The 54,971-nt window shown below is 67.6% G+C and carries 55 protein-coding genes and 1 riboswitch; of the genes, 28 read left to right on the top strand and 27 right to left on the bottom strand.

What is annotated here, in order from left to right; genetic code table 11:
- Window positions 1-258: 258 nt before the first annotated feature.
- From RLN94_RS12825 to RLN94_RS12860, 8 genes are all read right to left on the bottom strand, one after another.
- Window positions 259-948 (bottom strand): DUF1989 domain-containing protein, encoded by a 690-nt coding sequence (locus RLN94_RS12825; protein ID WP_350131221.1) that lies wholly within the window; start codon window positions 946-948, stop codon window positions 259-261.
- Complete coding sequence (locus RLN94_RS12830) at window positions 941-2,041, bottom strand: ABC transporter ATP-binding protein (protein WP_350131219.1); 1,101 nt, start codon at window positions 2,039-2,041, stop codon at window positions 941-943. Before RLN94_RS12830 ends, RLN94_RS12825 begins: the two co-directional genes overlap by 8 nt.
- A gap of 12 nt (window positions 2,042-2,053) precedes the next feature.
- A complete protein-coding gene (locus tag RLN94_RS12835; RefSeq protein WP_350131217.1) occupies window positions 2,054-2,869 on the bottom strand; it encodes an ABC transporter permease in 816 nt (271 codons plus the stop codon).
- Complete coding sequence (locus RLN94_RS12840; protein ID WP_350131215.1) at window positions 2,866-3,795, bottom strand: ABC transporter permease; 930 nt, start codon at window positions 3,793-3,795, stop codon at window positions 2,866-2,868. The genes RLN94_RS12835 and RLN94_RS12840 overlap by 4 nt, the downstream gene beginning before the upstream one ends.
- Before the next feature lie 76 nt (window positions 3,796-3,871).
- Window positions 3,872-4,942, bottom strand: a complete 1,071-nt coding sequence (locus tag RLN94_RS12845; protein WP_350158920.1) for a polyamine ABC transporter substrate-binding protein — start codon at window positions 4,940-4,942, stop codon at window positions 3,872-3,874.
- A gap of 78 nt (window positions 4,943-5,020) precedes the next feature.
- A complete protein-coding gene (locus RLN94_RS12850) occupies window positions 5,021-6,187 on the bottom strand; it encodes an ABC transporter substrate-binding protein (protein WP_350131211.1) in 1,167 nt (388 codons plus the stop codon).
- Window positions 6,188-6,252: 65 nt separating this feature from the next.
- Window positions 6,253-7,167 carry a polysaccharide deacetylase family protein gene (locus tag RLN94_RS12855; RefSeq protein ID WP_350131209.1) on the bottom strand — a complete coding sequence of 305 codons (915 nt, stop codon included), beginning with the start codon at window positions 7,165-7,167 and terminating at the stop codon, window positions 6,253-6,255.
- Window positions 7,164-8,507, bottom strand: coding sequence for an amidase family protein (locus RLN94_RS12860; protein WP_350158921.1), 1,344 nt, complete (start codon window positions 8,505-8,507; stop codon window positions 7,164-7,166). The genes RLN94_RS12855 and RLN94_RS12860 overlap by 4 nt, the downstream gene beginning before the upstream one ends.
- Before the next feature lie 147 nt (window positions 8,508-8,654).
- On the opposite strand from RLN94_RS12860, the gene RLN94_RS12865 reads away from it, so the two are divergent.
- The 14 genes from RLN94_RS12865 to RLN94_RS12930 all read left to right on the top strand — a co-directional run bounded on the left by RLN94_RS12865 (window position 8,655) and on the right by RLN94_RS12930 (window position 21,937).
- Window positions 8,655-9,683, top strand: coding sequence for a GntR family transcriptional regulator (locus RLN94_RS12865; protein WP_350131205.1), 1,029 nt, complete (start codon window positions 8,655-8,657; stop codon window positions 9,681-9,683).
- Between the two features lie 391 nt (window positions 9,684-10,074).
- Window positions 10,075-11,205 (top strand): ABC transporter substrate-binding protein, encoded by a 1,131-nt coding sequence (locus tag RLN94_RS12870; protein WP_350131201.1) that lies wholly within the window; start codon window positions 10,075-10,077, stop codon window positions 11,203-11,205.
- 69 nt (window positions 11,206-11,274) lie between these two features.
- A complete protein-coding gene (locus RLN94_RS12875) occupies window positions 11,275-12,150 on the top strand; it encodes a branched-chain amino acid ABC transporter permease (RefSeq protein WP_350131199.1) in 876 nt (291 codons plus the stop codon).
- Window positions 12,147-13,151 (top strand): branched-chain amino acid ABC transporter permease, encoded by a 1,005-nt coding sequence (locus RLN94_RS12880; RefSeq protein ID WP_350131197.1) that lies wholly within the window; start codon window positions 12,147-12,149, stop codon window positions 13,149-13,151. The genes RLN94_RS12875 and RLN94_RS12880 overlap by 4 nt, the downstream gene beginning before the upstream one ends.
- Window positions 13,148-13,960 carry an ABC transporter ATP-binding protein gene (locus tag RLN94_RS12885; RefSeq protein ID WP_350131195.1) on the top strand — a complete coding sequence of 271 codons (813 nt, stop codon included), beginning with the start codon at window positions 13,148-13,150 and terminating at the stop codon, window positions 13,958-13,960. Before RLN94_RS12880 ends, RLN94_RS12885 begins: the two co-directional genes overlap by 4 nt.
- Entirely contained in the window at window positions 13,953-14,714 is a 762-nt protein-coding gene (locus RLN94_RS12890; protein WP_350131193.1) for a branched-chain amino acid ABC transporter ATP-binding protein, read from the top strand. The genes RLN94_RS12885 and RLN94_RS12890 overlap by 8 nt, the downstream gene beginning before the upstream one ends.
- A complete protein-coding gene (locus RLN94_RS12895; protein WP_350131191.1) occupies window positions 14,714-15,757 on the top strand; it encodes a M14 family metallopeptidase in 1,044 nt (347 codons plus the stop codon). The genes RLN94_RS12890 and RLN94_RS12895 overlap by 1 nt, the downstream gene beginning before the upstream one ends.
- On the top strand, window positions 15,747-16,592 hold the full coding sequence (locus RLN94_RS12900) for a nitrilase-related carbon-nitrogen hydrolase (RefSeq protein ID WP_350131189.1): 846 nt from the start codon (window positions 15,747-15,749) through the stop codon (window positions 16,590-16,592). Before RLN94_RS12895 ends, RLN94_RS12900 begins: the two co-directional genes overlap by 11 nt.
- Window positions 16,589-17,380 carry an IclR family transcriptional regulator gene (locus RLN94_RS12905; protein ID WP_350131187.1) on the top strand — a complete coding sequence of 264 codons (792 nt, stop codon included), beginning with the start codon at window positions 16,589-16,591 and terminating at the stop codon, window positions 17,378-17,380. Before RLN94_RS12900 ends, RLN94_RS12905 begins: the two co-directional genes overlap by 4 nt.
- 34 nt (window positions 17,381-17,414) lie before the next feature.
- A complete protein-coding gene (locus tag RLN94_RS12910; protein WP_350131185.1) occupies window positions 17,415-18,014 on the top strand; it encodes a DUF1989 domain-containing protein in 600 nt (199 codons plus the stop codon).
- 37 nt (window positions 18,015-18,051) lie between these two features.
- Window positions 18,052-18,651 (top strand): cysteine dioxygenase family protein, encoded by a 600-nt coding sequence (locus RLN94_RS12915; RefSeq protein WP_350131183.1) that lies wholly within the window; start codon window positions 18,052-18,054, stop codon window positions 18,649-18,651.
- A complete protein-coding gene (locus tag RLN94_RS12920; protein ID WP_350131181.1) occupies window positions 18,603-20,219 on the top strand; it encodes a rhodanese-like domain-containing protein in 1,617 nt (538 codons plus the stop codon). The genes RLN94_RS12915 and RLN94_RS12920 overlap by 49 nt, the downstream gene beginning before the upstream one ends.
- Complete coding sequence (metC, locus tag RLN94_RS12925) at window positions 20,212-21,387, top strand: cystathionine beta-lyase (protein ID WP_350131179.1); 1,176 nt, start codon at window positions 20,212-20,214, stop codon at window positions 21,385-21,387. The genes RLN94_RS12920 and metC overlap by 8 nt, the downstream gene beginning before the upstream one ends.
- Before the next feature lie 142 nt (window positions 21,388-21,529).
- The gene (locus RLN94_RS12930) at window positions 21,530-21,937 is read left to right on the top strand and encodes a CBS domain-containing protein (protein WP_350131177.1); all 408 of its coding nucleotides are present in this window, start codon (window positions 21,530-21,532) and stop codon (window positions 21,935-21,937) included.
- Between the two features lie 86 nt (window positions 21,938-22,023).
- Here RLN94_RS12930 and RLN94_RS12935 read toward each other — a convergent pair whose 3' ends face one another.
- The 4 genes from RLN94_RS12935 to RLN94_RS12950 all read right to left on the bottom strand — a co-directional run bounded on the left by RLN94_RS12935 (window position 22,024) and on the right by RLN94_RS12950 (window position 27,199).
- Window positions 22,024-24,204, bottom strand: a complete 2,181-nt coding sequence (locus RLN94_RS12935) for a xanthine dehydrogenase family protein molybdopterin-binding subunit (RefSeq protein ID WP_350131175.1) — start codon at window positions 24,202-24,204, stop codon at window positions 22,024-22,026.
- Window positions 24,201-25,175 (bottom strand): FAD binding domain-containing protein, encoded by a 975-nt coding sequence (locus RLN94_RS12940; protein ID WP_350131173.1) that lies wholly within the window; start codon window positions 25,173-25,175, stop codon window positions 24,201-24,203. The genes RLN94_RS12935 and RLN94_RS12940 overlap by 4 nt, the downstream gene beginning before the upstream one ends.
- Window positions 25,172-25,675, bottom strand: a complete 504-nt coding sequence (locus tag RLN94_RS12945; protein ID WP_350131171.1) for a 2Fe-2S iron-sulfur cluster-binding protein — start codon at window positions 25,673-25,675, stop codon at window positions 25,172-25,174. Before RLN94_RS12945 ends, RLN94_RS12940 begins: the two co-directional genes overlap by 4 nt.
- Before the next feature lie 99 nt (window positions 25,676-25,774).
- Window positions 25,775-27,199, bottom strand: a complete 1,425-nt coding sequence (locus RLN94_RS12950; RefSeq protein ID WP_350131169.1) for a dihydrolipoyl dehydrogenase — start codon at window positions 27,197-27,199, stop codon at window positions 25,775-25,777.
- A gap of 208 nt (window positions 27,200-27,407) precedes the next feature.
- Here RLN94_RS12950 and speB point away from each other — a divergent pair, with 208 nt between their 5' ends.
- The 3 genes from speB (at window position 27,408) to RLN94_RS12965 (ending at window position 29,936) form a co-directional block, all read left to right on the top strand.
- On the top strand, window positions 27,408-28,460 hold the full coding sequence (gene speB / locus RLN94_RS12955; protein WP_350131167.1) for an agmatinase: 1,053 nt from the start codon (window positions 27,408-27,410) through the stop codon (window positions 28,458-28,460).
- A 275-nt stretch (window positions 28,461-28,735) separates the two neighbouring features.
- Complete coding sequence (locus tag RLN94_RS12960; protein ID WP_350131165.1) at window positions 28,736-28,921, top strand: DUF3008 family protein; 186 nt, start codon at window positions 28,736-28,738, stop codon at window positions 28,919-28,921.
- 10 nt (window positions 28,922-28,931) lie between these two features.
- On the top strand, window positions 28,932-29,936 hold the full coding sequence (locus RLN94_RS12965) for a DNA topoisomerase IB (RefSeq protein ID WP_350131163.1): 1,005 nt from the start codon (window positions 28,932-28,934) through the stop codon (window positions 29,934-29,936).
- Between the two features lie 4 nt (window positions 29,937-29,940).
- Here RLN94_RS12965 and RLN94_RS12970 read toward each other — a convergent pair whose 3' ends face one another.
- Together RLN94_RS12970 and RLN94_RS12975 are read right to left on the bottom strand one after the other, a co-directional pair.
- Window positions 29,941-31,140 (bottom strand): MFS transporter, encoded by a 1,200-nt coding sequence (locus RLN94_RS12970; RefSeq protein ID WP_350131161.1) that lies wholly within the window; start codon window positions 31,138-31,140, stop codon window positions 29,941-29,943.
- Window positions 31,137-33,206: a TonB-dependent siderophore receptor gene (locus RLN94_RS12975; protein ID WP_350131159.1), complete on the bottom strand. Its 2,070-nt coding sequence runs from the start codon at window positions 33,204-33,206 to the stop codon at window positions 31,137-31,139. The genes RLN94_RS12970 and RLN94_RS12975 overlap by 4 nt, the downstream gene beginning before the upstream one ends.
- A 228-nt stretch (window positions 33,207-33,434) precedes the next feature.
- A riboswitch (TPP riboswitch) is annotated at window positions 33,435-33,539 on the top strand.
- A 53-nt stretch (window positions 33,540-33,592) separates the two neighbouring features.
- Between RLN94_RS12975 and thiD the strand changes: the two genes are divergently transcribed.
- From thiD to RLN94_RS13025, 10 genes are read left to right on the top strand one after another with little or no spacing between them, the layout of a single operon-like run.
- A complete protein-coding gene (thiD, locus tag RLN94_RS12980; protein WP_350131157.1) occupies window positions 33,593-34,393 on the top strand; it encodes a bifunctional hydroxymethylpyrimidine kinase/phosphomethylpyrimidine kinase in 801 nt (266 codons plus the stop codon).
- Entirely contained in the window at window positions 34,393-35,361 is a 969-nt protein-coding gene (locus RLN94_RS12985) for an FAD-dependent oxidoreductase (RefSeq protein ID WP_350131155.1), read from the top strand. Before thiD ends, RLN94_RS12985 begins: the two co-directional genes overlap by 1 nt.
- Window positions 35,358-35,555, top strand: coding sequence for a sulfur carrier protein ThiS (thiS, locus tag RLN94_RS12990; protein ID WP_350131153.1), 198 nt, complete (start codon window positions 35,358-35,360; stop codon window positions 35,553-35,555). The genes RLN94_RS12985 and thiS overlap by 4 nt, the downstream gene beginning before the upstream one ends.
- 1 nt (window position 35,556) lies before the next feature.
- The gene (locus tag RLN94_RS12995; protein ID WP_350131151.1) at window positions 35,557-36,327 is read left to right on the top strand and encodes a thiazole synthase; all 771 of its coding nucleotides are present in this window, start codon (window positions 35,557-35,559) and stop codon (window positions 36,325-36,327) included.
- Entirely contained in the window at window positions 36,324-36,920 is a 597-nt protein-coding gene (locus RLN94_RS13000; protein ID WP_350131149.1) for a thiamine phosphate synthase, read from the top strand. The genes RLN94_RS12995 and RLN94_RS13000 overlap by 4 nt, the downstream gene beginning before the upstream one ends.
- Complete coding sequence (locus RLN94_RS13005; protein ID WP_350131147.1) at window positions 36,899-37,900, top strand: HesA/MoeB/ThiF family protein; 1,002 nt, start codon at window positions 36,899-36,901, stop codon at window positions 37,898-37,900. The genes RLN94_RS13000 and RLN94_RS13005 overlap by 22 nt, the downstream gene beginning before the upstream one ends.
- Window positions 37,897-38,832: an ABC transporter substrate-binding protein gene (locus RLN94_RS13010; protein WP_350131145.1), complete on the top strand. Its 936-nt coding sequence runs from the start codon at window positions 37,897-37,899 to the stop codon at window positions 38,830-38,832. Before RLN94_RS13005 ends, RLN94_RS13010 begins: the two co-directional genes overlap by 4 nt.
- A complete protein-coding gene (locus RLN94_RS13015; RefSeq protein ID WP_350131143.1) occupies window positions 38,829-39,500 on the top strand; it encodes a TenA family protein in 672 nt (223 codons plus the stop codon). The genes RLN94_RS13010 and RLN94_RS13015 overlap by 4 nt, the downstream gene beginning before the upstream one ends.
- Entirely contained in the window at window positions 39,497-40,225 is a 729-nt protein-coding gene (locus RLN94_RS13020) for an ABC transporter ATP-binding protein (protein ID WP_502949425.1), read from the top strand. The genes RLN94_RS13015 and RLN94_RS13020 overlap by 4 nt, the downstream gene beginning before the upstream one ends.
- On the top strand, window positions 40,222-40,959 hold the full coding sequence (locus tag RLN94_RS13025; RefSeq protein WP_350131141.1) for an ABC transporter permease: 738 nt from the start codon (window positions 40,222-40,224) through the stop codon (window positions 40,957-40,959). Before RLN94_RS13020 ends, RLN94_RS13025 begins: the two co-directional genes overlap by 4 nt.
- Here the strand turns inward: RLN94_RS13025 and RLN94_RS13030 are convergent, their stop codons facing one another.
- The 5 genes from RLN94_RS13030 to RLN94_RS13050 all read right to left on the bottom strand — a co-directional run bounded on the left by RLN94_RS13030 (window position 40,960) and on the right by RLN94_RS13050 (window position 45,418).
- Window positions 40,960-41,568 (bottom strand): ferric reductase-like transmembrane domain-containing protein, encoded by a 609-nt coding sequence (locus RLN94_RS13030; protein WP_350131139.1) that lies wholly within the window; start codon window positions 41,566-41,568, stop codon window positions 40,960-40,962.
- A gap of 23 nt (window positions 41,569-41,591) precedes the next feature.
- Window positions 41,592-42,080: a peptidase associated/transthyretin-like domain-containing protein gene (locus RLN94_RS13035; RefSeq protein ID WP_350131137.1), complete on the bottom strand. Its 489-nt coding sequence runs from the start codon at window positions 42,078-42,080 to the stop codon at window positions 41,592-41,594.
- Window positions 42,081-42,253: 173 nt separating this feature from the next.
- Window positions 42,254-43,048 carry an enoyl-CoA hydratase-related protein gene (locus RLN94_RS13040; protein WP_350158922.1) on the bottom strand — a complete coding sequence of 265 codons (795 nt, stop codon included), beginning with the start codon at window positions 43,046-43,048 and terminating at the stop codon, window positions 42,254-42,256.
- Between the two features lie 37 nt (window positions 43,049-43,085).
- Complete coding sequence (locus tag RLN94_RS13045) at window positions 43,086-43,895, bottom strand: enoyl-CoA hydratase/isomerase family protein (protein ID WP_350158923.1); 810 nt, start codon at window positions 43,893-43,895, stop codon at window positions 43,086-43,088.
- Window positions 43,892-45,418: a long-chain-fatty-acid--CoA ligase gene (locus RLN94_RS13050; protein ID WP_350129681.1), complete on the bottom strand. Its 1,527-nt coding sequence runs from the start codon at window positions 45,416-45,418 to the stop codon at window positions 43,892-43,894. Before RLN94_RS13050 ends, RLN94_RS13045 begins: the two co-directional genes overlap by 4 nt.
- Before the next feature lie 125 nt (window positions 45,419-45,543).
- On the opposite strand from RLN94_RS13050, the gene RLN94_RS13055 reads away from it, so the two are divergent.
- Window positions 45,544-46,284 (top strand): IclR family transcriptional regulator, encoded by a 741-nt coding sequence (locus RLN94_RS13055; RefSeq protein WP_350129684.1) that lies wholly within the window; start codon window positions 45,544-45,546, stop codon window positions 46,282-46,284.
- Between the two features lie 26 nt (window positions 46,285-46,310).
- Here the strand turns inward: RLN94_RS13055 and RLN94_RS13060 are convergent, their stop codons facing one another.
- The 8 genes from RLN94_RS13060 to RLN94_RS13095 form a co-directional block, all read right to left on the bottom strand.
- Window positions 46,311-47,090 carry an SDR family oxidoreductase gene (locus tag RLN94_RS13060; RefSeq protein WP_350129687.1) on the bottom strand — a complete coding sequence of 260 codons (780 nt, stop codon included), beginning with the start codon at window positions 47,088-47,090 and terminating at the stop codon, window positions 46,311-46,313.
- 25 nt (window positions 47,091-47,115) lie between these two features.
- On the bottom strand, window positions 47,116-48,420 hold the full coding sequence (locus RLN94_RS13065) for a TRAP transporter large permease subunit (protein WP_350129690.1): 1,305 nt from the start codon (window positions 48,418-48,420) through the stop codon (window positions 47,116-47,118).
- Complete coding sequence (locus tag RLN94_RS13070) at window positions 48,405-48,926, bottom strand: TRAP transporter small permease (RefSeq protein ID WP_350129693.1); 522 nt, start codon at window positions 48,924-48,926, stop codon at window positions 48,405-48,407. Before RLN94_RS13070 ends, RLN94_RS13065 begins: the two co-directional genes overlap by 16 nt.
- 31 nt (window positions 48,927-48,957) lie before the next feature.
- A complete protein-coding gene (gene dctP / locus RLN94_RS13075; RefSeq protein WP_350129696.1) occupies window positions 48,958-49,938 on the bottom strand; it encodes a TRAP transporter substrate-binding protein DctP in 981 nt (326 codons plus the stop codon).
- Between the two features lie 294 nt (window positions 49,939-50,232).
- Window positions 50,233-51,165, bottom strand: a complete 933-nt coding sequence (locus tag RLN94_RS13080) for a Csu type fimbrial protein (protein ID WP_350129699.1) — start codon at window positions 51,163-51,165, stop codon at window positions 50,233-50,235.
- Window positions 51,165-53,477, bottom strand: a complete 2,313-nt coding sequence (locus RLN94_RS13085) for a fimbria/pilus outer membrane usher protein (protein WP_350129703.1) — start codon at window positions 53,475-53,477, stop codon at window positions 51,165-51,167. Before RLN94_RS13085 ends, RLN94_RS13080 begins: the two co-directional genes overlap by 1 nt.
- A 132-nt stretch (window positions 53,478-53,609) precedes the next feature.
- On the bottom strand, window positions 53,610-54,053 hold the full coding sequence (locus RLN94_RS13090) for a fimbrial biogenesis chaperone (RefSeq protein WP_350129706.1): 444 nt from the start codon (window positions 54,051-54,053) through the stop codon (window positions 53,610-53,612).
- Window positions 54,054-54,091: 38 nt separating this feature from the next.
- A complete protein-coding gene (locus tag RLN94_RS13095) occupies window positions 54,092-54,586 on the bottom strand; it encodes a Csu type fimbrial protein (protein ID WP_350129709.1) in 495 nt (164 codons plus the stop codon).
- Window positions 54,587-54,971: the final 385 nt, after the last annotated feature.

Here is a 54,971-nt window from a genome sequence, read left to right on the forward strand (position 1 = left end):
CCGGTACCGCATTGAGCTGCTCATCCGGTTCCGCGCCGGTCACTATGCGGCGGCTCTCCGCTCCCGCCCCCCGTTGCGCCCAACCCCACATCTTGCGTGTTGCGCCCGGCCCGCCGCATTCACCCTCGGCAAAACCGCCCCCGAAACCGACGCGATACCGACGAAATACCGACGTGATACCGACGTGATACCGACGTCCCGACCCCTTTATATTCTGGCCGTTAACCAACGAATCACTTCACCTGTCGACCACGAGTGTCACGCGGTGACGGAAAACCCCAGCGGCCCCGGCGGTGCCGCCCCGTTGACCGCCGTCATGTCCTGCGGGCAGGCTGACATGACGGCGACACAGCTCGTCAGCGCCCGCAATGCGATGACATCCCCCGGCTGACTGACCGGCGCCCGCCATGCAAAGCTGCCATCCCCCGAAACGGGCACGTTCATCCAGATATTGAAGGGCGACGGGATTTCCGGCGCCTCCCGCCCGATCGCCAGCAACGCCATCCGCAGGTTGTCGGTGCAGTTGTCGTGATACCCCTCCGCGCCAAGCTGCCGATACCGCGCGGCATCGCAGGCCGCGATGATCGTGTCATGCACGCCCGGCGAACTGTCGGCCTCCACCCGCATCAGCGGCACACGCCGGTTGCTGACAAGCTCGTCGCCCGGCCTTGGAATCGTCCGCCCCAGGGCCGTGCGCAGATGCTCCATCGACAGGAATTCCCGCATGTCATCCGCCCGGAAAGCCCAGAAATCACAGACCTGCGACCCGCTTGGATTGACGATCGACAGGACCTCCCCCGCCTCCAGCAGCACTGCGCGCCCGCAGCGCGCGGGGATCTCGTAGACCTCCCCGATCCCGGGGCGCCCATCGGCCGAGATCGCAAGGGTCAGCGTGGCATTCTGACCGTCCGGACGGGCCGGATCAAACTTTGACGCCGCTTCATGCATGGCCTGCTTCCCCCTTGAAAATAAGGTGCCCGTCCTCAACCGGCCAGCCCACGGTCAGGTCATCGCCGGGCGAGATCGTCACCCGGTCCATCTCTTTCTGCGGCACCTGGACGATGATTTCGTTTCCGGCCTTCGTTTCGAGGAATAGGTTGATGCCGGACCCCACGAACTCCTCCCCCACGACCCGGCCGGTCAGCCGGTTGCCGAGCGCTGCGTCCGCGCCGATTACCATCCTGTCGGACGATACGACGAGATCGGCCAGCCCCCCGCTCCCCTCTCCCGCACCTCCGCCGGCCCAGGAAATGCGGATCGGCCCATCGCCCGTGTTCAGCACGCGTCGGCCGGTCGCATCCTGCGCAAGCGTGCCCGAGAAGACGTTGTTCGAGCCCAGAAACTCGGCCACAAACCGCGAGGAAGGGCGCAGGTAAAGCTCCTTCGGGGCGCCGACCTGCTCGATCCGGCCGTCCCGCATGATCACCACCCGGTCGGCCATGGCGAAGGCCTCGGAATGGTTGTGAGTAACGTAGATGAAGGTGATCCCCAGCTCCCGCTGCAGCCCGGTCAGCACCGATTGCATCCGCACGGTCAGATGCGCGTCCAGAGCGCTCAGCGGTTCGTCGAGCAACAGGACCGGCGGTTCGGTCACCAGCGCCCGGGCCAGCGCGACACGCTGCCGCTGGCCTCCGGACAATGCGTCGATACTGCGATGCGCCAAGTGGGCGATCTCCATCCGGTCAAGCCACGTCATCGCCCGCGCCCGCCGCTCGGCCTTGCCCAACCCCTGCATGCGCAGGCCGAATTCGACATTCTCGACTGCGGTCAGGAAAGGGAAAAGCGCAAGGCTCTGCCAGACCATCGGCGTCACCCGTTCATGCACGGCAAGGTTCTCGGTCGGCCGGCCATCGAGCAGGATCCGCCCCTCGCTTGGTCGCTCCAACCCCGCGATCAGGCGCAGCAGGGTCGATTTCCCCGATCCGCTGGAACCCATGATGGCAAGGAACTCGCCCGGCTCGATATCGAGCGAGACGTCGGAGACGGCGGTGAAATGGCCGAAGGTCTTGGTGACGTTTTCGATTTGAAGGACGGGGGTCATTGTCGCTTCCTCTCAGTTGGTTTCTTTGGCCTTCGCCGGCGCGGCCCGCAGGTAGATCACCTGCGCCAGCACGACGAGACAGATGGACGTGGTGAAGACGATGCTGCCGATGGCGTTGATCTCGGGGCTGACACTGCCTTGCAGGATCGACAGGATCCGCACCGGCACAGTCTCGTTGAGGCCCGAGACGAACCACGCGATGGCATATTCGTCGAACGAGACCGCCATCGTCAGGAACAGCGCCGAGACCAGCGCGGGCCAGACGAAGGGCAGCACCACGTACCGCAGCGATTGCCAGGGCGACGCGCCCAGGTTCCACGCCGCGGCCTCGAGCGCGGTATCCATCTGCGACAGCCGCAGCCGGATCACGGCCATGGCAAAGGGCGTGGCCAGAACCACATGCGCGATGATCACCGAGATCACCTGCCCCGACAGGGCGATGCGCGACAGGAAGCTCAGCATCGCCAGCCCCAGGATGATCACCGGCACGGTCGGCGGAAGCAGCGCGATCGCGAGATAGGCGGACTTGCCGAAGAAGTTGTAGCGATAGTCGGTATAGGCGGCGCCAAACCCGAAGACGGTCGCCAGCAGCCCGGTGACCACGGCGATCCTCGCGGAATTGCCAAAGGCCTGCCAGACCGCCGTATCCGCCCACAGGGCCGCGTACCACTCGGTCGAGAACCCGCTCAGCGGCAGGGTGGGAAACCGGGCCGAGTTGAGCGAGAACACGAAGCTCGCGAGGATCGGCGCGAAAAGGAAGGCATAGGCAAGCGCGGTATAAAGCCCGAGCGCCCGGCCGCCGATACTCACTGCGGATGCGGTCTTCATCCCCGTTCTCCCTTCGTCTTGTAGGCAAAGCGGACTGCAAGGAACGCAACGGTCAGAAGGGTTGCGATCATCGTGATCGCCACCACCGCCGCGCGCGGCCACTGGTTGCCGGCCTTTGTGAAGTCTGTGATCAGAATGCCCAATGTCGGCGCATTGCCGCCGCCAAGGTAGGTCGGGCTGACGAAATCGCCGAAGACCAGGATGAAGCAGAAGGTCGCCCCGAGCGTGAGGCCGACGCGACTTGCCGGAATGATCACCCGGAACACCGTGCGCATCGGCGAACAGCGCAGGTTCTGCGCCGCCTCGATCAAGGTGCGATCGACGCTCGCCACGCTCATCAGCTGCAGCAGGATGACCAGCGGCAGGCACAGGGTCACGTAGCCCACGAAGGTGCCGAAGACCGTGTTCAGCATCGTCAGGTCCGGCAGGCCGATCGCGGTCAGCGCGGCGTTGACGATCCCGTCATCGGCCAGGAATACCTGCCACGTATAGGCCCGCACCAGGTAGCTGGTGAAGAACGGCACCACCAGCATCAGCATCGCGAGCCGCCGCACCGCCGGCGAGAGGCGGAAAGCCAGCACGTAGGTGACCGGGAAGGCCAGCACGCTGATCAGCACCGCCGCACCGGCGGCCATGGCGAAGGTCCGCGCATAGGCGTCCCAGAACACGGACATGCCATAGACCTTCGCCCAGCTCCCGGCGTCGAAACCCGGGACGAGCCGATAGGATTGCACCACCCAGAAGCTCATCGCCACCAGAAAGCACAGCGGGGCGACGAAGAAGACCAGTTGCCAGATCAGAACGGGCAGCGCGAGGCTGCCGGCATAAAGCCGGGCGGAGCGGAACAGCCGGGCGACAGGGGCGCCCGCCGCGTCGGCCGGGCCGGTCCGCTCCTCCGGCGGCAGGGTAGCGTTGGTTGCGTGCATGATGCCCTCCTCGACAGATGCAGGTATTTGCGGATCGCGGGGCCCCGGCACCGAAACGGCCGGGGCCGCACAGACGTCACAGGTTCTTGTAGGTCGACCAGGCCTCGTTCCAGTCATCGAGCGACTGCTGCGCCGGCAGGGCGCGCAGGCTGATCCGGCCGTCGCGCAGCACGTCCAGCGCATTCGAGCCGTTCAGAACCATGCCCTGCCGTTCGGCCTCCTCCGGGTTCTGCTCGGCCAGCGCCTTCCACCCCGACTTCGTGGGCAGCAGCGCCGGATAGGCCTCGAGCGTGGCGGTCTTGACCTGCCCTTCGGGGGACAGCACGTAACGGATGAACTCCCGCGCCAGCTCGGGGTGGCGTGATCCGCGCCCGATCGACAGGGACTCGGCCCACAAAAGCCCGCCCTCGTCCGGGATCGCGGTGTTGACCGGCGCCCCGTCACGTCGCAGCACCCCAGTGATCCAGTCGCCAATCCCCGGCACCGCCAGCACCTGGCCCGAGCGCAGCGACGACAGGACGCCGCCATAGTCGAAGAAGCCCGCCGCCTGCGGCTTCAGGGCGCTCGTCCTGTCCTGTACCGCCTGCCATTGCGCGTCGCTCAGATCGAACGGCGTGTCGTGGCCGAGGGACTTGCTGACCGTGCCGTAATTCGGCAGGTGCCAGTCGAAATGGCCGACCTTTCCTGCCAGCCGCTCGTTCCAGAGGATCTCGTAGCTGCGCACATCCTCGGGGCTGAGCGCCTCCTCGTTGTAGGACAGCCCGAGATAGCCAAAGCGGATCATCACCGAAAGCAGCGTATCGCCCTGCCAGTGGCCGGGCATCTTCTGGAACTCGGGGAAGAAATCGTCGAACGGGTAATCAGCCGGATCGAGCGGTTCGATCATCTCGGCCGCCGCAAGCTGTTCGATATATTCCCGGTCGCTCAGCACGATATCGTAGGTGCCCGGCGGGGATTGCGCCAGAAGGGCCAGCATCTGGTCGCCTCCGACATAGTATTTCTTGTTGATCCGGACATTGTGCTGTTCCTCGAAGGCGGCGATCATCTCGGGCTCCGCGTGGCCGTACCAGGACAGCATGTTGAGCTCGGTCGTGCCGGCATGCGCCCGTCCCGGCGCAAGCCCGGACAGCCCGGTCGTGGCAAGCATGGCTGCTGCCGCGCCTTTCATGACACCGCGACGGGTCAAGTTCGTCTTTCTGTTCATTTTCGGGTCCTCCCTTTTTGTTCACTTTTTCGGATTGAGAAGTGCGTTCCAGCGCCGGACGAGGTAGTTGTGCTCGTCCATGACCACGTTCCACATCGCGATCCGGCGCATCCGCTCGGTGTAGCTGCCGCCCGGATAGCTTTCGCCACGGCGCACGATCACGCGGCCCTGGGCACAGCGCAGGTCTTCCCGGGCGGGCAGCCCGGCATACCAGTAATCCCACTCGGCGCTTCTGAGATGGGCGCGGGCACGGTCGGGGCTCGAGATATGCGCATTGTTGCGGGTCATCATCGCGCCGGCGTAGCCATCCAGCCACCAGTTGAGATAAGCGTAGGCCACGTCGCGCTGTCGGCCGTCGAGCGCCCTCGACAGGGCCAGCCCGCCGTACCAGCCGCGATACCCCTCGGCCGGGTCTGCCATGCGCACGGCGATGCCACGCCGGCGCAGCGCGATGGCGCCCTGCCACCACATGCTCGACACGCTGACGCGGCGCGCCCCCAGCAGGGCGCTCGCCTCGGCCTCCGTCGTCCAGAATTCGGCAAAATGCCCGCGGCGGCGCAGGTGCACAAGCCGGCCAAGCAGATAGTCGATCTCTTCCAGGGGCAGGTTACCGGGATCGGCGAAATCGGACCATCCGGCCGCGCGGGCGGCAAGGATCAGGTCCACCAGCCCGATCGCGGCATCGCTCTGGACCGAGACGCGCCCCTCGAACCGTGACGCAAGCAGCGACGCCCAGGAACGGGCCGCATCGGGATTTTCGGTCTGTGGATCGTCGGCGGCTACGGCGAAGCTGTCGGCATTGTGGACGGTGGGCAGCATGCTGATCTCGTCAGTGGGTGTGCTGGCCAGATCGCCGCTCGACTGGACGTACAGCCGCTGGGCCGGATTCCCCCCCGGCGCGGCCGTGGCACCGGCATCGATCCGGCCCAGCTTGGGCAGGTCGTTCACATCGTCCCAGCGATCGATCCGGTCCAGTCGCACCGGCTGCATCGACCGGGCCGGCCAGACGAGGTCGATATTGTGGAACCACTGGTCGTAGACGTCGAATGTCTCGGGATGCAGCGCCGCGATCCGCTGGGCGCTCTTGCCGTCTTCGATTATGAATTCCACGTCGATGCCGAGATCCTCCTCGCACCGGCGCCGGATCGGCTCGATCAGGCTGACGGAGGTGCCCAGCACACGCAGCATCGCACGCCCGCGATGGACCGCCGGGCCGGCCGTTCCGGCCGGTGTCATATCGCGTTGCAATGCCATCAGGTGCCGGCCCCGATGCTGACGGGCCGACCGCCCTGCCCCGCCTGTTCGTGCCGGGCAAAATTGTCGGCGATCTCGCCAAGGGTGACGAAACGAACGCCCGGATGGCTGCGGAAATAGGCGATCAGGCGTTCATGCATCAGCAAGGTCTGCGGGCGGCCCGAGACGTCGGGATGAATCGTCATTGGGAATGTGGCCTGATCGTACTCCCGATAGACCCAGTCGAACTGTTCCCGCCAAAGCTCTTCGACCTGCCGCGGGGTGACGTAGCCGTGGCTGTTGGGGTAGCTCTTGATGAACATCTGCGGTGGCATGTCGTCGAGCAGCCAGTTGGCCGGTATCTCGATCAGTCTCGAGGGATGGCCGGGCGTATACGGCTTCATCCACTGCTCGGCCGGCTGGCTGAAGTCGATCTTCGTCCAGTCCTCGCCCACCGGCAGCCAGTAGGGCTCGAAATCCCGGTGCATCATGCTGTGGTCATACTCGACGCCATGCGCCAGCAGCAGCTCGGCGGTGCGCGGGCTGAACTCCCACCAGGGGGCCACATAGCCGCGCGGGCGTGTCCCGGTCAGCCCGACAAGGATGTCAAGCGCGCGCGCCATCACCGCCTCTTCCTGCTCGCGGCTCATGTCGAGCGGGTTCTCGTGGCTGTAGCCATGCAGCCCGATCTCGTGGCCCTCCGCGATGATCTCTTCGGTCTGGCGCGGGAAGCTTTCGGCGGAGTGCCCGGGCACGAACCACGTGGTGCGAATGCCCTCGCGGCGGAACAGCTCCAACAGCCGCGGCACGCCCCTTTCGGCGGCGAAGACGCCCCGGGAAATGTCGCAGGGCGAATTCTCGCCGCCGTAGGACCCGAGCCACCCGGCCACCGCGTCGAAATCCACTCCGTACGATACGAGAATATCCTTGGTCATCCTGCTTGCCTCATGTTCTGAAAATGACGTTCGATTGCCCGCGCCAAGGCCAGCAATGGCCTGTCCCTGCCTTGCCGCATGGACAGTTGCACCCCGATCGGGTGGCGGCCGTGGCTCATGAACGGCAGCGAGATCGCGGGCGTATCGAGCAGGCTGCCCAGCATGGTGTTGCGCAGAACCAGCGCATTGCAGCGCGCGAAGGCCGCGTCGTCGGCTTCGAGATCGGCGATGCGGGGCGGCTGGATGGGCACGGTCGGAAACACCATGCAGGCGTTGCCCAGTTCCTCGGCAAGTGCCATCTGGGCCGCTTGCCTGGCTGTATCCAGCACGGCGCGTGCATCGGGCCCCTGCGCCAGGCCCTGTTGCAGCCGGTGGCGCACGCGGCGATCGATGCGCGGGTTATCCGCGTATGCGCGCAGCGTCTCCGCCGCCTCCGCCGTCACAGGGGTTCCGTGCCGCGCCATGGCTTCGGAAAGCCACTCGAAGCTGGTCAGCCCTCTGCGCCTGATGGCAAACCCGGCGTTGGCGAGACAAGCGAGCGCGTCATCGAATTGCCGCGAGACGGCGGGGTCAAGCCCGTCCAGTACCACGGTCTCCGGCACGACCAACTCGGCACGCGGTTCGACCGGAAGCGCCTTCTCTCCGCTCAGCAGTTCATCGAGCGTGACGCAATCGGCCACCGCCCGGCCTAGCACCGCAGGGGTGTCGAGACCGGGTGCCAGCGGGAAGACCCCCTTCTCCGGATACCTCCCCCGGCTGGGGCGGTAGCCGACGATACCATTGAAGGCCGCCGGAACCCGACCGGAGCCGGATGTATCCGTGCCCAGCGCCAGGGGGACGAGCCCCAGCGCCACGGCCACCGCACAGCCGGAAGACGACCCTCCCGGGACAAGATTGGCTTCGGGATCGACGGCGTTGCACGGGGTGCCGAAATGCGGGTTCAATCCGAGCCCGCTGAACGCGACTTCACTGAGATTGGCGCGTCCGAACGGCACAGCCCCCAACCGTTTCAGCCGAGCAACGATCGCGGCGTCGGCGACTTGGGGCGGTCCGTCGCGCAGCACGGCGGACCCTGCCGTCATCACGACGCCGGCCTCGGCAATGTTGTCCTTGATTGCAACGGGAACCCCGTCGAGTGCACTCAGGTGCGCCGCGCTCTGCCATCGCCTCTGACTACGCACTGCGTCGGCGCGGATGCGATCCTTGTCCAGGCCGATGAAGACGTGTCGCGCCGCTCGCGTCCCGGCCGTGGCGAAGGCAGCCTCGACACGGTCCACCGGAGCCGATCGCGGCTCTCTGGCGGCGCTGATCATCAGATCGGAAGACGAGGCGAAATCCATTGTACTGCGGCGGCCTTTCAGGGTAGCGGCGGATGCTTGACAAGCAGGATTGGCAAAACGACTATTGCTGGCAACGGTCATTATTTTCAGGCACAAGAATGCGTAAGACCCTGACAAGATTGCGATTTCGGCACAATAGCGCTCACCATGCATGACCCGAAGCCAAAAAATGACTCTTCGCCGGCCAATGGTCATACACGGGTTACCATCCGGGAAAGGGTCTATTCGGCGCTGGCCTCGGGGATTCGCTCGGGCATGATCGCGCCTGGGCGCGTCCTGCTGGAAGGTCCCATTGCCGAAGGCTTCCGCTGCAGCCGGGCGCCGGTGCGCAGTGCCCTCACGTCGTTGCATGAGGACGGGCTTGTCCAGCGCTTCCAGGGGCGCGGTTACCTCGCCGGCACCAGACCGGGGATGGAGATCGACCGAACTCCGCTCGACCCATCGCTCTTCGATGGGGAGGCAGAGGATGCCCCGCACGATTTGGTTTCCGCCCCGGATGCCGGGTTGCACATCCTGACCGACATCCGGCGCACAGCGGGGACCGCCATGGCCTTTGGCGAGTTTCGGATCAATCAGTCCAAGCTGGCCCGCCATTATGGGATAAGCCGGGCCAGGGCCGCCGAGTTGCTGCTGCTTCTCAACGAACAGAGGGTGATTTGGCGCGACGCGCGCGGCACTTGGCTGGTGGGTCCCCTCACTGCCCGCGCCGTCCGCGAACAATATGAGCTGCGCGCCCTGCTGGAGCCGGCAGCCCTGGTACAGAGCGCACCGAAGCTGTTACCGAATGCCCTCCGTCCGATGCTTGACCGGGTGGATCGGCTTGCAAAAGCCGATGCCGGGGCAACGCCAGACGAGCTGGAAGCGGCTGAACAGGATCTGCACGAACAGTGCCTTGCCAATGCCGACAACCGCCACATGCTGACGGTCATCGACCACAGCAAGTTGCCATTGCTGGTCAACACCGTCTTCGTCGAGGCGGTTGGCCGGATCCCCGACCTGCCGGAACTGGCCGAGCATCGCGAGATATTGCTGAAGCTGATGGCAGGCGAGACGGCGATGGCGGCTGAGCTCTTGTCCAGACATCTGCGTCTTGCCGCCTCCCGCACGTTGCAGAGATTGAAAGCCATTTCCGTTCTCCCCGATCCGGATTTGCCCGATTACCTCACACGCCGCTGACCGGCGGCAGCGGGGCCGATCCCGGCATCGCGAAACCGGGGGTGAACGGCGTGGCCGACATCGCTGTCGCGACAGGGGCGGCCCCGGCGCGCGTGATGTTGAAAAACGGGGTGAGTGCGCGGATCGCGTAGAACGAGCTCACACCAGGCGACGACCGCACCTGCCCCCGGCATCGCGATTCGTCGTCCCGCCGGCGGTACGCAGCAGGCCCGACCAGCGGTCTGACCCGAATCACGGGTATCCTGTTCGGAAGTCTCAGATTTCTGATGCATGTTTCGCCTTTCGATGCCGACTGCGGCAGTTCCGTTTGACAGCTTGCTTATAAAGTGCTTATCTAAGTTCCCAAATAGGAAATTAAGTTTCCATATCAGAAACTACAGGGAGAAGCGCAATGAAACTGAAGTCTTTTGCCCTCGCGGCAGTAATCACGGGCCTCGGCATAGGCACCGTCCATGCCGACGATCTTCGGATCGGTCTCAGCACCCCGCTGTCCGGCGGTGTCGCCGCGCTCGGCCAGCACGAGAAGTGGGGGGCGGAACTGGCCATCGAGGAACTGAACGTCGCGGGCGAATCCGGTGGCCATACGTTTGCACTCGACGCCCAGGACAACCAGTGCAACCCGTCGCAGGGGGTGACCAGTGTCGAAAACTTGCTTCGGAACGACCCCGTGGCAATCATCGGCGCGCTATGCAGCTCCGTCACGCTCGCCATCATGCCGATGGTAGAACGCGAAAAGGTGCCCCTGGTGGTCGCCGTCTCGACGTCCAAGGTCATCACCGAGAAATCCGGCACCGGCGGCAATGACTGGACCTTCCGCATCAACCCGTCTGACGTGGGGCTTGCCGTTGCGATGGCCAACTACATCGCCTCGACCGGCAATATCGACACGGTCGCCTTCGTCGGCGAGGACACCGATTACGGCCGCGGCGGGCACGAGGCCATCGCCGCTGCGCTGGAGGCGAAGGGAGTGGAGGTCGTCTCGGCCGATTTCTTCCAGCAGAACACGCCGGATTTCACGACGTTGCTGACCCGGCTGGCCAACACCGCCCCAGATGCCATCGCGCTCTATGCCGTCGGAGCGGACGAGTTGAACTTCCTGCGCCAGTTCCGCGGGATGGGCCTGCCGTCGCACCTGACGGGGCGCATCGCCTTTGACGAGATCCGTGACACGGTGATCGCCTCCGGCGCCATTGACGGGGCGACCAGTGTCTTCCCCTACGCCGCCGATCTGGATACGCCCGAGAACCGGGCGTTCGTCGAGGCATTCGAAGAGAAATACGGCGAGCTGCCCAACTACCAGAGCTTCGAGGCCTATGAAGCCGTCAAGATCATCGCCAATGCGATAGAGCGCGCCGGTTCGACCGAGCGCACGGCGATCCGCGACGCGCTGAAGAAGACAGAATATACGTCCCTCACCGGTCGCACGGTCGCATTCGACGAGAACAACCAGGCCCACAACGCGGCCATCATCATGCGCGTCGACGGCACCGAGGTCGTCATCGAAGCGCAATCGGACACCTGATCCGCGCGCACGCCAGGGGAGAGGTTACGGCCTCTCCCCCTCAAACCCGCAATTTGGGAGGTACTCACCTTGACCGGGCTTTTCATTAGTCAGCTGGTACTGAACGGCGTCGTCATCGGACTGACATACGCGCTGATCGCCGTCGGCCTGTCGCTCATCTTCGGCGTGATGGAAATCGTCAACTTCGCACATGGACAGGTCTACATGCTGGGCGCAACGGCGATGTTGACCTGTGTTACGGTGCTGGGACTGGGATACTTTCCTGCCGTGCTGCTTGCCACGCTGGTCGTGGCGGTGACGGGCCTGCTTCTTTACGTGACGGTCCTGCGGCACCTTCAGCAGGGCGAGTTCGAGCGGGGCATCATCCTGACTATCGGCATCGGCATGGTCCTGCAGAACGGCATCACCTATCTTTTCGGCGCCCAGCCGCGCGTCGTCGATACCGAGTTCAGCTTCATCTATCTCAACATGAACGGGTTGCGGATCGACCTGATGCGGCTGCTTACCATCGGGCTGAGCGCGGTGGCCATGGGCGGGCTCTACGTCCTTCTGCAACACAGCCGGATCGGCAAGGCCATGCGCGCCTTTGCCCAGAACCGAGAGGCCGCCTTCATGGTCGGCATCCGGCCTGCGGTCATCGCGGGCACGGCCGTCAGCCTGGGGATCGGTTTGGCCGGGCTTGCGGGCGCCTCGCTTGCGCCGGTCTTCACCGTGCATCCGGCCATGGGCATTCCCATTCTCTTCAAGGCTTTCGCCATCGTCATCATCGGTGGGCTCGGACATATTCCCGGCGCTGTGCTTGCGGCCGTGCTGATCGGCGTGACCGAAAGCGTTGTCGGCGGCTTCGGTCCCGTCGCGCTGCAGGATGCGGTGGCCTTCCTCGCCATGATCGCGATCCTGATGGCACGCCCGGAAGGGCTGTTCGGCAAGGGGGTGCGGGTATGATGGCGCGCACCATGAACGGCAGTCGTGCCGCAGGGCCGCTTTCCCCGGACCTCCGCTGGTTTCTCTGCGTGGCCCTCCTCGCCATCGCCCCTACCCTCACCGGCTCGAGCTACATGCTCAATGTCGGGTCGCTGGCCCTGGCATTCGCCGTCCTCGCAACCTCGCTGAACCTGGTCTTCGGCTTCACCGGGCTTCTGTCCTTCGCCCAGGTCGGGTTCTGGGGCGTCGGCGCCTACGTCGCGGCGATCGCAACGGCAGATTACGGGGTTTCGCCCTGGCTGGCCTTCCTGATGGGCGGCGTCTTTACCGGCGTGCTCGCGATCCTGGTCGGCATCCCCGCCCTGCGCGTCTCGCGCGCCTCCTTCGTTATCGTCTCGCTCAGCTTTACCTTGCTCGCAACGCTACTTTCGAGAAGCTGGATCGATGTCACGCGCGGCCCGCTCGGCATTCCCGGCCTGCCCGCGCCTTCGATCGCGCTTGGTGACCGCGTTCTGCTCGACGGGCACGAACCGCTCGCGTTCTACTGTATCATGCTTGGCTTTGCAGTGCTGGCCCTGGGGTTCATGTTCGCGCTGGTCCGTTCGTCCATCGGGCGGATCCTGCTGGCAACGAACCAAAACGAGGCGCTGGCCAGGTCACAGGGGATCAACGTAAAGCATTACCAGCTTCTGGCCTTCTCGGTCGCCGCGGCGTTCAGCGGCATGACCGGCGGGCTCTACATCTTCCACCTCGGCATCGTCGACCCGTCGATCTTCGACACCTATTACAGCGAGATGCTGCTAATCATCGTGATCCTCGGCGGGGCCGGGAACTTCTGGACAGTCATCGTCGCGGCCTTTGTCCTGACCGCGGTGCCCGAGTTGCTGCGGTTCGACCCGGAACTCCGGTTGGTGATGTTCGGGGCGGTGCTTGTCACGGCGGCGCTGGTGCTTCCAGACGGGTTCGGCGGGTACCTTCGCGACGCCAACCTGAAACGCTGGAGAAAGGAGGTTCGCCCATGACCGACGTACACCCGGAACCCATGCTGCATGTCTCCAGCCTGACAAAGACCTTCGCCGGCGTCACCGCTGTCGACGCTGTCAGCTTCGACGTGCGGCCGGGCAGCATCGTCGGCCTGATCGGACCCAACGGGTCGGGCAAGTCCACCACCATCGACTGCCTGACCGGGTTCACCCGGCCCGACAGCGGCTCCGCCCGCTTCGGCGGGCGCGACGTGACCGGCTGGCGCCCCGAGCAACTGGCCGCGGCGGGCATGGTGCGGACCTTCCAGAACGTGCGCATCTACGAGGGGATGTCGGTGACCGACAACCTCGTCGTCGCGGCCCGCAGCCTGCGCCGCTTCACCTGGGCCGAACAGGTCCTGAAACTGCCCCGCATCACCCGGCACGAGGCGGAGCTGCGCGAAGAGGCCCTGTCGCACCTTCGGCTGGTCGGTATCGACAAATATGCCGAGGCGCCCGCCGGCATCCTGTCCTACGGCCAGCGCAAGCTGGTGGCATTCGCCATGTGCCTGATGGGGCGGCCGCGCCTGATCATCCTCGACGAGCCGCTGGCGGGCGTGAACCCGACGGTGATCCGCCGGATCTCCGGCCTGATCGACACGCTCAACGCCGAAGGCCAGACCTTCCTGCTGATCGAGCACAACGTCGACTTCATCATGCGTCACTGTGACAAGGTGATCGTTCTCGAACAGGGCCGACTTCTGACCGAGGGCGCGCCTGAGGTCATTCGCAGCGATCCGCGTGTGCTCGAGGCCTACCTGGGCAACTACGCCGAATACGCCGAAGAGGAGGAGACACTTCATGTCTGACCCAATCCTGTCCCTCCGCGGTCTTGCGGTCGGGTATCTCGACGACCCGATTGTTCGGGATTTCTCGCTCGACGTGCAGAAGCAGACGATATGGAGCCTGCTTGGCGGCAACGGCGCGGGCAAATCCACCCTGCTGAAGTCACTGTTCGGCCTGTCGAAATGGTTCGGCGGCGAGATCATCTTCCAGGGCCGTCCGATACACGGCAAGAGCCCTGGCGAATGCATGCGCGCCGGCATCGGCATCGTACCGCAGGGCCGTTGCAACTTCCCCCAGATGACGGTTCGCGAAAATCTCGAAATGGGCGCCTATACGCTCGCCAAGGGCGACAAGCAAGCCGCCCAGGATCGGGTGATCGAGCTGTTCCCGATGCTGGGCCGCAAGCTCAGGACCATGGCCGGCAATCTCAGCGGCGGCGAGCAGCAGGTGCTGGAAACCGCGATGGTGCTGGAAACCGATCCGGTGCTGCTTCTGCTCGACGAACCGTCGCTGGGCCTGTCTCCGAAGATGCAGCAGGACGTCTTCGACAACGTGGCACAACTGCGCGATGCGGGCGTGACCGTGATCATGGCCGAGCAGAATGTCGTGGGCTCGCTCCTCGTGTCGGATTGCGCGGTGGTGCTGGACCTCGGCACCAAGCTGATCGAGGGGCCCGCCCGCCAGGTCATGAGCAACCCGAAAATTCGGGCGGCCTTCCTCGGCGGCGAGCCGGTCGCACCTGAAGAAAAATCCTCTACGAACGAAAGTGCATTGTGATGGATCTGTCCTTGAAATCCGACCCCCAGCGCCGCGCCGGCGCCTCCGAGCAGGTCGACCGGGCGGTCCCGGGCGCCTTCACCCATTCGACGCTGCAGGTCGGCACGATGGCCAGCGGCCAGCCCATCGCCCTGCCCCTGCTGGTGGCAAAGGGCCGGGCCGAGGGGCCGGTGCTCTGGCTGAACGGCGCGGTGCACGGCGACGAAATCAACGGGATCCTGGCAATCTCCGACTTCATGGCCGGGCTTGACTGCAACGAGCTTGCGGGCACCGTGGTGGCGACGCCGATCTCCAACCCCACGGCGCTCGACGCACGTCGCAAGCGCGTGCCGCAGGACGAGCAGGACCTCGACCAGAGCTTTCCGGGTCACGACGCGGGCATGCTTTCGCAGCTGCTCGCCCACGCGGTATTCGACGGCATCCGCCAGACAGCCGACGTGGTGGTCAATTTCCACACGATGAACCCGCTTTTTTCCAGCATGCCCTACGCCGTTTACAAGGATGCGGGCGACGGGGCGCCGGCCGAGGAGGACATCCTGGCCGCCGTGGCGCAGTTCTCGCCCTTCGTGGCCTGCCGCATGTCGGTCGCCTCGGCCGCCGAACTGCCGGGCGACAATGCCGGGTCGCTCGACTACCAGTGCCTGAAGCTTGGCAAATTGGCTTTCATGGTCGAGCTTGGCGCCGGAAGCCGTCAGCAGCCCGACTGTATCCGGTCGGGTGTCGATGGGCTCGAACGTCTCGCCGCCTATCTGCGGATGACACCCGGCCACGTGACGACACCGGGCCCCGTCTGCCGCGTCACCCGCCGCACGCATGTCTTCAGCCGACAGGGCGGCTTTTTCCGCCAGCACGCGGCTGCGGGCACCACGCTGCCTGCCGGCAAGCCGCTCGGCCTTGTGCAGGATGTGGCCGGCCGGACCATCGAAACCATCACCTTCGCGCAGGATGTGCAGGTGATCGGGGTCCGTAACGACCCGGTGGTGCATTCCGGCGACCGGGTCGGGTTCGTCGGGCTGGAATGGGATGACTGGCATGGCCGGTAAGGAGATCAGGGCGGCGGCCGCGCAATACTCCCCGGTCCTTGGCGATACACGGGCCAATCTCGAGACCAGCCTCGAATGGATCGGCCGGGCCGCGGCAGAGGGGGCCAGCCTTCTGGTGCTGCCGGAGTTCTGCCTCAGCGGATATGTCTTCGCCGACCCGGAGGCCGCCGCACCGCACGCGACGCCCATCCACGGACCAGCCATAACCGCATGGTGCGAGCGTTCCGCACGCCATGACCTGACACTTGTCGCCGGCATCCTCGAGGCGGCCGACGGCGCGCTGTACGACAGTGCCGTCGTGATCACCCCGGCGGGGGCGGTCACGACCTACCGCAAGCTGCACCTCTGGAGCATCGAGCGCGATTTGTACCGACCCGGCAACCGCCCCGTGATCGCCGACACGCCGGTCGGCCGGATCGGCCTGATGATTTGCTACGACCTTTGGTTTCCGGAATTGAGCCGGGCACTTGTGCTGAATGGCGCGCAGATGATCGCCTGCCCTGCCAACTGGGCCGGGAATCCGAGGATGAAAGCGCCGCTGGACACGAACGGACAGGCAATGGGCTTCCATATCGCCCGCTCCACCGCCTGCGTGAACGAAGTTCCGATGATCGTCGCCGACCGCGTCGGGCAGGAAGCAGATCTGACTTTCCTCGGCAACAGTTGCATCATCTCCGGCGCCGGAGATATCGCCGCCGGTCCGGCCCCGGCCGACACGACCGACCTGTTGATCGCCGACTTCGTCGCAGGCCGTGCACTTGGCGCGGGGCAAAGCCATATGGCATCCCGGCGTTGCGATGTTTACGCGGTCCGGACACTGGAGGATCCGTCTTGAAGTCACTGGAAACCGCGCTGACCGTCTTGAAGGTCTTCATCGACGCCGACAGCGACCTGTCGGTGAACGAGGTCGTGGAACTCGTCGATCTGAAGAAAAGCCACGTTTCGAAAATCCTCAGCACGTTGCGCAACGCCGGCATGGTGGAACAGGATCCGGCGACCCGCCGCTATTCGGTCGGCGTCGAGGCCTTCGAGCTTGGCACCCGGTACATCGTCCGCTCGCAGCAGGCGCGCGACGCCCTTCCGGTGATGCGGCAACTGGTGAACGCCTGCGGCCATTCCGCCACGCTCAGCATTCTGCGTGGCACCCATGTGCTTCATATCATGGCCGTCGAGGGGCCCCATTACGTCGACGGCCGCTGGCGCGTCGGCAGCCGCCTGTCGGTGCACGGCACCTCTGCCGGACAGGTTCTGCTGGCATTCCAGCCCGACGCGCAGCGAACGGACCTTCTGGACGTTCTGGATTTGCGCCCGCTGACCCAAAAGACGATCACCCGCCGCGACCGGCTCGAAGCGGTCCTGTCCGATATCCGCCACTCCGGCTGCGCGATCACTCGCGGTGAAAGTGCACCCGGCCTCGCTGCGCTGGCCGTACCGGTGTTCGACGCCCAGAACGAGGTGCCGCTGGCCCTTGGCGTCGTCTTGCCGGACGCCCTCTTCGATACTGTGGAACTGGACCCGCTGCGCGAACAACTGTTCGATGCCTCGCGCACATTGTCGCTGAAACTCGGGGCGTCGGATTTCCCGTTCGGTGCCGGTGGCGGTGGCGGGGCAAGCGCGAAATGACACCAGATCGGCGAAGCAGAGGAACCCCCAGATCATGAGCAGACGCGAACATACCGTCCCGGCACGGCGCGGCAAGGCGATCGAGGTCGCCGCCGGTCAGGAATTCCGGGTCATCAACACCCATGGCACGCAGGTACTCGACACGTGGGCATTCGCGGCCGGTGACACGTCCACCTTCCTGTCGATGGCGCACACCCGGTCATACATCAGCCGCATCCACATTCGCCCACGGGACATGCTGGTCGACAACCACTACCAGCCAATGTTGACGGTACTGGAAGACACCTCGCCCGGCGTCCACGACATGCTGATGTGCAGCTGCTCGATGCCGATCTACAGGCGCATGGGCTGCACCGAGTATCACGACAATTGCGAGGACAACTTGCACGCGGCCCTGGCCGAAGCGGGGCTTTCCTCTCCGCATACCCCCGCGCCGCTCAACCTGTTCATGAACTACCCCGTGGGCGCGGATGGCGGCTTTTCACGCTTTCCGCCCGTTACCCGTCCCGGCGATTACGTCGCGTTCCGGGCGGAGCGCGAGATCATCGTGGTGCTCTCTGCCTGCCCGCAGGATCTCATCCCGATCAACGGAGAAACCCGGACGCCGACCGACGCGCTTGTCGCGCTGTTCTAGGCCCGGGATCGAGGCCGATTTCAAAGGAAGCCACATAATGACCGATACCACCCAACAACGCACCCGCCTCGTGGATACCCTGCGCCGTACCGCGCGAGACCGTATTGCAGCGCAGGGCACTACGCGCGAGACCATCGGCGCGATCGCCCAGGACTTGCAGGAGATTGCAGCTCAGACCGAGCTCTGGTCGGAGGACCGGTTCCCGCCTCCGGACGAAGACAGCAAGCAGGCGCGCTACCTGATCGCCGAGGACCATGACCATACCTTCGCGCTCTATCTCAACGTCATGCGGCCCGGAAAACGCATACCGCCGCATAATCACACCACCTGGGCCTGTGTGGCCGCGGTCGAGGGGACCGAGCTCAACACGCTCTGGACACGTACGGATGACGGCACCATGCCGGGCCGTGCAACCGTCGAAAAAGGCCAGGACATCACGATAGAGCCGGGCAACGCGATCGGCATGCTGCCCGACGACATCCACTCCGTCTTCATCCCAGGTGACAGCGTCATCCGTCACCTTCACTTTTATGGCCGGGCGCTGGAAACCCTGTCCGAGCGTGTGATGTTCGACCCCGAGGCAGGCACATGCTGGACGATGGATGTCGGCGTGCAGACACGAAAGGCTGGCAAATGACGGGATCCGTTTCTGCCGCAGCGCTGAAAGGAAGGCTTGACGCGCAAGCACCGATCGGGCTTCTCGATGTCCGCGAGCACGGCCAGTACGGAGAAGGCCATCTGCTCTTTGCCTCGAACTGCCCCTACAGCCGCCTGGAACTGCGCGCGCCGCGTCTTCTTCCGGACAAACGGGCGGAGGTTTACCTCTACGACGATGGCGACGGGGTGGCCGAACGGGCCGCCCGGCGGCTTGGCGAGATCGGGTATTCGAACGTCTCGACCCTGTCCGGTGGTCTGCCGGCATGGCGCGCGGCCGGGTTTGGGGTCTTCAAGGGTGTCAACGTGCCCAGCAAGGTGCTGGGCGAGTTGGTCGAACTGGCCGAGCATACGCCACAGATCACGGCCCAGGACCTTCTGGACATGCAAAGACAGCCTCTCGCCCCAAGCCTGATCGACGGGCGCCCCGCGAAGGATTACCGCAAGATGACCGTGCCGGGCGCCCGGAGCATTCCCAATGGCGAACTGCTATACCGCTATGCCGCGCTTGGCCTGCCAGAGAACCAGCCCATCGTCATCCATTGCGCCGGCCGCACCCGTGGGCTGATCGGCGCCCAGAGCCTGATCAACGCCGGCATCCCGAACCCGGTCTACGCGCTGGAAAACGGCACGCAGGGGTGGGTCTTGTCGGGAAACGAGCTGTCTCGTGACAATACCCCGGGCGCGCTGCCTGAACTCTCTGCCGATCAATTGGAGCGGGGCGCAGCCCTTGCCGACCGCCTGATATCGCAACATGCCCTGCCCGTCATCGACGCGGCCGATCTGCCGGCGTGGCGCCGGAACAACGCCTACCTGCTCGATGTCCGCTCCGAGGAGGAATTCGCGGCAGGCCAGGTTCCCGGGTCGGTTCACGCGCCCGTCGTCCAGCTTGTTCAGGCCACGGATGAATGGGTCGCCATGCGCCGCGCCCGAATCGCGCTGATCGACGACAATGGCGTCCGCGCGGCTTCGGCCGCGTTCTGGCTTCGCCAGATGGGGCATGACGCCGTGGTCGTTCGCGGGGGCCTGTCGCTTGCCGAAACGGCTGCTGCCCCCTGCGAGGCGGGAACCCTTCCGACCATCTCTCCGGCCGAGCTTGCCCGAGTGTCCGGCACGGTGACCATCCTCGACCTGCGATCCAGCATGGCCTTTCGCAAGGGGCATGTCCCGGGGGCCGCTTGGGCAATTCGCCCACGGGCCGCGGCGGTGGCGCAGGGTCTGGACGGGCAGGTCGTCCTCGTTGCCGACGATCCCGGCGTCGGCGCGCTCTTTGCATCGGAACTGGCCGCATTTACCACGGTGGAGTGCCGCTACCTCACAGGCGGCATGGAGGGGTGGATCGCCGCCGGTGAACCGGTCGCGGCCAGCCCCGACAGCCCCCCGGATGAGGAGGCCATCGACTTCCTGTTCTTCGTCCATGACCGGCATGACGGAAACCTCGAGGCCTCCCGTCGCTACCTCGAATGGGAAACCGGCCTCGTGGCCCAGCTCGACCCGATGGAACGGGCCGTGTTTCAGCTTATCCGGACCGCGGAACACGCAGATGGATGAGGCCACCCGAATGGTTCGCACCGCCAAGCCCGATGGAACCGTGCCACATGCCGTGAACCCGCCGGTGGTTCGGGCATCGACGGTGCTCTTTCCCGATATCGCCACGATGCGCGATTACCGGCAACGGCGCGCCACCGGCGAACGCCTGTTCAGTTACGGGGCACGAGGCACTCCCTCCTCGATGGCGCTCGAGGATGCCATGTGCGAGCTGGAACAGGGCGACCGGGCGTTTCTCTATCCGTCCGGCCTTGCGGCGCTGGGAGCGGTGTTGCTGGCTTACACGCGGCCCGGTGACCATGTCGCGATCGTCGATACGGCCTATCCCCCGGTGCGGCGGCTTGCGGAAAATCATTTCAAGCCCCGCGGCGTCGACGTCTGCCTCTTCCGGCCCGAGACGGAAGCCTTGCGGGACGTCATGCGGCCCAACACCCGGCTGGTGCTGGCGGAATGCCCCGGGTCGAACAGCTTCGACATGATCGACCTGTCCGCCATGGCCGCGATCACGCGGAAGCACGGCGCCCTGCTGGCCGTCGACAACACCTGGTCGGCCGGCGTGTTCTTCAAGCCGCTCCTGCACGGCGCCGATCTTTCGATTCAGGCCGCGACCAAGTATATCTGCGGCTATTCCGATGTCATGCTGGGCACCGTCGTCACGACCGAGTCCGCCTACCGGCCGCTCTTCGAGCTCAACAGCGACTTTGGCTTCTGCGTCAGTCCTGATGACTGTTACACCGCGCTTCGCGGTCTCCGCAGCCTGAAGGCCCGGCTGGAGACCCATGAACGCGGCGCACTGAAGGTTGCCCGGTGGCTGCAGGATCGCAGCGAGGTGGCCGCGGTGCTTCACCCCGCGCTGGAAGAGTTCCCGGGTCATGCAATCTGGCGGCGCGATTTCACAGGCTCCACCGGCCTGTTTGCATTCCGTCTTGCGGCCCACCTGGCCGGGCGATCCGATGCTTTCGTCGACGCGCTTTCGCTCTTTGGCATCGGGGCCTCGTGGGGCGGCTACGAAAGCCTTGCGTTGCCGGTAGAGATCCCCGCAATTCCCGGTTCTGCCCCGGGAGGCACGGCAATCCGGCTGCATATCGGGCTGGAAAGCCCCGAGGACCTGATCACCGACCTCGCGAACGCTTTCGACGTTATCACCGGATTGGTAGACTGCGAAGCGTAGCCGTAATCATTTCTGCTCCCAGGTGAAACGAACCGCAATCACGGCCGATCATTGCCGAAAACTGGAACATCACCCGCGGCCCATCCGTTTCCCGGGGAGCAGCGGACGACACTCCGCTGCACGCCATTCAAAGGAGGCAGCCATGTACGTGAAGGAAGTCATGAGCAAACACGCGGTCACGCTGACCCCGCAGCAATCGGTGGGCGAAGCGGCCGAGATCATGCAGCGCCTGAACACCGGCTTCGTGCCGGTGGGCGAGAACGAGCGGCTCGTGGGCACGGTGACCGACCGCGATATCGTGGTCAACGGGCTTGCCCGCGGCAAGACGGCCGATGCCAAGGTGTCGGAGGTCATGTCGGACGAGCTCCTGTATTGCTTCGACGATCAGGAGGTCGCCGAGGTGGCCCGCAACATGGGCGAACGGCAGGTTCGCCGGATGCCGGTGGTCGACCGTGACAAGACCCTGGTCGGGATCGTCTCGCTGGGCGACTTGTCGCATGACGGCGATCCGTCGGCAGCCGGGGCTGCGCTCGAGCAGATTTCGGGCTGATCCCTGCGAAACCGACGAAAGGCCCCGCGACGCTCAGCCGTCGCGGGGCCTTTTTCATGTTCAAGGTCTCTGGACAGGCCCGCCGGTCAGAGGCGCTCCAGCCCGGCCAGCACCCTGTCGGGGGTGGCCGGCATGTCGCGGAGGCGGACGCCGCAGGCATGGTGCACGGCGTTGAGCACCGCCGCGCCGGCCCCGCAGATGCCGAGCTCGCCCAGCCCTTTCGACTGCATCGGCCCGGCCCAGGGGTCGCGCTCTTCCACGAAATGCACCTCGAGCGGGGGGACGTCGGCATTGGTGGCGACGTGGTATTCGGCGAGGTCTCGGTTGACGATGTGGCCGTCGCGGCGGTCGTGGGTCAGCCCTTCGGTCAGGGCCATGCCGATGCCCCAGGTCATGCCGCCGTGGCACTGGCTGCGGGCGGTTTTCTCGTTGAGGATGCGGCCGGCGGCGAAGCTGCCCAGCATTCGGCGCACGCGGATCTCGCCGGTGATGTCGTTGACCGCGACCTCGGCGAAATGGGCGCCGAAGGTGGATTGTCGGACATCCTCGAAGGCCTTGCCGGCGTCGATATGGCCGTGGCCGGTGAGCGTGTCGCCGCCCAACAGGTCGGAAAGCGCGCGGGTGGTGTTGCCGCAGGTCGCCTGACCGTCCTTCAGGGTCAGCTCGCCCTCGTCGCACTCCATCTTCGACGCCAACTGCTGGCGGAGGTCGAGCGCGGCGAGCCAGACGGCGTTGCCGGTCGAGGCCGCGCCCCACGAGCCGCCGGAGCCCGAGCCCGGCGGATACTCGGTGTCGCCCAGCTTCACCGTCACGCGGTCGGCGGGCAGGCCCAGCGCCTCGCCCGCGATCTGGGTCAGGATGGCGTAGGTGCCGGTGCCGAGATCGGTCATGTCCGTTTCCACGAGCGCGCCCCCGGCGGTCAGGGTGACACGGGCCTCGGCCTCGGACAGGATGTTGACGCGGAAGGCGGCGGCCATGCCGGTGCCGATCCACCATTCGCCGTCACGCTGTTGGCGCGGGGCGGGGTCGCGGTCCTGCCAACCGAAGCGTTTCGCGCCGTCCTGCAGGGTTTCGGCCAGCATGTGGGAGGAGAAGGGGATGCCGCTTTGCGGGTCCTTCTCGGGGATGTTGCGCAGGCGCAGCTCGATGGGATCGAGGCCCAGTTGGACCGCCAGTTCGTCCATCGCGCATTCGAAGGCGGTGACGCCCACCGCCTCGCCCGGCGCGCGGACGGAGCCGGCCGCGGGCCGGTGGAGCCGCGCGACGCGTTCGCCGATCAGCCGGTTGGCGGCGGCATAGGCGAAGGTGCTGGCCTGGGTCACCGGCTCGGCGAAGGATTCGTCGGGGAGGTTGGAGACGAGCGCCTCGTGGCCGAGCCCGGTGAGGCGCCCCTCGGCATCGCCAGCCAGCCGGATGCGCTGGCGCGTCTCCGAGCGGCGGGTGATGGTCTCGAAGACCTGCCGGCGGTGCTGAACCACGCGGACGGGGCGGTCGAGCTCTTTCGCGGCGATGGCGGCGGCGACGGTTTCGGCGGATATACCGAGCTTGGAGCCGAAGCCGCCGCCGACGTAAGGCGAGAGCAGCCGCACTCTGGCCGCGTCGATGCCGAGGCAGTCGGCCAGTTCATTGCGGTTGTATTTCAGCATCTGGAGCGAGGCGCGGACCGTCAGGTTCTCGCCGTCCCACGCGGCCACGGCGGCGTGGGGCTCCATCGGGGCGCTGGAGTGGCCGGCGGTGGTGTACTCGGCGTCTACGGTATGGGGCGCGTCGGCCATGGCGGCGTCAAGATCGCCCTGCCCGTCCGGTTCGCCTTCCGGTTCCACGGCCTGCGGGTCGACCGGGCCGGGGGGGCCGTCCGCGGTGAGCTTCAGCGCATTGGCCGCGTGGCGGGCCTGTTCGAAGCTTTCGGCGACGACGAGGGCGATGGGCTGGCCGGTATAGGCGGCGGTGTCGACGCCCTGAACGGGGGCTTCGTTGGCGGTGCCCTGGGCGGAATTGCGGATCATCCGGGGGTCGCGGATCACCGCGAGCACGCCTTTCATGGCGCGGATATCCTCGGAATTGGCGACGCTCAGCGCCCCCTGCCCCGGCGCGCGCACCAGCACGCCGAAGGCGCAGCCCTCGGGAATGTCGTCGGCCGCGTAGGTGGCGGCGCCGGTGACCTTCAGGTGGCCTTCGGGCCGGTCGGCCGGGGTGCCGAGCAGCCCCTGCGCGAGGCTGTCGGCGCGGTCTTCGGACTTGTCGTCGAGCTTGATCTGGATGGTCATGCCGTCGCCTCCTCGAGCACGGCGGGAAGGAGGCGCCGTGCCAGCGGTATCTTGAAATCGTCGCCGCCATGGGTTTCGGCGCCCTGCAGCAGGATGTCGGCGGCTTTCTCGAACAGCGCCGCCGAGGGTGTGGCGCCGGTAAGGGTCGCGTCAACCTCGATATCGCGCCAGGGCTGAGGCGCGAGCCCGCCGAAGCCGATGGCCGCATGGGCGATCCTGCCCTCCTCCATCCGGATTACCGCGGCCACCGAGACCAGCGCGAAGGCATAGGAGGCGCGATCGCGCACCTTGCGATAGACCTGCCGGTCGCCTTTCGGGGCGGGCAGGAAGACGGAGGTGATCAGGTCGCCCGGTTCGAGCATGGTTTCGATATGCGGGGTGTCGCCGGGCAGGCAGTAGAAATTGTCCATGTCATAGGCGCGGCGGTGGCCTTCGGGGGATTGCACCTCGACCTGGGCGTCGAGCGCGCGCAGGGCCACGGCCATGTCGCTGGGATGGAGCGCGATGCAGTGTTCGGACGTGCCGAGAATGGCGTGGTTGCGGGTTTCACCGCCCAGCGCGGCGCAGCCCTCGCCGGGGGTGCGTTTGTTGCAGGGGGTGTCGGTGTCGTAGAAATAAGGGCAGCGGGTGCGTTGCAGCAGGTTGCCGCCGGTGGTGGCCTTGTTGCGCAACTGGCCCGAGGCACCGGCGAGCAGCGCGCGCGACAGGACCGGCCAGTCGCGGCGGACGCGCATATCGGCGGCGAGGTCGGAATTGGTCAAAGTGGCGCCGATGCGCAACCCGCCATCCTCCTCCTCGATCCGGTCAAGGCCGAGGCGGGTGACATCGACCAGCTTGTCGGGCGCCATCACCTCGAGCTTCATGAGATCGAGAAGGTTGGTGCCGCCGGCGATAAAGGCGGCGCCACGCCCGAAGCCGGCCTCGCAGGCGGCGGTGGTGTCCTCTGCGCGCAGGAAATCGAAAGGTTTCATGCCTGGCGTTCCTTGGCGTCTCTGATGGCGGCGTTGATGCCGGGGTAGCAGGAGCAGCGGCAAAGATTGCCGCTCATCCGTTCGGCAAGCTCGGCCTCGGTCAGCTCGCAGGGGCGGTCGAGCGAGGGGCTGACATGGCTGGGCCAGCCGGCGTCGAGCTCGTCGAGCATGGCGGTGGCGGAGCATATCTGGCCGGGGGTGCAGTAGCCGCACTGGAAGCCGTCATGCTCGATGAAGGCCTTCTGCAGCGGTGAGAGGGATCGGTTGGAAAGGCCCTCGACGGTGGTGATGGCGTCGCCCTCGTGCATCACGGCGAGGGCGAGGCAGGAATTGATGCGGCGGCCGTTGACCAGCACCGTGCAGGCGCCGCACTGGCCCTGGTCGCAGCCCTTGCGCGAGCCGGTGAGGCCTAGGTGATCGCGCAGCGCGTCGAGCAGGGTGACGCGCGGGTCGAGGTCGAGCGCGTGGTCGGTGCCGTTGACGGTAAGGGTGATCTGCATGGGGTCTCCGGATGGCGGCGGCGGTCTCGGGGCGTGTGTCGGGTCAACCGCCGGCCGGCGGGGATTGTTCCTGCTGGGTTCGGTTTCCGTGGCTGCGGATCAGGCGTCCGGCGTACCGCCACCGCTGCCGGGGCGGGGGTCGTCGTCGCGGTGCCATGGCTTCGCGCGCTCGGTCTGGCGGCAGATGTCGCGCAGGGCCGATTGCAGGCCCTCGGCGAGGGTCGGGTGGTAGAACGGCAGGTCGAGCACGTCGGAAGCCGTGAGGCCCTGCTGGATCACCCAGGCGAGGAGGTGGGCGAGGTGTTCGCCCCCCGGCGCGCAGAGCGAGGCGCCGGTGAGGCGCCCGTCGGTGGCGCTTGCGTGGAGGCGGACGAGGCCGTGGGCCTGCCCCATCACCTTGGCGCGGCCCTGGTCGGCATAATCGGCGGAGCCGGTGAAGTGGGCGCCGTCGTCCGGGTCGGGGATGGTGCCGATCGTGGCGGCCTCGGGGCGGGTGAAGGAGATGGCGAGAGGGGTCTTGCGGGGGGAGGCCGACACGTCGGGCCATGTGGCCGCGTTGCAGCCGGCGATGGTGCCCTCGGCCGAGGCCTCGTGCAGGAGGGGGCGGTCGTGGTTGGCATCGCCCGCGATGAAGACGGGCGCGTCGCCGCATCGCAGGGTGTCGGGGTCGAAGACCGGCGTGCCGTGGTCGTCGAGCTCGAGATCGGCGTTCTCCAGCTCGAGCGCGTCGAGCGACGGCGGCCGGCCGGCGGCGACCAGTACACGCTCGAAGCGGGCGGTGAGGCTGTCCCAGCTCAGCTCCACCCCTTCGGGATGGGGGGCGGGCTTCGGTGTGCGGTTCAGGTGGATGGGAAAGCTGTCGGAAAGAATGGCATAGAGGGCGCGGCTCGTCTCTGGCGGCAGGCCCGCGAGGGTGTCGCCCGCGTCGAACACTTCCACCTGCACGCCCAGCCGGTGCATCGCCTGGGCCAGTTCCAGCCCCAGCGGCCCGGCGCCGATCACCGCCATGCTGGCGGGCAGGTCGTCGAGCTCGAAGATCGTGCGGTTGGTGAGCACCCGGTCGGCGACCGCCCTGTAGGGGCCCGGCAGGTCGGGCGCGGCGCCGGTGGCGATGACGATGGCGCGGGCCTCGACCGTGTCGCCAGTGTCGAGGGCCAGCACGCCCGGCGCCTCGAACCGGGCGCGGGCGCGCAGACAGGTGCCGTCGGGCAGTTCGGCGATCGACTGGCGGACGCCACGGGCGAAGTCGTCGCGCAGCCGGCGGACCCGGCCGAGCATTTGCGCGCCGTCCACCTGTACCCTGGCATGGATGCCGAAGCGGTCGGCATCGGTCGCGCCATGGGCGGCATCCGCCGCGGCGATCAGCAGTTTCGAGGGCATGCAGCCCACCGTGGCGCAGGTGGTGCCGGCGAATTCCGGGTCGATCAGCCGGGTCTCGGCCCCCTGCCGCCTTGCGTGGCGCTCGGCCGCGAGCCCGGCGGTGCCGGCGCCGATCACGGCGACATCTGCAACATGGCGGGTCATCCGGGTCTCCTGTGTCCTGTCAGGGACAACCAAGCGGTCGGGCAACCGGTTCCGAGGTGGCGCGGGCGCGGGAACCACCGCGGACAGGGGCACTGCCTTGGCAGGCGACCGGGCATCCGATTGCACACCAAAAGAGTCAATATTGTCAGTATACTTGGAGTTCCCTTTGGGGCAGGCTTGCGGCCGGACAACCCGGATGGAGACGCTGATGACCTGGACCCAAGAGAAGCTCGACGCCCTGCGCGCGCAGTTCGATGCCAAGACCGGGGGCGACATGATCGACCCGCGCTACCAGGAGGTCGCCGATCACATCTTCTCGCAGGGGGGCAACCGGCCGGCGCCCTATGCCGGGTTTCCGACGCTGCTGGATGCGCCCTCGCGTGACGGGACCGGGGCGCTCGAGGGTCTTCAGGTGGCGCTTTACGGGATGCCGATGGACCTTGCGGTGACCAATCGCAACGGCTCGCGTTTCGGGCCGCGGGCGCTGCGGACGATCGAGCGGGTGGGGCCCTATAACGACGCCCACGGCACCGCGCCGCTGCACCAGATGCGGGTGGCCGATATCGGCGATGTGCCGTTCCGCAGCCGCTTCGATCTTGCAAAAAGTCATGCAGATATAGAGAGTTACGTCGAACGCATCGTGGCCGCCGGGGTGGTGCCGGTAGGGGTCGGGGGCGACCATTCCGTGTCGCATCCGGTGCTGCGGGTGCTGGGGCGGGAGCGGCCGGTGGGGATGGTGCATATCGATGCGCATTGCGACACCGGCGGGGCCTATGAGGGCGAGAAGTTCCACCATGGCGGGCCGTTCCGGAATGCCGTGCTGGATGGCGTGCTGGACCCGGAGCGGACCATCCAGATCGGCATCCGCGGCTCGGCCGGGTATATCTGGGAGTTCTCGGAGATCTCCGGCATGACGGTGATCGAGACGCGGGAGATCGGCGAGATGGGGCTTGACGCGATCATCGCCGAGGCGCGCCGCGTGGTGGGCGACGGCCCGACCTATTTTTCCTTTGATATCGACAGCTTGGACCCCGCCTTTGCCCCCGGCACGGGCACGCCCGAGATCGGCGGGCTGACCACGCGCGAGGCGATGGCGCTGATCCGGGGGCTGAAGGGCATCGACTTCGTGGGCGGGGACGTGGTCGAGGTGGCGCCGGCCTATGACGCGACGACCAACACCGCCCATGCCGGGGCGCAGATGCTGTTCGAATTCCTGAGCGTTCTGCAGTTCGCACCAGGCCTTCCCCGATTCGAAGGTTAACGGCCCTTTTTTGACTGGGGGTTCGACGTCGGTATCACGTCGGTATTTCGTCGGTATCGCGTCGGTGCGGGGGTTGGCAGGGCGAGAGGTTAATGTGGCGTCCCGCCCCGGCACCACGAGATGTGGGAGCGCGCGCAACACCCCGGCACCGGCGGAACGATGCCGTACGCTATCAGGCAGGAAGGCCCGGCGGCGGGAACCGCCGGGCCGTGTCGTGGGTTTCCGACCATGCCCGGTCCGGCATGAGACCGGCGCTTCAGGAGGAAAGACCAGCCATGGCACTCATATCCCAGGATGAACGGAAGGCTGCCGACGCGGCGCTGCTTGCCAAGCGCGGCTATACCAAGATCAACGAGCTGGAGGATGCGGCCCGCCGGCTTTACGTGTCGATGACCGCACAGGAGCTCGAGAAGATGGCCGGGCGGCATTACCCGGCAGGGATCGAAGTCGACAGCGAGTGATCCCGCCGCGATGACAGCCAAAGGTATCAAGGGGCTGCTGTACTACCCCGATGACCGGCCGGGGATCACCCGCCGGCGCCGGGGGCGCGGGTTCAGCTATCACGCCCCGGATGGCAGCCTGATCCGCGATGCGGTCGAGCGTGACCGCATCGCGGCGATTGCCGTGCCCCCCGCCTATAATTCGGTCTGGATCACGCCCGAGCCGCTGGGTCACCTGCAGGCCACGGGGCGCGATGCCAAGGGGCGCAAGCAGTACCGGTATCACGCCGACTGGCAGGCGATGCGGGCGCGGCGCAAGTATGACGGGCTGGCCGCATTCGGGCGCACCCTGCCCGCCCTTCGCGCGCGGATCGCTGCCGGGCTGCGCACGCCCGCCGGATCGCGCGAGCTGGCGCTGGCCTCGGTGCTGGCGCTGCTGGACCGGGCGTCGATCCGGGTGGGCTCGGCCGGCTATGCCAAGGAGAACGAGAGTTTCGGCGCCACCACCCTGCAGAACCGCCACGTGCGGTTCGACGAAACCGGCGTGACGCTGAGCTTTCCGGGCAAGGGGCAGCTTCCGGTGACCTGTCATTTGCAGGGGGCGCGGCTGTTGCGGGCGCTGCACAAGGTGCGCGACCTGCCCGGCGCCGAGCTGATCTCGTGGCGGGGGCCGGACGGGGAATATCACGCCATCGGCCCGGCGCAGGTGAACGCGCTGCTGGAGGAGGTCTGCGGCGAGGGGACGACGGCGAAGAGTTTCCGGACATGGAACGGCACGGTCGCGGCGTTCCGGGTGGCTGTGGCACCCGGGCCGCTGACCATCGCGATGATGGCCGAGGCGGCGGCCGAGCGGCTGGGCAACACGCCCGCCATCGCGCGGGGCAGTTACATCCACCCCGAGGTGATCGCGCTGGCCGAGATGGCGCCCGAGGCGCGGGAGGCGCGGCTGGAGGCGGTGGAGGCGGTCGAGCTGAGCGGGCTGCGGGCGCAGGAAGGGCTTTTGATCGGGTTCCTCGAAGGGGCCGTGGGGCGGTGAGGCGTCAGGGCGTGCGGCTGAGCCTCAGGATGACCGGCAGGGCCGCGACCGCGATGGCGGCGGCGATGGCGAAGAAGATGCCGTAGCCGAAGCGTTCCGCGACGATGCCCGCCAGCGTGCCGGCGACCATGGTGACGGCGGCGTCCATGCACTGAAAGAGGGTGAAGTCGACGCCGGCCTGCCGGGGGTCGGACCATTTCATGAAAAGCGCGTAGAGCGCCACGAAGCCCAGCGCCATCATCGCCGCGCTGCCGGCGATGGCGAGGGGGGCCGTGAGACGCGTCTCGACGATGCCGGTGGCGGCGGAGAGGGCGACGAGCGCCAGCAGCGCCGCCTGTATGACCACGGCGCCGGCCAGCACCGGGCGGCTGCCCAGTTTCCGGACCAGCGCGCCGCCGAAGAGGGCGCCGAGAAGGCCGAGGCCGAGGCTGCCCGCGCCGTTCATCAGGCCGAGATCGGTGAGGGTGTAGCCCGCGTCGACGAAGAACGGCCCGATCATGCCCATGGCGGTTTTCTGCGCCACCACGTAGATCGCCGCGATGGCGAGGCCGCGGCGGACCTCGGGGCGGTTCAGGGCGTCGGCGAGGCGGGGGACGTGGGAGCGGGTCTCGTCCGTGCCGGCGCGGGCGATGAGCAGGAAGGGCAGGATCAGCAGCGCCACGAGGGCGGCCATGGCCCCTGCCCCCATGGTCCAGCCGGCGCGGTCGACGAGCACGAGAAAGAGCCCGCCGCCGATGGCGGAGCCCACGTAGGCGCCGCCCACCTGCGCCGCGTTGCCCCAGCCGTATTGCCCGCCGCGCAGGGCGGCCACGGCGTAGCCGTCACAGGAAATGTCGACCGTGGCGGTGGCAAAGGCCACGGCCAGCAGCACCGCCATGACCGGCAGCACCGGCGCGGGGCCGATCAGCCCGGCAACGGCCAGCCCGGCGATGGAGACCAGCCCGCCCGCCAGCACGATCTGCGCCGAGCGGTGGCGGCCGCGCATGGGCAGGCGGTAGCGTTCGACGGCGGGCGCCCAGAGGAATTTCAGCGCCCAGGGCAGGACGAGCAGCGACAGAAGGCCGATCCGGTCGAGCGGCAGGCCCTGGTCGCGCAGCACGCCCGGCAGGCCCGACCATGTCAGCCCGCCGATCACGCTTTGCGCGACATAGACGCCGCCGATCGCCCCCACGACCGCCGGCGCCGAGGGGGCGCGCGTGCTCAAAACCGGTGCCTCAGACCGAGGGTCGCGGTGCGCCCCTCGTAGCGGTAGCAGGTGCCGGCGCTGCAGGTCTGGCCGTCTTCGTCGAAGACGTTCTTGATGTTGGCCTGCAGCACCATGCCCTTCACCCCGTGGCGGGCGAGATCGTAGGTGAAGGAGAGGTCGGCGAAGAGTTTCTCGGAGTTGCGGAAGGTGTTCTGGTCGTCGCCCCAGCTTGGGCCCACGTAGCGCAGCCCGCCGCCGATCCCGATGCCCTTGAGCGCGCCCGCCAGGGGTTCGTAGAAGGCCCAGAGCGAGGCGCTGGTTTCCGGGATGGCCGAGAGGTCGTTGCCGTTGGTGCCGGCGGCGCCCTTCTCGATCTCGACGTTCAGTTTGGTGAAGCTGCCGGTGACGCGGAGCGCCTCGGTCAGGTTGGCCTGGGCCTCGATCTCGAAGCCCTGCGAGTGCAGGTCGAGCTGGCGCTGCTTGTTGACGCCGGTGGAGGTGTCGAAGACCACGCCGTCTTCCTGCTGGATGTCGAAGAGCGAGGCGGTGATCAGGCTGTCGGTGCCGGGGATGACGTACTTGACGCCGATCTCGGCCTGTTCGGCGCGGGTGGGTTCGGCGGCGCGGCTGACGGGGGAGGTGACGTCGTCGAAGACGCGGCCCACGTTGGGCGAGAAGGAGGTGGAGTAGTTGGCGAAGGGGGTGAGGCCGTTCGCCAGTTCGTAGGCCACGCCGAGCCGGCCCGAGAAGGCCTCGTCGGAGGTGGCGGTGCGGGTGCCGGTGGCGTCGCGGGCGGTGGTGTCGACCCAGTCGTAGCGGCCGCTGGCGAAGACCGTCCAGGCGCCGGCGGTGATCTGGTCGTGGACGTAGACGCCCGTCTGGTCGTTCTCCTGCCCGCCGGCATAGGGCAGCGGCATCGCCGCTGTGTCGGCGGCCGAGACGTAGCCGACGGCGGAGAAGGCGTCGTAGGAGGCGCGGGTGTAGTCGATGCCGGCGACAAGCTCGTGTTCGACCGCGCCGGTCGAGAAGGCGAACTCGGCATGGGTGTCGACGGTGAATTGCTGCATGTCCTCGACGTAATGGCCCCAGTAGCGGGCGAGGCCGCCGCCGGCCGCGTAGAAGCCGCTGTATTCGAGGTCGGCGTCGACCTCGGCATAGCGCAGGTTCTGGCGCAGGGTGATCGCGTCGGTCAGCTCGTGCTCGAACTGGTAGCCGGCGCGCCACTGGGTCTGGTCGAAATCGTTGTAGGCGGGGTCGCCGTTGTAGAGGTTGGAGGCGGTGCCGTAGCTGGGGTTGTAGAAGGCCGCCGTGCCGCCGACCGTGGCCTCGGAGTATTCGCCGAGGAAGGTGATCCGGGTGCGGTCGTTGAAGTGGTAAGTCAGGCTGGGCGCGAGCAGCATCTTGTCGTCGTCGTAGCCCGGCAGCGGCGTGCCCGCGTCGCGCCAGAGGCCGGTGAGGCGGTAGAGCAGCTTGCCGTCCTCGTCCACCGGGCCGGAGAAATCGAAGGCCAGCTCGGCCCGGTCATCGGTGCCGGTGGTGATCTTCAGCTCGCGGAAGCGGTAGTCGAGCGGGCGCTTGGAGACCACGTTGGCCAGCCCGCCCGGGCCGCTGACGCCGTAGAGCGAAGAGGCCGGGCCCTTGAGGAGCGCGACGCCCTCGTAGGTGTAGGGATCGTTGCGGAACCACGCCGAGGGGCCGTTATACTGGCGCAGCCCGTCGCGGAAGAGGCCGGTGTAGAAGGCCGGGAAGCCGCGCAGGTAGAGCGCGTCGTAGCGGGTGTCGAAGCCGAAATTGTTGACCGAGGTGCCGCTGGAATAGCCGACCGTATCGAGCAGGGTGCGGGGCTGCTGATCCTCGATCTGGTCCTCGGTGACTACGCTGATGTTCTGGGGGATGCGGCGGATCTCGGTGTCCACTTTCGTGGCCTGCCGGCCGCTCTGGGCGACGTAGCCGTCCTGTTGCAGGGTGTCGTCGCTTTCGGCCTCGAGCTGGAGCGTGCCGAGGTCGTAATTCTGCGCCTGCTGGGCCGAGGCGGGAAAGCCGATCGCGGTGGCCGCAAGGATCGCGTTGAGTGAGGTGCGCACGAGGTCTTCCTTTGTCCTGTCCCGGTTTTGGCGAAGTACTGGCACAAGCAGGTGGGAATAACAAACAGAAATAGTCAGGATTCGAGGTGAGAGATTTTATTGAATCTTTGCATGATGTTATCCGGCGCTCTTATTGCAGAGATAGGCGATGGCCCGCCTGTCTCCCGGTTCGTTCCGTCCTGTGCGCGCGCCGGCTTGCCCGCCCCGGACAAAGCAGTTAACGTTCGCCCGAATCCGTTGGGGTGCCCCCGCAAGAGGGGCTGAGAGGCCAAGCGTCAACCCATCGAACCTGATCCGGGCAATGCCGGCGTAGGGAACGGAGATCGCGCGCGCAAACCGCCCGTTTTCCCCATCCCGAGCACCGGTGCCCGACACCGGAGCCGCAGATGGGACAGATCGCCAAACTACTTGTCATCGCAGGGTCGGACAGCGGCGGGGGCGCCGGTATCCAGGCCGATATCAAGACCGCCTCGGCGCTTGGCGTTTATGCCGCGTCGGCGCTGACCGCGATCACCGCGCAGAACACGCGCGGCGTGCGGGCGGTGGAGATGCTGTCGCCCGGGATCGTGGCCGCGCAGATCGGCGCGGTGTTGGAGGATATCGGGATCGGCGCCGTCAAGATCGGGATGCTGGGCGATGCCGGGATCGTGGCGGCGGTGGCCGATGCGCTGGCGGGGTTCGGCGGGCCGGTGGTGCTGGACCCGGTGATGGTGGCGAAGTCGGGCGATGCGCTGCTGGCGGATGAGGCGGTGGCGGCGGTGGCCGAGCGGCTGTTGCCGGGGGCGCGCCTGCTGACGCCCAACCTGCCGGAGGCGGCAAGGCTGCTGGGCCGGGCGGTGGCGGAGACGCCCGAGGAGGTGCGGGCGCAGGGGGCGGCGCTGCGGGCGATGGGCGCGGGCGCCGTGCTGATGAAGGGCGGCCATGCGGAGGGGCCGGTCTGTCGTGACGTGCTGGTGACGGGTGATGGCGAGACGGTGTTCGAAGCGCCGCGGCTGGAGACGCGCAACACGCATGGGACGGGGTGTTCGCTGTCCTCGGCGATTGCGGCGGAACTGGCCAAGGGGGCGACCTTGGTAGATGCGGTGGGCCGGGCGCATGGCTGGCTGCACGGGGCGATTGCCGCGGCGGACGGGCTAGGCGTGGGCCACGGACAGGGCCCGGTGCATCATTTCCACGAGGTCTGGTGATGACGGTGGATGTCAGCGTTCTGGGCGCGGGCGTGGCCGGGCTGTGCGTGGCGACGGAGCTTGTCGCGCGGGGCGCGCGTGTGCGGCTCATCGACCCCGGCGGCGGGCCGGGCCGACAGGGCTGTTCGTGGTGGGCCGGCGGGATGCTGGCGCCCGACTGCGAGGGCGAGACGGCGGAGGCCGAGGTTGTGCGCCTGGGCCAGGAGGCGGCCGGCTGGTGGCAGGCGGCGGGCGTGCCGGTAGAGCGGAAGGGGACGCTGGTGGTTGCGCTGGGGCGGGACCGGGCGGAGCTGGACCGGTTCGCGCGGCGGACGGCGGGGCATGAGGCGCTTTCGGCCGATGGGGTTGGCGCGCTGGAGCCGGAGCTGGGCGGGCGGTTTGGTCGGGGGCTGCATTTTGCGGGCGAGGCGCATCTGGATCCTCGGGCGGCGCTGGCAACGCTGTGCGAGCGGCTGGCCGAACGGGGCGTTACGGTGGAACGGGAGGCGGCGCCGGAGGGCCAGGTCGTCGATTGCCGGGGTCTGGCGGCGCGGGATGTGCTGCCGGGTCTGCGGGGTGTCAGGGGCGAGATGGTGGTGCTGCGGGCGCCCGGGGTGCGCCTTGGGCGCACCGTGCGGCTGCTGCATCCGCGCCATCCGCTTTACGTGGTGCCGCGCGGCGACGGCGTCTACATGCTGGGCGCCACCCAGATCGAGAGCGACGGGCGGGGGCCGGCCAGCCTGCGCTCGACCGTCGAGTTGCTGAACGCGGGGTATGCGCTGCATCCCGGGTTCGCCGAGGCCGAGGTGCTGGAGATCGGCGCCGATGCAAGGCCCGCCTTTGCCGACAACCTGCCGCGGCTCATGCGGCGGGGCGACCGCCTGCATGTCAACGGATTGTTCCGCCACGGATTCCTGCTGGCGCCGGCGCTGGCGCGGATGGCGGCGGATCACCTTCTGGACATGAAAACACCGGAGTTGATGGAATGAAGATCACCGTGAACGGGGCGCCGGCAGAGGTGGCCGGGGCGACGCTGGCCGAGGCGCTGGTGGAGTTGGGCTATGCGCAAGCAAGGGTGGCGACCGCCGTGAACGAGCGGTTCGTGCCGGGCGGAGCAAGGGCCGGAACCGAGCTGTCCGAGGGCGACCGGCTGGAAATCCTCGCACCACGGCAGGGAGGCTGAGATGCCGGTTTTCTATGGCACCGAGATCGCCTCGCCGCTGATGCTGGGGACGGCGCAATACCCCTCCCCCGCCGTGCTGGCCGAGGCGTTCCGGCGGTCGGGCGCGGGGGTGGCGACGGTCTCGATCCGGCGCGAGGCGGCGGGCGGCGATGGCGGCGCGTTCTGGGAGATGATCGAGGGGCTGGGCCTGCCGGTGCTGCCCAATACCGCCGGCTGCCACAGCGTGCGCGAGGCGGTGACGACGGCGCATATGGCGCGGGAGCTGTTCGGCACCGACTGGATCAAGCTGGAGGTGATCGGGCACGAGGACACGTTGCAGCCCGACCCCTTCGGTCTGGTGGAGGCGGCGCGTATCCTGAGCGACGAGGGCTTCCGGGTGTTTCCCTACACGACCGAGGACGGGGTGCTGGCGGGGCGCTTGCTGGAGGCGGGCTGCGAGGTGCTGATGCCGTGGGGGGCGCCGATCGGCACGGGGCTGGGGCTGAACAATGTCTATGGGCTCAGGACGCTGAGGGCGCAGTTTCCGGAGGTGCCGATGGTGATAGACGCGGGGCTGGGCCTGCCGAGCCACGCGGCGCAGGCGATGGAGCTGGGGTTTGATGCCGTGCTGCTTAACACCGCCGTGGCCAAGGCGGGCGACCCGGCGGCGATGGCCGAGGGGTTCGCGAAGGCGCTGGAGGCGGGGCGGCTGGCGTACGGGGCCGACCCGATGGAGGCGCGGGACATGGCGGCGCCCTCGACCCCGCTGCTGGGACTGGCGGTGCTGGAATGAGGCTGGACCGGTTCTACCCGATTTTCGACGATCCCGCGTGGTTGGAACGGGCTTTGCCGCTGGGGGTGCGGCTGGTGCAGATGCGGTTCAAGGACCTGCCCGAGGCGGAGCTTCTGGAGAAGCTGGCGCGGAGCCGGGACCTGTGCCGGGCGGCGGGCGCGGTGATGGTGGTGAACGACCACTGGCGGCAGGCGATCGAGCTGGGTTGCGACTGGGTGCACCTGGGGCAGGAGGATCTGGATACGGCGGATGTGACGGCGATCCGGCGGGCGGGGATCCGGCTGGGGCTGTCGACCCATGACGAGGCGGAGCTGGAACGGGCGCTGTGGGTCGGGCCGGATTACGTGGCGCTGGGGCCGGTGTGGCCGACGGTGCTGAAGAAGATGAAGTGGCATCGGCAGGGGTTGGAACGCGTCAGGGAATGGAAGGCGCGGATCGGGGATTTGCCGCTGGTGGCGATTGGCGGGCTGCGGCCGGAACGGGCGGCGGAGGCGTTCGGGGCGGGGGCGGATATCGTGTCGATGGTGACGGATATCACGCGGCATGACGACCCGGAGGCAAGGATTGCCGAATGGCTGGGGGTGACGCGGTGAGCCGGTATGCGCGGCAGGTGGCGGTGCCGGAATTGGGCGATGCGGGGCAGGCAAGGTTGCGGGCGGCGAGCGCGCTGGTGGTGGGCGCGGGCGGGCTGGCGGCGCCGGTTTTGCAGTACATGGCGGGGGCCGGGGTCGGGATGATCCGGCTTGTCGATGGCGACGTGGTGGCGGAGAGCAATTTGCACCGGCAGACGCTGTTCCGCATGGTCGATATCGGGCGGCCGAAGGTGGAGGCGGCGCGGGAGGCCGTGGCGGGGCTGAACCCGGAATGCCGGGTGGAGGCGGTGCGGGACGTGCTGGGGCCGGGGAATGCGGCGGTGTTGGCGGAGGGGGTCGGGCTGGTGCTCGACTGTGCCGACAGTTTCGCGGCGAGTTACGTGCTGTCGGATTTGTGCGCGGAAAAGGGCCTGCCGCTGATTTCCGCCTCGGTGATCGGGACGGAGGGCTATGCCGGCGGGTTCTGTGGCGGGGCGCCGTCATTGCGGGCGGTGTTCCCGGATTTGCCGCAGCGGCTGGGGTCCTGTGCCGAGGATGGGGTGCTGGGCCCGGTCGTGGGGGTGATCGGCGGGCTGCAGGCGCAGATGGCGCTGGCGGTGGCGGCGGGGATGGAGCCTTCGCCGCTGGGCCGGGTGGTGAGCTTCGAGGCCATGGCGCACCGGTTCGGCGGGTTCCGCTTCGACGGCGCGCCGGAACCGGACTGGCGGCCCGGCTTCATCGACCCCGCGACGATTGCCGCCGACGATTTCGTCATCGACCTGCGCGCGCCCGAGGAAGGGCCGCTGGCGCACCCGCTCGCCCGGCGCATCGCGCCCGAGGCGATGGGCGATGGCGGCCCCTGCCCCGCCCCCGGCCAGCGGGCGGTGCTGTGCTGTCGCTCGGGCCTCCGGGCGTGGACGGCCGCCGAGCGGCTGGCCGCCCGCTGGGACGGAGAGATTACCCTTGTCGCGCTTGGCGACCAAACCGGAGAGACCGCATGAAACGACTGATCCTTCCCCTTCTTCTGCTGGCGCAGCCCGCGCTGGCGCAGGACAGGCTGACCGTGGCGCTGGACTGGTTCGTGAACCCCGATCACGGGCCGATCATCATCGCGCAGGAGACCGGGATTTTCGCCGAGCACGGGCTGGAAGTGGAGATCGTGGCGCCGGCCGACCCGGCGGACCCGCCGAAGATGGCGGCCTCGGGACAGGCGGATATCGCGATATCCTACCAGCCGCAGTTGCATCTGCAGGTGGCCGAGGGGCTGCCGCTGAAGGCCATCGGGACGCTGGTGGCGACGCCGCTCAATTGCCTGCTGGTGCGGGAGGACGGGCCGGTGAAGACGCTGGCCGACCTCGAGGGCCGCAAGGTGGGGTTCTCGGTCGCGGGGGTCGAGGAGGCGCTTCTGTCGGCGATGCTGAAGCCCGCGGGGCTGGGGATGGCGGATATCGAGCTGGTCAACGTGAACTGGTCGCTGTCGCCCTCGCTGATGTCGGGGCAGGTCGATGCGGTGATCGGGGCGTTCCGGAATTTCGAGCTGAACCAGATGGAGATCGAGGGGGTGGCGGGGCGCTGTTTCTACCCCGAGGAGGAAGGCGTGCCGCCCTATGACGAGCTGGTCTACGTGGCCAATCCGGAGCATCTGGACGATGCCGCCGCCGCCCGGTTTTTGGCAGCAACGGAGGAGGCGGTGCAGTATATCGTCAACCATCCGGAGGAAAGCTGGGAGGTGTTCGCGGGCTCCTCGCGGGAGCTGGATGACGAGCTGAACGCGAAGGCGTGGGTGGATACCCTGCCCCGGTTTGCGCTGCGCCCGGCGGCGGTGGATGCGGGCCGCTATGCGCGGTTCGAGCGGTTCCTGTTCGAGGCGGGGTTGATCGGGGAGGTGAAGCCGGTCTCGGCCCTGATCCATGCGCCGGGGGCGGACGGATGAGCTATGGCACGGTCTTTCCCCTGTGGCGCGAGGCGGCGGGGGCGGAGTGGGCGCGCTATGTGCGGCATCCGTTCGTCGAAGGCTTGGGCGACGGCACCCTGCCCCGCGCGGCGTTCCTGCATTACCTCGTGCAGGATTACATCTTCCTTGTGCATTTCAGCCGCGCCTGGGCGCTTGCGGTGACGAAGGCCGGCACGATCGGGGAGATGCGGAGCTGTGCGGCGGTGACCAAGGCGCTGATCGACGAGGAGATGCAGTTGCATGTCGGCATCTGCGCCGAGGCGGGGATCGACGAGGCCACGCTCTTTGCCGCCGAGGAGCGGCAGGAGAACCTGGCCTATACGCGCTTCGTGCTGGATGCGGGGCATTCGGGCGATTTCCTCGACCTGCTGGCGGCGCTGGCGCCTTGCGTGCTGGGATATGGCGAGATCGGCGCGCGGCTGGCAAGGGAGGCGGGCGAGACGCCCTATGCCGAGTGGATCGCGACCTATGGCGGGGCGGATACCCAGACGCTTTGTGCCGAGGTGGGCGCGCTGATCGACGGGGCGGCAGCGCGGCGGCTGGGGCCCGATCCGCAGGCGAGCCCGCGCTGGCAGGGGCTGTGCCGGACCTTCGGGATGGCGACGCGGCTGGAGGCGGGGTTCTGGGACATGGGGCTTTCCCCGTGACGGGGCCGCCGGGGCTTTGCTTCTCGGGCCGGGTGCTGGCGGGCGGGGTGGAGATTGTGGCGCCGGTGACGCTGGAGGTGCCGGCGGGGCGGTGGACCTGCCTGCTGGGGGCGTCGGGGGCGGGGAAATCCACGTTGTTGCAGTGTTTTGCCGGGCTGGGGGACGGGCTGGTGCTGGACGGCGCGGCGCGGGCGAGCGATGGCGGGGCGTTGCAGGGCCGGGTGGCGATGATGGCGCAGGCGGATCTGCTGATGCCGTGGCTGAGCGTGCGGGAGAACGTGATGCTGGGGGCGCGGCTGCGCGGCCTGCGCGGGGATGTGGCCCGGGCGACGGAACTGTTGCGGCGCGTGGGGCTGGGGGCGCTGGCGGGGCGGAAGCCGCGGGCCCTGTCGGGCGGGCAGAGGCAGCGGGCGGCGCTGGCGAGGACGCTTTACGAGGATCGGCCCGTGGTGTTGCTGGACGAGCCGTTCTCGGCGCTGGACGTGGCGACGCGGGCGCGGATGCAGGAGCTGGCGGCGGAGGTGCTGCGCGGGCGGACGGTACTGCATGTGACGCATGACCCGGCGGAGGCCGCGCGGCTGGGCGAGCGGGTCTTCGTGCTGACCGGGAAAGGGCTTTCGGAGGTGGCGGTCGAGGCGCCCGAGCGGGTCCCGCGCGCGCCGGATACGGGCGAGACGCTGGCGGTGACCGGGCGGTTGACCCGGCTGCTGCTGGACGCGGCATGAGGGGGGTGTGGGCGCTGCTGCCGCTGGGGTTCGGGCTGGCGCTCTGGCAGGCGGCGGTGGTGGTGTTGCAGGTGCCGCATTTCATCCTGCCGGGGCCGGCCCGCGTGGGCATTGCGCTGTGGGAGAACCGGGTGCTGCTGGCGGAGAACGCGCTGGTCACGGTGACGGAAGTGCTGGTGGGGCTGGCGCTGGGGGCGGTGCTGGGCTGGGTGACGGCGATCGGGCTGGCGCTGTCGCCCGCGGCGCGGCGGCTGGTGCGGCCGCTGCTGGTGTTCAGCCAGGCGGTGCCGGTCTTTGCACTGGCGCCGATCTTCACGCTGTGGTTCGGCTACGGGATGGGGTCCAAGGTGGCGATGGCGCTTTTGATCATCTATTTCCCGGTGACCTCGGCCTTCTTCGACGCGCTGGTCTCGACGCCGCCCGCGTGGCTGCAACAGGCGCGGGTGATGGGCGCGGGGCCGATGCGGGTGATGTGGCATGTGCGCATCCCGGCGGCGCTGCCGGGGTTGCTGTCAGGCTTGCGGCTGGCGGCGGTCTACGCGCCGATCGGGGCGATCATCGGCGAATGGGTGGGCGCGTCGCGCGGGCTGGGCTACCTGATGCTGCTGGCGAACGGGCGGGCGAAGATCGACCTGATGTTCGCGACGGTGATCGTGGTGGCGGTGCTGACGCTGGTGCTGCACCGGGTGGTGGACGGGCTGGCGACGCGGGCCGAGGCGGCGCGGCGGGGGTGATCAGCGCGCGCGGCGGAGGCGTTTGAGCGTGCCGGGGTCGAAGGCGACGCGGAGCGTGAGGGCGAGGGCCAGGGTGCAGAGGGTGATCTTCGAGACGGTTTCCATCGTGCCGGTGATGAGGATGGCGTGGACGACGCTGCCGGTGACGATGACGAGGGCGAGTGCGGTATGGGCGATGCGCCAGGTGCGCCAGCGGAGGCGGAGGCGGCGGCGGGTGAACGCCAGGATCGCGGTGGCGAAGAGCGCCCACATGGCGATGACGCCCCACGGCGTGAAGGGCGTGGGCGAGGCGAAGAGGAGGGCATCGACCACGTCCGGCGGGCTGGTGAGCCAGAGGCCGGCGACGTGGAGGATGACGGACAGGACCAGCGCCGCGCCGGTCCAGCGGTGGATGCGGCGTTCCTGCAGCGGGTCGAGCCCCGGCAGGAGGCCCGCGATCAGGAGCGGCTGGATCAGCAGGAGGGCCATGCCGGTGACGCCCGCGAAGCCCGCGGCGATGTAGACGGGCTGGCGCCATTCCAGCAGCGGGCTGAGCGCCGCCGCGATCAGGGGCACGGCCAGCACGAGGGCGGTGGCGGCCCAGATGAGGGTGGCGCGCAGCAGGGGCATTCGGGCGGCGGTCCGGCGGGGGATCAGGCGGGTTGCAGGATGAAATGCGCCTCGAGGCTGGTGTCGCCGGCGCTCGACATGACGGGGCGGAGGAAGACGGTCTCGTACTCCTCGCTGTCATAGGCGAGGTGGCCGTGGGGCTGGCCGAAGGCCGGCACGATCTGGGGCATTTCGAGGCGGAATTCGCCGTTGGCGTCGGTCAGCGTGGCGCCGTGGCTGTGCCAGTCGCGCTCGTGCCCCTCGGTGGTGTGGGCCCAGATCTGGATGCGCTGGCCTTCCAGCGGGGCGCCGTCGCCCGCGCGGCGCACGGTACCGGACATCCAGAAGCCGCCGCCGCCGATGCGCTCGACGATGGGGGCGCCGGGGCGGTAGTTGTTGGCGCCGCCGCGCATCGAGGCGGTGGGGGCATACTCCTGCGCCATGGCGGGGGTGAGAAGGCCCGTGGCGCCGGTGGCGAGTGTCGCGCCGCCGGTGGCAAGGAGGGTCCGGCGGTTGAGGAAGGGGGATGGCATTGGGGTCTCTCCTTTCGTGCGTGGGGTTGCGCAACCAAGGTCGTGTCGTGCCCGACCATACCATTCCTATCTGGAGCGATGCCAGCGCCGTGCCAACCGAATCCGGCGCAGAGGGGCCTGAAATCCGCCCACGATTGCGTGATCGGGCGGGTCTGCGGGCGGTTGGCGGGGGCTCAGTGCCCGGTGAACTTGGGCGCGCGCTTGTCGAGGAAGGCCTGCATCCCCTCGGCCTTGTCCTCGGTGGCGAAGAGAAGCTGCACCGCCTTGCGTTCCAGCGCCAGCGCGGCGCCGAGGGGGACATCCATGCCGTGCAGGATGACCTCCTTGATCTGGGCGACGGCGATGGGGGGCATGGAGGCGATGGTGCGGGCCATGTCCATCGCCTCGGGGAGGACCTTGTCGTCGTCGACCACCTTGGAGGCGAGCCCCATGTCCCACGCCTCCTCGGCGGTGATGACCTCTCCGGTCAGGCAGAGGCGCATGGCGCGGAACTTGCCGATCTCGCGCACCAGCCGCTGGGTGCCGCCGGCGCCGGGCATGATGCCGACGCGCACCTCGGGCTGGCCCAGCTTGGTGCTACGGCCGATGATCGAGATGTCGCAGAGAAGTGCCAGCTCCAGCCCACCGCCAAGGGCATAGCCGTTGACGGCGGCGATCACCGGCACCGGGCAGTCGGCCACGGCGGCCCAGAGGCGTTCGGTGTGGCGGTGGTACATCTCGACTGCCGAGATGCGCGACATGTCGGAAATGTCGGCGCCGGCGGCGAAGCTGGTCTCGTCGCCGGTGAGGACGACGCAGCGCAGGTCGGGCTCTTCGGCGAGCGTGCGGAAGACCTCGGCCAGCCGCTTGCGGATCTCGAGGTCGAGCGCGTTCTTGACGGCGGGCCGGTTGAGGCGCACCACGGCGACCCCCGGTTCGGGATGTTCGAGAAGCACCATGTCTTCGGGCGGGCCGGATTGGTCTGTCATCGTCATTCCTGTTCTTGCGGGGGGCCTCCGGGGCGGCTCAGAGCGGGGATTCGGGGTCGAAATCGGGCTTGCGTTTCTCCTTGAGGGAGGCGAGCCCCTCCTGCACGTCGGGGCCGTTGAAGCCCATGAATTCGAGCGCCAGCGAGGTGTCGAAGGTGGGCCCGGCCATGCGCAGCCAGTTGTTGAGCGCGTACTTGGTGAAGCGCACGGCGCCGGGGGCGCCCTTGGCCAGCTTGGTGGCCACTTCGAGCGCCTTGTCGTGCAGGTCCTCGGGTTCGGTGACGAGGGAGACGAGGCCGATGCGCTCGGCCTCTTCGCCGCTGACGGGATCGCAGGTCATCAGGTAGTATTTCGACTTGGCCAGCCCGCAGAGGAGCGGCCAGACGATGGCGGCGTGGTCCCCGGCGGCGACGCCCAGCCGGGTGTGGCCGTCGATGATGCGGGCGGTGCGCGAGGCGATGGAGACGTCGGCCAGCAGCCCCGCGACAAGGCCTGCGCCCACGGCCGGGCCTTCCATGGCCGAGACGACCGGCTTGGAGCAGTTGATCACGTTGTAGACAAGGTCGCGCGCTTCCTTCCAGACACGGTTCAACGTGTTGAAATCCTGCGTCATTTCGCGGACGAGTTCGAGGTCGCCCCCGCCCGAGAAGGCATCGCCCGCGCCACGGATGATGACCGCGTTGACCCGCGAATCCGCGTCGATGTCGCGCCAGATGCGGACCAGTTCGCCATGCATCACGCTGTCGGCGGCGTTCATCCGGCCGGGGTTTTCCATGGTCACGCGCAGGACACGCTCGGCCGGCCAGTCGAATTTCAGGCGCTCGTAGCCTTCATAGGTGTCGGTCATATCTTCTTCTCCCTGCCTTTCCAGAATGGCTCTTTGAGGATGTTCTTCTGAATCTTGCCGATGGGCGTTTTCGGGAAGTCGTCGACGAATTCCACGTGGCGGGGGCGCTTGAAGCGGGCGAGCCGCTGGGCGCAATGCTCCACCAGCGTGGCCTCGTCGAGGCTCTCGCCCGCCTTCAGCATGACGAAGGCCGCCGGCACCTCGCCCCACTTGTCGTCGGGGATGCCGAAGACGGCGCATTCGGCGACCTCGTCGCGGTCATAGATGACGTCTTCGATTTCCTTCGGATAGACGTTCTCGCCGCCGGAAATGATCATGTCCTTCGAGCGGTCGATCAGGGTGATGAACCCCTCTTCGTCGATCGTGCCCACGTCGCCCGTCAGCGCCCAGCCGTTCTGCCAGAACTTCGCGGTCTGCTCGGGCTCGTTGTAATATTCGAGCATGACGTTGTGCCCGCGCGAGGCGATCTCGCCGATCTCGCCGGGGGCGACCTTGTTGCCGTTCTGGTCGATCACGCCCACGTCGACATTGTAGCATTGCCGGCCGACCGAGCCGAGTTTTTCCGGCAGGTTCCAGGCGCGGAGCGAGGTGAGCACGCCCATCTCGGACTGGCCGTAGATCTGGGTGATGGCGAGGTTGGGCAGCTTTTCCATCAGCTCGGACTGGACCCAGTCGGGCATGGGGGCGCCGGCGAAGGAGACCTTGCGCCATGTGAAATAGGCGCTGGCGTCGAAATTCGGGTCGCTGACCACCATGGAAAGCTGGGTGGGCACGGCGAAGAGCGCGGTCATGCCGGTTTCCTTGGCCATGGCGGCGAAATCCTCGACCGACCATTTGCTGAGGAAGGTGGTGGTGGCGCCGGCGAGGATCGCAGGCTGGAACATGATGTTGAGCGCCGCCACGTGGAAGAGCGGCGTGACGATGCCGACGATGTCGCGCTCGTCTATGGCTTCCTCGACCATCACCGTGTGGGCGGTGATGTTGCGGTTTCGGTGGCTGCAGAGCACGCCCTTGGGCCGGCCGGTGGTGCCGCCCGTGTAGGTCATGCAGAACGGGTCGTCCTCGTCGATGGCGACATCCGGGTAGTGCTCCCCGGCCTCGGCGATGAAGCTCTCGAACGTCTCGTCGCCGCCCTCGCCGATGCAGACCAGTTTCTTCAGCTTCGGCAGCCTGTCCTTCACCGCCTCGATCTTCTCGGCGAAGACATCTTCGTAAACGAGACATTCCACGTCGGCCTTGTCGAGCACGTAGGCGAGCTCGTCGGGCGCATAGAGCACCGAAATGTTTACCATCACGCAACCCGACCGCGCGATGCCGAAGAAGGCAACACCGTACTCGGTGCGGTTGCGGGAGATCATGCCGACCTTGGTGCCCTTGGCAAGCCCCTCGTCAAGCAGGCGGTTGGCCAGTCTGTTGGCCGATTTGTCCAGTTCCGCATAGCTCGTCGACTGCCCCTGCCAGAGGATGGCGGGCTTGTTCGGAAACCGCTCGGCGGAGCGGCGGAGCATATCGCCTGTCAGCATTTTTTCCTCCCTTTCACCGGCTTGTGCCGATGGTCTCGACATGTCCCGAAGGAGGCGGTAAACGCAATGGGAAATTGCAGAAATCTATTCCGCACAGCGGAATACAACGGCGGGAGGTTTTCGGCATGGCACAGGGCGACCGGCAGTTCGTGGATGCACTGGCGCGGGGGCTGGCGATCCTGGAATGTTTGTCCCGGTCGCACCAGCCGATCGGCAATCGCGCCATATCCGATGCCGTGGGGCTGGCGCCCTCGACGGTGAGCCGGCTGACCCATACGCTGTGCGCTTTGGGCTATATCCGGCCCACGGGTACGGGCCGCGCCTACGAGCTGACGCCCAAGAGCCTGACGCTGGGCTATCCGGTGCTGGCGGGGCTGAGCCTGCGCGACAGGGCAAGGCCGCATCTGGAGGCGCTGAGCCGGAAGACAGGGGAGACGGCGGCGCTGGCCATTCGCGACGGGCTGTACTGTACCTTCGTTGCCGTGGTGCCGGGGACGAACATGGTGTCGGTGCGGCTGGCGACCGGCGGGCGGTTGAGGATGCAGGTGTCGGCGGCGGGGATCGCCTTGGTGGCCGCCCTGCCCCTGCAGGAGCGCCGGGCGCTGGCCGGGCGGCTGCGGGCCGACATGACGCGGCGGGGCGAGTCGACGGAAGGCTTCGACCGGGCGCTCGAGGCGTGCCTGGCCGACGGGTTCGCGACGGTGCGCAATTCGTGGAAGGTGGGGATCGGCGGGGTCGGCGTGCCGATCAGCTTCCAGGGCGAGACCGCCGCGCTGACCGTGCCGGTGGCCACGGGCAGCGTCAGCGAGGAACAGATGCGCGGCGAGATCGCGCAGGCGATGCTGCAGGAGGCCAACGCCTTCTGAGTGTGGGCCGGGCCGCGCTTCGGGGGTCACAGCAGGGGCCGGGCCAGCCCGCCATCCACGGTCAGGTTCTGGCCGGTGATGTAGCCCGCGTGGACCGAGCAGAGGAAGGCGCAGGCCGGGCCGAAATCGGCCCCCTGCCCCAGCCGCCGCATCGGCACGCTTTCGGCCATGGCGCCCTTGGCCTCTTCGGGGGTGATGCCTTTGGCCTTGGATTGCGCGTTGTAGACCCGTTCCAGCGCGCCGGTGTCCATCAGCCCGGGCAGCAGGTTGTTGACGGTGATGCCGTCGGGCGCGATCTCGTGCGAGAGGCTGCGCATGGCGCCGGTGAGGCCCGCGCGCACGCCGGTGGCGACGCCCATGTTGGGGTACGGGTCGCGCACGGTGAAGGAGGTGACGTTGACGATGCGGCCGTAATTTTCGGCCCGCATGTCGGGCAGGCATTGGCGGGCGAAGTCGATGGCGGGGAGCATGTTGGTTTTCAGCGCGTTGAGCCAGATGTCTTCGGCATGGCTTTCCACCGGGCCGGGGGGCGGGCCGCCGGCATTGGTGACAAGGAGGGTGATGGGGCCGAGCGCGGCGCGGGCTTTCTCGACGATGGCCGTCCGGTTCGCGGGGTCGGCGATGTCGCCGGGCACGGCGATGGCGCCGCCGCCGATCTCCTGCGCCGCCGCTTCGGCCTTGGCCGCGTCACGGCCGTTGATGGCGACGCGCACGCCGGCCTCGGCCAGGGCTTTCGCGCAGGACAGGCCCAACCCTTGCGAGCCGCCGAGAACGAGGGCCGCGCGGCCCGAAATACCAAGGTCCATTGTCACCTCCGGAAGTGTGGGGCCGTCAGAGGAGCGACGGCAGGAACAGGATGATCTCCGGCACCAGCGCGAGGATGGCGATGACGGCGATGAAGATCGCGATGAAGGGCAGCACCGAGCGGTAGACGGCCTGGATCGGGATGCCGTCGGAGGCGCCCTGCAGCGAGAAGAGCGTGTAGCCGAAGGGCGGGGTGATGCCCCCGATCGACATGTTGATCAGAAAGATGGTCCAGAACCAGATCGGATCGAAGCCCAGAGCGCCGATGATCGGCTGGTAGATCGGCACCAGCATGATCATCAGCGCGATCTGGTCGATGAACATGCACAGCACGAAGGGCAGCAGTTGCAGCATGATGAACATCAGCACCAGCGGCAGGGTCAGGGCCGAGACGAGCTTGACCAGCTCGAACGTGGCGCCGGTGAAGTTGAGGAGCTGGCTGAACGAGACCGAGCAGACCATGATGATCATGATCATCGCGGTGATCATGGCGGTCGAGCGCAGCGCCTCGATGAGGGAGGACAGGCGCAGGTTGCCGAAGATGGTGCAGATGATGGCGGCGGCGACGCAGCCGCTGGCGGCGGCCTCGGTGGGCGTGGCGATGCCGCCGAGGATGAGGCCGAGGATGGTGACGATGATCAGCAGGAACGGCGCGGCGCGCAGCGCGGTGCGGCCGCGGTCGGACCACGGTCGCGCGGCGCTTTCCGAAAGCGGCGCGACGTCGGGGTTCAGAAAGCCGCGGACCATGGTGTAGAGCAGGAAGGCCACGGCCAGTAGGATGCCGGGCAGGATGCCCGCGACCAGCAGGGCCGAGATCGAGACCTTCGACAGGATGCCGAGGACCACCGCCATCACCGAGGGCGGGATGATCGGCGCGAGGCTGGCCCCGGCGAGGATGGTGCCCATGGAGAGGCTGCGGTCATACTCGCGCTTCTGCATTTCGGGCAGGAGCGAGGAGCCCATCATCGCCGCCACCGCCATGGCCGAGCCGGAGAGTGCCCCGAAGACGGTGGAGAGCACGATGCTGACGGCATAGAGCCGGGCGCGGAAATTGCCGACCAGCGCGTCGACCGCGTCGAAGATGATCTTGACCGAGCCGGATCGGAACAGAAGTTCGCCCAGCAGCACGAAGAGCGGGATGGCGGCCAGCGATATGCTGGTCGAGGTGCTGAACATCGAGTTCACCACCAGGAGCACGCCCTTGATGTCGCCCGTCAGGATGTAGAGCCCGCCCACGTTGATGAGCAGGAAGGACAGGAAGATCGGCAGCCCCATGAGGAAGAGCGCCAGCAGCAGGAAGAACACGCTGCCAAGGATTACGTACCACTCCACGAAGGCGCTCCCTTGTCTGTGTCGGGCGCCTGCCCGAACGTCGCCACGAAATGGCGGATGAAATAGAGGGCCGAATTGGCCAGCCCGTAGACCAGCGGCACGAAGACGACCCACTTGGGGATGGGCGTGACCGAGACGATCATCACGCCCGAGGTGATCTGTCGCGCCGTCTCGACCCCGCCCACCCAGGCGCAGAGCGCGCAGACGGCGAAGCCGATGACGTAGTTGATCCGCATCATGCCGACCGACACGCGCCGGGGCACGGCGTTGACGATGAAATCCATCGACGCGTGGCCGGATTTCCACGTCAGGTACGGCACCGCGAGGAAGGTGATCAGGCCGAAGGCCACCGCCGCCGTGTCGGGCGACCAGTCGGAGGGGGAGGCCATGACGTAACGGCCGAAGACTTCTCCGGCCGTTACGAGGGTGAGGTAGAGAACCCCGAAGGACGCCGCCCAGAACGTGGCGCTGGTGATCGCGTCATGCACGCGGCAGAGGCGTTTCATCCGGTCATGTTCCTTCCTGGGTCGGGCCGGTTCACTCGGCGGTCAGGCCCTTTTCGACGGCCAGGTCGTGGAACGCCGCGCCGTCCTCGCCCGCCTTCTCCTCGACCTGTTTCCAGATGCCGGCGGCGAAGATGGCGTTCACGTTCTCGGCGGTCTCGTCCCCGAACTGGGTGATTTCGAGCCCGGCCTCCTGCATCGCCTTGTCTTCCTTCTCCCACAGGTCCTCGAAGTGCATCCGGCCTTCGACTTCCAGCGTCTTGGCGGTGTCGACCACCATCTGCTGCTGATCTTCGCTCAGCCCGTTCCATGTGTCGAGGTTCATGAACAGCGACAGGTTGGTGACGCCGAAGGTGGGGCGGGTCATGTAGTCGGCGACCTCGTACCACTTGTAGTCCATGGCGCCGAAGACCGGCCAGGCCGCGCCGTCGACCACGCCGCGTTCGAGGGCGGAGTAGATTTCCGAGGCCGGAAGGGTCACGACGGAGCCGCCAAGCTCGGTGACGAGGTCATGGTAGGTGCCGGAGGCGCGGATCTTGCGGCCTTCGAGCGCGCCGTCCTCGCCGATCGGATCGCGCAGCATGATGTGATAGCCCGAGGCGGCCGAGAAGACGCCGATGAGCTTGAGGTTGCGCTTGTTGTAGTGGCTGTCGATCACGTCGTAGATGCCGCTTTCGCGGCGCGCCTCGGGGTCGTCGGTGACCGCGTCCATGCCGAAGGCCATGGCGGTCTCGCCGAGGTGGTAGGCGCCGTGGGTGAAGAGCATGTCGAAGAGGCCCGCCGAGACCGGCTGAAGCTGCTCGAAGGGCGAGACGGTTTCGGGGCCGCGCAGCTCGACCGTGAGGTCGCCGCCGGAATTCTCGGCCAGCTTCTCGGCAAAGCCTTGGGCGAAGACGGGGACGGCGTTGTAGCTTTCGTCCCAGCTCGACAGCATGGTCAGGGTTTCGGCGCGGGCCGGGATGGCCCCCGCGGCCAGGATGGCGGCGGCGCAGAAAGTCTGTTTGAAATAGGTCATTTGCAGGTTCCTCCCATGGTTCGGCGGCGGCGGGGCCGAGGGGCTTTTGCCGCGGTGCCGGATCGGCCTCAAAACAAGCCGCGAATGGGGGGACTGTAAAGCGAAATACCGGAAGGTCTGTTCCGCAGTGCGGAATTCTTTTCTGAACTGCGGTAGATACATGGCATGCGGAAGTGGGGCGACGGCGGTTCGCGCATAGGGGTTTCCCAACGTCGGTATAACGTCGGTATTTTGTCGGTATCGCGTCGGTGCGGGATCGGTGCGGGGTCGGTGCGGCCCCCCTGCCCCGCCGACCTAGTAATGCACCGTCACGACCACGGAATCGCTGTAGACGCCGATCGCCGTCTGTTGCCCGGCATGGATGCGCCCGTAGACCATGTAGCACTGGCCATAGCCGCTGCCCGCCCCCTGGGCGCGCTGCGACGGGGCCTCGCCCCAGGCCATGCTGCGGCCCGGGTCGCGGTAGAGGCCGTAGACCAGCGAGTGAGTCAGGCTGCGCATCCGGCGGGCCGTGGGGTCGGTCACGCCGGGGGTTTCGCCCATGCCGAGCGAGACCGTGTAGCTGGTGCCGGCGGTGCAGCGGATGTCGATCGCCGCCTCGGCATCGGCGGGACGCGAGGCCAGCCCGCTGACCTGGCCGAAACTCATCGAGCCCACGTCGAGTTCGCAACTGGCGACGGTTTCGGCGGAGACGCGGAAATCGGGCACGCTCTGGCTGGTGCCGAAGAGGTCGCAGCTCAGCAGGCCGTAGCTCATCTCGATATGGGCGGCGCCGGAGAAGACGGACTGGTAGTGGCCGGTGTCGAACTCGGTGCCGGCGCTGAGGATCTCGGCATAGACCGGGAGTGTGACGCGGCCGCGGCCCAGCACGATGGGCACCTCGACGAAGACCTCGTTCAGCGTGCCGTAAAGCGCGCCGTAGCCGCCCGCGGACAGGTTGTAGGCCAGCGCGTCGCCGCCGCCGTTGCGCAGGTAGCGGGGCGCGTTGCCCGGCCCCGCCCCGGCCGAGCCCGGGCCGAAGCGGATGCAGACCCCCACGACCGAAACCAGCGCGTTGGAGCAGTCGATGGTCAGCGAGCCGGAGGTGCGGTTGACCGCGCCCGCCCGCAGGCTGACCGAGCCGAAGGCGATGTCGCTCATCTGCGCCTCGCAGGTGGCGGCCCGGGCGCGGTCGGCGGGCAGGGCCAGCGCGAAAAGCGCGGCGAGGAGAAGGAGCAGCGCGCGCATCACCGGCAGGCCACCGGGCCGATCATGTCCTGCACGGCGTCGCTGGGCTGGTAGCCGAAGCGCGCGGTGCAGCTGCGGCCTGCAAGCTGGACCTCGAGCGTGTTGGCGGGTTTGGCGTTCTCGATCCATGTCTCGCCGTCATAGCCCACGTAGAATTCCTCGCGCCCGCCATTGGCGTGCACGACCGAGCCGGGCGGCAGCGGCCGGCCTTGCGCATCCTGCAGCAGGACCAGCACGCCGCCGGTGTCGGCGCCGCCTAAATCGACATGCTGGCCGGCGCCGCGCGAGGGGACGAGCTCCACCGCCGTAACGCCGAGCGTCGCGTCGTCTGGCAGGTCGTTCACGTCGACCGACACCCGGTTGCGGCGGTATGAGTTGAGCCCGTTGACCAGCACCCGGCCCTTGCCATTGGTCTTCGCCACGGGCCGGTTGTCGAGGTAGACCGGCACGTTGCCGACCCCGAGATCGACCACGGCAAAGCTGTCGCGGACCTGGTTGCCGAAGGCGAACTTGCCGCCGGTGAAGGCCGCCGCGCCGTCGATCTGGGCGCGGAGGTAGGTGGCGTCGGCATCCTGCTGCACCTCGCCCGAGAGCACGCCGTAGCGGCTGCGCAGGTCGCCCTTGAGGCGGACCGGCGTGCTGTCGTCGCGCTGCGCCATCTGGACGCGGTAGCCGTAATCGCCGATCTCCTCGCCCATCGAGCGGGTGTAGGAGATGTCGGCCGTGTTCTCGCCGCGCATGTCGGTGTAGTAGGACGAGCGCGCATGGGTCCGCTTGCCGAGCTTGATCGACAGGCCGAAGGAAATGCGCGTGTCGCCGGTTTCAAAATTGTAGGCGCCGTTGACGCTGATCGCGCTGCGGCGCTTGCCGATGGTGGTGCCGTAGGAGACCGAGGCGAGGCTGTCGCGCGAGGTGGGGCGTTCGGCGCGGACATAAGCGAGGCCGAGGCGGCGGTTGTCGCGGCCCATGGGCACCGACAGGCTGACCACGTCCTGCGCCAGCGGCACCTCGAGCAGCGAACCGTTGGCGTTGCCGAGGTAGTTCACCCCCGAGACATCGGCGAGATCGGCGAAGCTTTTGGTGGTGCGGGTGCTGGTGGCGTTGACCTCGACCCCGGCGAGCTCGGTGCTGGCACCGAGCTCGGCGAAGTAGCCGAGGCTGTCCTGGTACTGGCTGGCCGCGACCGAGGCGTGGACCTCGCCCAGTGCGAAGGGCACGGCGGAAAAGCCCACGCCCGCGACATGCAGGTCGGGCATGGTGGCGTACTGGGCGTTCACGGTCAGCTTCTCGGTGACGCCGTAGCGCAGGCTGGCGGTGACGATTTCCTCCTTGCCGTAATCGCTGCTTTCGATGCCGAACCCCTCGCGGGCGAAGCCGATGCCGATGCTGTAATCGGCCATGCCCTTCTTGAGCAGGCGGGCCGAGCTGAAGAAGCTGACGGTGCGGCGGGTGAGCTGGCCGTCGGTGCCGTTGACCACGATCTCGGCATCGCCGCCGCCCTGCACGGGCACGTCTTCCAGCCGGAAGGGGCCGCTGTCGACCTGGGTCGAGAAGACGCGGTTGTTCTCGATGAACACGTCGACCGAGGAGGGCACCGCCGCCGCGCCCTGGTAGGAGAAGCGCTGATCGGTGATCAGGTCGGAGCGGAGGTTGAAATTGCGGCGCAGTTCCACCCCGCCCATGCGGATCGGGCGCATCCAGCTGGGGCCGGAGGTGGCGAAATCGCCTATTGTCAGGGTCAGCGCCTTGTCGGGGTAATCCTTGATGAAGGCGGTGTCGAGGCGGAGCGCCTTCATCGGGCCGCCGGTGGTGAGCGGGCCGTTGATCAGCCCGGTCGAGCCGAACCGGCCCATGGGCGCGAAGGCCCAGCCGTTGAGGCTGGCCGAGAAGGCGCCGATGCCGTCGGAAAACCCGCCGGTGAAGCTTTGCTCGGCCACCAGCGAGTAGTTGAGCGCGGCGCCGTAGGCGTTGTCGGCGGGCTCGAAGGCGGCGGCATAGCCGGCCGAGATCACCTCGGGCAGCAGGGCCGCGTGCGGGGCCTCGATCAGCAGCGCCTGTTCGGCGATGTCGTAGCGGTAGGAAAGCCCGTCGATATCGTCGAGCGCGACGGTCCTGGAGATGCCGGCGGGGGGCTTGATGCCGATCTCGCCCAGCTCCTTGCGCGTGGCGGTCATGTTGTTGCCGTCCATGTCGGCGGAGAATTCGGCGATCAGGCCGGTATCCTCGCCGTTGATGCTGACGGCGAGGAACAGCGGCACGGCGTCGTCGAGCCCGCCCACCTCGGCGGTGGCGGTCAGCTCGGCGGTCGACATGGACTCGGACCTTGCCGGAGCGGCGGGTTCAACCGCCACCAGCAACGCAACCCAGGCCAGCCCTGCCCATCTGGTGCGAGAATGCGACATCGAGGACCGGCAGGCGGGGTCGGCCCCCGCCCGCCGTTTCCGTCATGAGTTGAAGCACAGCGGCACGGAGTGCCGGACCTGCAGCTTGACCGCCTGCCCGGCCTGTTCGCGGCCCGGCAGCCGGTCGACCAGCACGCGGTAGCATTCCTGCCCGCGCACGGCGCGTTTCTTGGTGCGCACGACCCGCACGGTCAGTTCCTGGCGCGGACGCAGCTTGGCGACCGGCGGGCTGACCACCACGTCGCGGGTGGCCCTGACCTGGCGCGGGTCCTGCCCCGGGGTCCAGGCGACCACGCGAAGCTGCACGACCGAGGCCTCGCGGCCGCCGGCCTTGACCGTCAGCGAGGTCTGGTTGGCCTTGGTCGGCACGGTGATGCGGGTGGGCGAGACGGCGACGCTGTCGGCGGTGGTGATGGTGGGAAGAAGGGCGACGGCGGCGGCAAGGCCCAGGGCGCGGGCGCCCCTGCTAAGGGTATGGAGTTTCATGGAATCTGCCTTTTTTGTTATTTGCTGCTCGAAAGGGGTCAGTAGCTCAGCGTCACGAGGAGCGTGTCGGAATAGGTGCCTGCGTTGTAGCTGCCCGCGGGGATCTGGCCGTAGACCGGGATCGGCTTGGGCACCGCGGCGGAGACCGGGCCGGTATAGACCGCGCCGTTGACGGCGACGGATTCCGAATGGCCGGAATCCTTGAAGACGCTGTAGGGCAGGAAATCGCCGCCCGAGGAGGTCATCCGGCGCACGCCGCTGTCGGCGTTGCCGCCGCCATCGAGGGTGACGGTGATGGCCCCGCGCGAAGCGGTGCAGGTCACGGTCACGAGGCCGGGCGTCACCTGGCCCGAGGCTTCCTGGGTGTTGATGGTGGCGAATCCCAGGGGCGTGGCCGCCGCGAGGATGCAGGTGTCGGCCACGATGGCGCTGACGCCGAGGTTGGCCGTGGCTTCGTCGGCGGCCAGCGCCGGGGTGGTGAAGGCGGCTGCGCAGATCGCGCCGGCCACCAGCGTTGCGGTCTTGTTGAACATCACTTGTCTCCGTATGCACTCGTACAAAACCGCCGAGCGTGGCGAAGGGCTAAGCCGGCGGTATGGTTACGTTTTTCCCGAGCATTCCGGCCAATTTGTGACGATTTAAGGAAAATTTCCGACATGCGGAAATCGCGCGACCACCCCGACGGGCGGGGCGCGGGGCATGGCAGAAGTTCAGCGATTGCAGTGGCTTGTGGTGCCCCCAGAGAGACTCGAACTCCCGACCTACTGATTACAAATCATGTGTGGATGCTCCCGGTTTAGCAAGGCAATCTTCGGACGGTTCTGGTTGCGTGATCGGTACCGGTCGTGTGTCAGGCCTGTGCATGTGGCTTAGGTCTGCCACGGGCCGTTATGGTGTTCGTGAGCTTGGGGTCCAAAT

The sequence above is a fragment of the Roseovarius sp. genome, assembly GCF_040223625.1.
Lineage (GTDB): Bacteria > Pseudomonadota > Alphaproteobacteria > Rhodobacterales > Rhodobacteraceae > Roseovarius.

Excerpts from the sequence above, each read along its gene's own strand:
- RLN94_RS12825 (WP_350131221.1), bottom strand. The coding sequence starts at position 948 with ATGCATGAAGCGGCGTCAAAGTTTGATCCGGCCCGTCCGGACGGTCAG.
- RLN94_RS12830 (WP_350131219.1), bottom strand. The coding sequence starts at position 2,041 with ATGACCCCCGTCCTTCAAATCGAAAACGTCACCAAGACCTTCGGCCAT.
- RLN94_RS12835 (WP_350131217.1), bottom strand. The coding sequence starts at position 2,869 with ATGAAGACCGCATCCGCAGTGAGTATCGGCGGCCGGGCGCTCGGGCTT.
- RLN94_RS12840 (WP_350131215.1), bottom strand. The coding sequence starts at position 3,795 with ATGCACGCAACCAACGCTACCCTGCCGCCGGAGGAGCGGACCGGCCCG.
- RLN94_RS12845 (WP_350158920.1), bottom strand. The coding sequence starts at position 4,942 with ATGCTTGCCACGACCGGGCTGTCCGGGCTTGCGCCGGGACGGGCGCAT.
- RLN94_RS12850 (WP_350131211.1), bottom strand. The coding sequence starts at position 6,187 with ATGCTGCGTGTGCTGGGCACCTCCGTCAGCCTGATCGAGCCGATCCGG.
- RLN94_RS12855 (WP_350131209.1), bottom strand. The coding sequence starts at position 7,167 with ATGACCAAGGATATTCTCGTATCGTACGGAGTGGATTTCGACGCGGTG.
- RLN94_RS12860 (WP_350158921.1), bottom strand. The coding sequence starts at position 8,507 with ATGGATTTCGCCTCGTCTTCCGATCTGATGATCAGCGCCGCCAGAGAG.
- RLN94_RS12865 (WP_350131205.1), top strand. The coding sequence starts at position 8,655 with ATGCATGACCCGAAGCCAAAAAATGACTCTTCGCCGGCCAATGGTCAT.
- RLN94_RS12870 (WP_350131201.1), top strand. The coding sequence starts at position 10,075 with ATGAAACTGAAGTCTTTTGCCCTCGCGGCAGTAATCACGGGCCTCGGC.
- RLN94_RS12880 (WP_350131197.1), top strand. The coding sequence starts at position 12,147 with ATGATGGCGCGCACCATGAACGGCAGTCGTGCCGCAGGGCCGCTTTCC.
- RLN94_RS12885 (WP_350131195.1), top strand. The coding sequence starts at position 13,148 with ATGACCGACGTACACCCGGAACCCATGCTGCATGTCTCCAGCCTGACA.
- RLN94_RS12890 (WP_350131193.1), top strand. The coding sequence starts at position 13,953 with ATGTCTGACCCAATCCTGTCCCTCCGCGGTCTTGCGGTCGGGTATCTC.
- RLN94_RS12895 (WP_350131191.1), top strand. The coding sequence starts at position 14,714 with ATGGATCTGTCCTTGAAATCCGACCCCCAGCGCCGCGCCGGCGCCTCC.
- RLN94_RS12900 (WP_350131189.1), top strand. The coding sequence starts at position 15,747 with ATGGCCGGTAAGGAGATCAGGGCGGCGGCCGCGCAATACTCCCCGGTC.
- RLN94_RS12910 (WP_350131185.1), top strand. The coding sequence starts at position 17,415 with ATGAGCAGACGCGAACATACCGTCCCGGCACGGCGCGGCAAGGCGATC.
- RLN94_RS12915 (WP_350131183.1), top strand. The coding sequence starts at position 18,052 with ATGACCGATACCACCCAACAACGCACCCGCCTCGTGGATACCCTGCGC.
- RLN94_RS12920 (WP_350131181.1), top strand. The coding sequence starts at position 18,603 with ATGCTGGACGATGGATGTCGGCGTGCAGACACGAAAGGCTGGCAAATG.
- metC (WP_350131179.1), top strand. The coding sequence starts at position 20,212 with ATGGATGAGGCCACCCGAATGGTTCGCACCGCCAAGCCCGATGGAACC.
- RLN94_RS12930 (WP_350131177.1), top strand. The coding sequence starts at position 21,530 with ATGTACGTGAAGGAAGTCATGAGCAAACACGCGGTCACGCTGACCCCG.
- RLN94_RS12935 (WP_350131175.1), bottom strand. The coding sequence starts at position 24,204 with ATGACCATCCAGATCAAGCTCGACGACAAGTCCGAAGACCGCGCCGAC.
- RLN94_RS12940 (WP_350131173.1), bottom strand. The coding sequence starts at position 25,175 with ATGAAACCTTTCGATTTCCTGCGCGCAGAGGACACCACCGCCGCCTGC.
- RLN94_RS12945 (WP_350131171.1), bottom strand. The coding sequence starts at position 25,675 with ATGCAGATCACCCTTACCGTCAACGGCACCGACCACGCGCTCGACCTC.
- RLN94_RS12950 (WP_350131169.1), bottom strand. The coding sequence starts at position 27,199 with ATGACCCGCCATGTTGCAGATGTCGCCGTGATCGGCGCCGGCACCGCC.
- speB (WP_350131167.1), top strand. The coding sequence starts at position 27,408 with ATGACCTGGACCCAAGAGAAGCTCGACGCCCTGCGCGCGCAGTTCGAT.
- RLN94_RS12960 (WP_350131165.1), top strand. The coding sequence starts at position 28,736 with ATGGCACTCATATCCCAGGATGAACGGAAGGCTGCCGACGCGGCGCTG.
- RLN94_RS12965 (WP_350131163.1), top strand. The coding sequence starts at position 28,932 with ATGACAGCCAAAGGTATCAAGGGGCTGCTGTACTACCCCGATGACCGG.
- thiD (WP_350131157.1), top strand. The coding sequence starts at position 33,593 with ATGGGACAGATCGCCAAACTACTTGTCATCGCAGGGTCGGACAGCGGC.
- RLN94_RS12985 (WP_350131155.1), top strand. The coding sequence starts at position 34,393 with ATGACGGTGGATGTCAGCGTTCTGGGCGCGGGCGTGGCCGGGCTGTGC.
- thiS (WP_350131153.1), top strand. The coding sequence starts at position 35,358 with ATGAAGATCACCGTGAACGGGGCGCCGGCAGAGGTGGCCGGGGCGACG.
- RLN94_RS12995 (WP_350131151.1), top strand. The coding sequence starts at position 35,557 with ATGCCGGTTTTCTATGGCACCGAGATCGCCTCGCCGCTGATGCTGGGG.
- RLN94_RS13000 (WP_350131149.1), top strand. The coding sequence starts at position 36,324 with ATGAGGCTGGACCGGTTCTACCCGATTTTCGACGATCCCGCGTGGTTG.
- RLN94_RS13005 (WP_350131147.1), top strand. The coding sequence starts at position 36,899 with ATGGCTGGGGGTGACGCGGTGAGCCGGTATGCGCGGCAGGTGGCGGTG.
- RLN94_RS13010 (WP_350131145.1), top strand. The coding sequence starts at position 37,897 with ATGAAACGACTGATCCTTCCCCTTCTTCTGCTGGCGCAGCCCGCGCTG.
- RLN94_RS13015 (WP_350131143.1), top strand. The coding sequence starts at position 38,829 with ATGAGCTATGGCACGGTCTTTCCCCTGTGGCGCGAGGCGGCGGGGGCG.
- RLN94_RS13025 (WP_350131141.1), top strand. The coding sequence starts at position 40,222 with ATGAGGGGGGTGTGGGCGCTGCTGCCGCTGGGGTTCGGGCTGGCGCTC.
- RLN94_RS13030 (WP_350131139.1), bottom strand. The coding sequence starts at position 41,568 with ATGCCCCTGCTGCGCGCCACCCTCATCTGGGCCGCCACCGCCCTCGTG.
- RLN94_RS13035 (WP_350131137.1), bottom strand. The coding sequence starts at position 42,080 with ATGCCATCCCCCTTCCTCAACCGCCGGACCCTCCTTGCCACCGGCGGC.
- RLN94_RS13040 (WP_350158922.1), bottom strand. The coding sequence starts at position 43,048 with ATGACAGACCAATCCGGCCCGCCCGAAGACATGGTGCTTCTCGAACAT.
- RLN94_RS13045 (WP_350158923.1), bottom strand. The coding sequence starts at position 43,895 with ATGACCGACACCTATGAAGGCTACGAGCGCCTGAAATTCGACTGGCCG.
- RLN94_RS13050 (WP_350129681.1), bottom strand. The coding sequence starts at position 45,418 with ATGCTGACAGGCGATATGCTCCGCCGCTCCGCCGAGCGGTTTCCGAAC.
- RLN94_RS13055 (WP_350129684.1), top strand. The coding sequence starts at position 45,544 with ATGGCACAGGGCGACCGGCAGTTCGTGGATGCACTGGCGCGGGGGCTG.
- RLN94_RS13060 (WP_350129687.1), bottom strand. The coding sequence starts at position 47,090 with ATGGACCTTGGTATTTCGGGCCGCGCGGCCCTCGTTCTCGGCGGCTCG.
- RLN94_RS13070 (WP_350129693.1), bottom strand. The coding sequence starts at position 48,926 with ATGAAACGCCTCTGCCGCGTGCATGACGCGATCACCAGCGCCACGTTC.
- dctP (WP_350129696.1), bottom strand. The coding sequence starts at position 49,938 with ATGACCTATTTCAAACAGACTTTCTGCGCCGCCGCCATCCTGGCCGCG.
- RLN94_RS13080 (WP_350129699.1), bottom strand. The coding sequence starts at position 51,165 with ATGCGCGCGCTGCTCCTTCTCCTCGCCGCGCTTTTCGCGCTGGCCCTG.
- RLN94_RS13085 (WP_350129703.1), bottom strand. The coding sequence starts at position 53,477 with ATGTCGACCGCCGAGCTGACCGCCACCGCCGAGGTGGGCGGGCTCGAC.
- RLN94_RS13090 (WP_350129706.1), bottom strand. The coding sequence starts at position 54,053 with ATGAAACTCCATACCCTTAGCAGGGGCGCCCGCGCCCTGGGCCTTGCC.
- RLN94_RS13095 (WP_350129709.1), bottom strand. The coding sequence starts at position 54,586 with ATGTTCAACAAGACCGCAACGCTGGTGGCCGGCGCGATCTGCGCAGCC.